This window comes from Kitasatospora sp. NPDC008115 (assembly GCF_042957205.1).
Taxonomy (GTDB): Bacteria; Actinomycetota; Actinomycetes; order Streptomycetales; family Streptomycetaceae; genus Kitasatospora.
Map to the genome: position 1 here is coordinate 168,436 of NZ_JBIBHU010000005.1, position 55,255 is coordinate 223,690.

The following is a 55,255-nucleotide window of genomic DNA, read 5'->3' on the forward strand; positions in this document are numbered from 1 at the left end:
TAGGTCACGCGACCTAAATATTCCGTCAAGGTGTCCGCCCGGTCACCAGGGCGTGGGCGTCCGCGACCAGGTCCTCGATCCGCTCCCAGTCGAGCGGCGCCAGGTCGAGCCGCACGCCGATCCAGCCCCGGTGGCCGACGTAGGGCGGGCGGAAGAACCGTTCCGGCTCCTCGGCGACGAGGAACTCCTGCGCGCCGGCCGCCGCCGGGCACCAGAACGCGAGCCGGTCGTCGTGGTGGTGATCGGCGAGCATCACGAACACCCGCGCCCGGCGGCCGGCTCCGGCGAACCAGGTCGGCTCGCCGTGGCTGACCCGCTCGTCCACCTCGGGCAGCGCCAGGCAGACGGCCCGCAGCCGCTCCACGGCCGCCGCGCCGTCGGTGTCGCCGGTGTCGCCGGTGTCGTTGGTGTCGTCGGGCACGTCGCCGGCACGCACGGTTCAGCCCGCCGAGGGTCGCGGCGCGCCCGGGTAGGTGCCGAAGTACCAGCGGTTGCCCTCGGGGTCGGCAGCGGCGAAGTCGCGCGAGCCGTAGTCCGTGTCGAACGGCGGGCCGGTGATCCGGGCCCCGGCGGCGACGGCGCGCGCGTGCAGGGCGTCCGGGTCCGCCGTGACCACGTACGCGGTGAAGGTCCCGGGGCCTCCCGGCCAGGGCTCCTCGCCCTCGGGCGTCGGTCGGTCGGAGCCCAGCATCACGCCGCCGCCCTCCGGCCACGCAAGCTCCGCGTGGGCGACGAACCCGCCCTCGCCGTAGGCGACGACCTCCTCGAAGCCGAACGCCTCCGTCAGGAAGCGGATCAGTGCCCGGGCGTCGCGGGCGCGCAGACTCGGCCAGACCTGCGGCGCGGGCGGCCTGCCGGTGCCGGTATTGGTGTCGGTGTCCATGGCGGGTACCTCCTCCGGATCGTGGCGGCCGTCCCCGGGCCGGAGCCGGGCCGGACCGCCGTCATGCCTCCCACTCTGGCGCGGGCCCGGTGGCACCGCCTTGGACGTTTCGGAACCCGACCGCGTCCGGCCCCTCCTCGGCCAGCCAGGTGCTCGGCGCGCACCCGGCCAGCGCGCGGAACTCGCGGGCCAGATGGGCCTGGTCCGCGTAGCCGCAGCGCGCCGCCAGCTCCGCGAGCCGGGGCGCCGGGCCGGGCGCGGCCAGCAGCCGGCGGGCCCGGTCGAACCTGATCACCCGGGCGGCGGCCTTCGGGCTGAGGCCGGTCTCCCGGCGGAACCGGTCCAGCAGGTGCCGTCCGCTCCACCCGGTCTCCCGGGCGAGCGCGGCCACCGGCAGGGCGCCGGCGCTGCGCCGCAGCGCGTACCAGGCCTGGACCACCTCGGGCGGCACCTGGCCGGAGGGGCGCGCCAGGCGCAGCAGCGCGCCGTCCAGCGCCGCGAACCGCTCCGGCCAGCCGGGTGCCTCCTGGACCGCCTCCTGGAGGCGGGCGGCCACCGCGCCGAGCACGGCCTCGGCCGGGACGTCCAGCCCGGACAGTTCGCCGGCCGGCAGCCCGAACAGGGCCCGCGCCGCCAGCGGGTGGACGGCGAGCTGGATGCCGGACTGCCGGCCGTCGTGGCTGATCAGCGCGGGCGCCGTGTGCAGGCCGCCGAGCAGCGTGGCGTACCGGCCGGGCGGCTGCGCCGGGTCCGGGTGGCCGGCCATGGTGAGCGGTTCGTCCAGGGTCAGGATGAAGGTCAGGTACGGGGACGGCAGGCCCCGGTGCAGGGCGGGCGGCAGACCGCGCTGGCGGTAGCCCGCGTACCAGGCCACGTACGGGCGCAGTGCCGTGGACGGCCGTACCCGGATCATCTCGTCGACCGGACCGCCCACGGCCGGCGCCGTGCCGGGCGCCCCGGCGAACTCCTCCGTCACGCCCCCAGTATCGGCCCGCCGGGAGGCCGGGGCGGCGGCCCGCGCCCCGGGCGGGCGGTGACCGCGCGTAGCCCCGGGGCGATGCGCTCGCGGACCGTCGGCGGCGTGCATAGCGTGGGAGGACCGGACCATCCGGTGCTCGGGGGGAGGAGCCTGAGGAGGAGTCCCCGTGACCACTGCTCGAGACATCATGCACCCCGGCGCCCAGTGCATCGGCGCCGAACAGAACCTCGCCGAGGCCGCCCGGATGATGCGCGACATGGGCGTCGGCGCCCTGCCGATCTGCGGCGAGGACCAGAAGCTGAAGGGCATCATCACCGACCGCGACATCATCGTGCGGTGCATCGCGGAGGGACGGGACCCGGCCGCCACCAAGGCCTCGGAACTGGGCGGTCACCTGCACTGCGTCCGTGCCGGGGACGGCATCGACACCGTGCTCCAGAAGATGGAGCAGCACCAGATCCGCCGCATCCCGGTGATCGACGGCGACCGGCTGGTCGGCATGATCAGCGAGGCGGACCTGGCGATGGGCCACCGCGAGGGCAACCGTCTGACGGACCAGCAGATCGTCGACTTCATGGACAGCGTCTACATGAAGCGGTGACGGCCGGGCCCGTCCCCCTCTCCTCGCGGCGCGGGCGCGCCCCGCCCCGCGAGGAGACCGGGTCTGCCGGAAGACACAGGTTCACGCGCTTCCGGCCGGGGTCGGCTATGACCTTCGACCAGTCTTTCGGCCGGGGAGGGGAGGGGGCCGGGATTGCGGGTACAGTCCCCGGCGATGGTCGGGAGCGGCCCGGTCGGCACTGGGGAGGATGGATGGAACGGCGCGCCGTGCGGTGGATCCCGCCCGTGCTCTACACCGTGGTCCTGGCCGGTGGATTCCACCACGCGGCGGTCGCCGCAGGGGAGTTCGGCGGTGCCCGGCTCACCGTGTTCGCCGGGGGCCTGCTGGCCCTGCTCGCCCTGGAGGCCCCCGGTCCCGGCCGGCCGCCGGCCGCGCGGCTGCCCGCGGAGCTGCTGCTGGCGGCGCGGGTGCCGCTGGTCACGGCGGTCGTGGTGGCGGACGGCTCAGGGGTGTCGTGGGCGCTGTTCGTCCTGGTGCCGTTCACCGTGTACCCGGCCTTCGGGCGCCGGGCCGCGCTGGTCTGCGCCGCCGGGTGCGTCGGGCTGCTGTCGGCCGCTCTGACCGTCCTGGCGCCGGGCTGGTGGGTGCGGCCGTCCGCCGTGTCGGACGTGCTGGTGTTCGGCCTCGGCCTGGCCCTGACGCTGTCGCTGTCCGGGGCGGCGGTGCGCGAACAGGAGGCGCGGGCGCGGCTGGCCCGTTACGCGCGGCGGATCGCCGAGTTGTCGGCCGCCGAGGAGAGCGGCCGGGCGGCGCGGGAGGCCCATGACAGTCTCGGCCACCATCTGGCCTCCGTCGGCGCGCAGTTGGAGAAGGCGGAGGCGTGCCGCGCGCTGGACCCGGAGGCCTCGGCGCGGGCCGTCGCGGACGCCCGCCGGTCGGCCGACCGGGCACTCGCGGAGGTCCGCGAGTACCACATACGCGTGGGCCGGGCGCGGTGCCGGGTGGCCCTCGGCACCGCGCCCGGCCCGATCAGCGGCTGAGCACTCCGCGGTCGAGTACGCCGGGGTTGAGCACTCAGCAGGTGAGCACCGGTGCGGCCCAGTCGGCGTGGTCGCTGTTGGTGCCGTCGCCGCCGTCCGTCACCACGAGCCGCAGCTCATTGGCCCCGGCCAGCGCCGCGGTGAGGTGCGCGACCCCGGAGGCGGCGGTCATCCGCCCGCTGTCGGCGACCTTGGTGTCGTCGGCGTAGATCTGGAAGGAGACCGAACCCCGGCCCTGCGCCTCGGCGTCCACGCCGACGTCGGTGCTCAGCGCGGAGCAGGAGCCGCCGAGGTAGTAGACGATCTCGCTGAACGCGTTGACGCCCAGGCCCTTCTGGTACCTGGCGCCCCCGATGGTGATCGTGGAGCCGTCCCGGGCCTGGTTGCCGCCGTTGCTCATGTCCCGCTCGACCGGGCCCCAGCTGTTGCCCGCGGCGGACCAGGCGAGGTCGGAGAGCTGGTACGTCCCGGTGGCCGGGCCGTCGCCGCAGGCGACACGGACGTTCGCCCAGTCGGCGTGGTCCCAACTGGTGCCGTCGCCACCGTCGGTGACCACCAGTCGCAGCTCCTGCGCCCCGGTGAGGTCGGCGGTGAGCCGCTTGGCCGTGTCCTGGCCGGTGACCGGACCGCTGTCGGCGGCCTTCACACCGTCCCGGTAGACCTGGAACACCACCGACCCGTTGCCGTACGCGTCGTCGTCGATCCCCACGTCGGCGACCAGATTGCGGCAGGCGCCGCCCAGGTGGAAGCCGATCTCACTGGGGGCGTGCACCCCCAGGCCGTAGGCGTACGGGACGCCGCGCACGGTGATGGTCCGCCCGTCGCCGGCCGCGTGGTCGCCGTTGCTCCGGTCGCGCTCCACCGGGCCCCAGTGGTTGGCAACGGAGGTGAACGGCAGATCGCTCAGCCTGGTCACCCCGGTGGGCGGGGCGACCGGCGAGCCGGGGGTGACCCGGAACATCGCCGTGCCGTGCCCGGGAACGACCGCGCCGATCGCCCCGGTGCTGGTCGAACTCTGCTTGGACCACAGGTCCTTGACCGTGTAGGAGGCGGCGCCACCGATGCCCACGGCCTGCGCGGTGGTGCTGATGGTCGCGTCGTAGGAGCCCTCGTTGGTGAGGGTCACCGAACGGCTGCCGTCCGCCAGCGGCTTGCTCATCACCACGAGCCCGTTCTCCCGCGAGACCACGGAGCCCTGCCGGCCGAGCGGGTCCTGGTCCACCGCGACGACGTCCTTGTTGGTGAGGATCTCCAGGGTCTCCGGCTCGGCGGTGCGCAGGTCGGTGCCGATCATCAGCGGGGCGGCCATCTGCGCCCAGAGGCTGAAGTGGGTCCGGTACTCGGTACCGGTCATGCCCCCGTTGCCGACCTCCAGCATGTCCGGGTCGTTGAAGGCGCCGGGCTTGGCGTAGTTGGCCAGGCCCTGGTTGGCCTGCGCGATGGAGATCATGCTCTGCCAGTTGTCGCTGATGTCACCGGTGGTGCGCCAGGAGTTGCCGACCGGCTGCGCCCAGTTCCACGGACCGGTGCTGCCCCACTCGCAGATGCTGTAGAGGATCGGCCGGCCCGTTCGCTTCAGCGCCTCGCCCATGGTCCGGTAGCGGGTCTGCGCATCGAGGCCCTTGTTGTGGCAGTTGTCGTACTTGAGGTAGTCGACGCCCCAGGAGGCCCACAGGTCCGCGTCCTGCTGTTCGTGGCCGAGCCCGCCGGGGAAGCCCTTGACGTCGCAGGTGTGGTCGCCGGCGCTGGAGTAGATGCCGAACTTCAGCCCCTTGCCGTGCACGTAGTCGGCGAGCGCCTTGATGCCGTGCGGGAAGCGGACCGGGTCGGGCACCAGGTTGCCGGCCGCGTCGCGCTCGGGCAGCGCCCAGCAGTCGTCGAGGTTGACGTACTGGTAGCCGGCGGCCTTGAGGCCCTTGTCGACGAAGATGTCGGCGATGCCCTTGATCATCGCCTCGTTGAACTGGTCCCCGCAGTAGGTGGAGTTCCAGTTGTTGAACCCCATCTGCGGGGTCAGGTTGAGCCCGTTGTCGAGGGCCGCGGCCGGCGGCGCGGCGGCGAGCTGGAGACCGACGGTGAGGGCTCCGCCGCCGGCCATCAGGGTGAGCGCGGTCAGCGCGGCGGCGAAGCGACGGCGTGGCGGGGCGCCGCTGACGCGGCCGGCCACGCGGGTGGGGATGCGCAAGAGTCCTCCAGGTGAGGGAACCGAAAGGGTGGGTGCGCCAGGGGAGTTGGCTCCGGGTGGGAAGGCGGGGGCCGGGCCGGTCAGTTGAGCAGCGTCCAGGCCTGGCCGGGGGCGGCCGGGTTCGGCGGGCCGAGCACCACCGGGGAGGTCGGCGCGGCCTGCGGGGCGTCCAGGGCCAGCCCGGTGGCGACGTTGGTGATGCTGAGCGCCCCGGTGGCGGTGTTCTGCAGGACCCGCCACTTCTGGTGCGGGCTGTCGGGGTCCCAGCGGTTGAGCACCCAGGCCGCCGAGCCGGTCCCGTTGCCGCCGGTCAGCGTGCCGTGCACCTGGGTGGGCGTGTCGCAGTTGTCGGTGATGCGCACGGTGCCGTCGGGGTTCGGTGTGAACTTCCACTGCTCCGAGGTGTGCCAGTCCCACCAGGTGTTGATGCCGGTGGTCGAGCCGTCCGGCGCGGCGCACATGCCCCGCACCTCCAGGGCCTGGCCGCCGGTGCCGCCCGCGCTGATGCCGTGGTAGCGGCCGTCGCCGACGACCGCGGCCGGGACGTGGGTGGGCAGCGGCTTGAGGCGGTAGAAGGCGACCCCGTGCGCCGGCACCCAGGAGCCGACGGCGTTGGTGAAGGTGCCGGTGGCGCCGCTCCAGAGGTCCTTGACCGTGTAGCCGGGCCCGGTCAGCCCGAGGTCGGCGAGCGTGCGGGTGATGTACTGCCAGCCGGACGGGTCCTGGTTGACCAGCAGCACGGCGGTGTCGCCGTCGGCGAGTCGGCGCTTGAGCACGAGCGGTGCGGTGGCGCCGGCGGGCGGGGCGCCGACCAGGGTGGCCGGCTTGCCGAGAGGGTCCTGGTTCACGGCGATGACGTCGGCGTTCTTGTACATCGCCAGCGCGGTGTCGCTGACACCGGTGCTCCAGGTGACGCCCCGGTCGGTGTGCCGGGAGTCGGCGGCGGTACGCAGGTCGGCACCGAGGATGAAGGGGGAGGCCATCATCGCGACGATCGACAGTTCGCTGCGAGCCTCGTCGTCGGTCATCGGCTTGTGGCAAAGGCAGTTGTCGGTGGTGCCGTAGACGCCGTAGGGGGAGAGCCAGCCCGCGAACAGCATGTCCATGTCGTTCCAGCTGCCCGGCCGGACGTTGCCCGGGTACTCCAGCGCGGTCCGCAGTTGGCCGTTGTAGAGCACGCCGTCCAGGTCGGGCCCGCGGTCGCCGCCGATCCGGCACAGGTTGGCGACCTGGCCGCACCACTTCCCGGTCGGCGCGTAGCCGGGCGCCTCGAACGCGGGGGTCCCGGCCGCGACGACGACCGGATCGGTGCGGGCCGGGTCGTCGGCCGCCAGCAGGTACGGGATGCCGGTGTGCACGGGCTGGGCGGAGACGCTCAGCGTGACCCGGGGCCGGTTGCCCGCGGCGGAGGCGGCGTCCAGCTCCCGGCGGAAGTCCTGGACGCGGGCGTAGAGGGAGCGGGTGAGCTCCCGGCCGATGCCCTGGGTGTAGTAGTTGTGGCCGTCCGGCCCGGTGATCTGCGGTCCGTAGGGGCAGTCGTCGTACTTGACGAAGTCGACGCCCCAGGCCACGAAGTCGGCGGCGTCGACGCCCTCGTGGCCCAGGCTGCCGGGGCGGCCCTGGCAGGTGGTGTAGGTGGCGGTGGCGTAGAGGCCGAACCTCATGCCCTTGCTGTGCGCGTACCAGGAGAGGTACTCGACGCCGTTGAGCGTGCGGCCGCCGACGCTGCGGGAGGGGAAGCGCGCCGGGTCGGGGACCAGGTGGCCGCTGGTGACGTCGAAGCCGGTGCCGTCGGTGCCGCTGACCGGGTTGCGGGCGGCGTCGTAGAGCTGCATCGCGCCTTCGGCGGTCTTGGCGAAGTCGGCGCTCTGGCCGTCGCGGTGGCCCAGCGACCACCCGTCGTCGACGGTGACGGTGTCGTAGCCGGCCGCGACCAGGCCGCGGGAGACCATGAAGTCGATGGTCTGGACGACCTGTTCCTGGGTGACGGCGGTGCCGAGGGTGTTCCAGGAGTTCCAGCCCATGGGCGGGGTGAGGGCCTGCCCGTTCCCGACGGTCGCGGCCGTGGGTGCGGCCGCGGCGGCCGTGGCCGGGGTGGGCGTGGCCGCCGCGGGGCCGAGGGCGAGCGTGCCGAGCCCGGAGGCGGCGAGGGTCAGCGCCAGCAGGGTGCGGGAGGCGAAGCGGCGTGCGGTGCGGGGTGCGGAACGTGCTGCGGTTCTGCGCATGGGCGCTCCAGGGGGCGCGGGGTGGGGGCGCATGAGGTTCGCTGCTGAAGGGGAGCCGCAGTGATGCTTTCTGTCTCTTTTTCAAACAGAAAGCAACGCAGCATAGCCATGGCCCGGCTCGACACTCAAGGGTGCCTTTCCATTGCACGGGGCTTGACGGGCCGTCAGTGAGCCGTGTGATATTTCACATCGCGTTGAAATCTGTTTGGTTCTGCTTGATGAGGAGCAGCACTCTCCATGACCAGAAGCACCAGCCGCCGCGCCGCGGCAGGCTCCCTCGTGCTCGCCCTCGGCCTGACCGCCGCCTGCTCCGACGGGCAGGGGACGACCACCGGCAAGGCCTCGGCGGCCCCCGTCAACGGGAAGATCTCGATCACCTATCTGCAGAAGCAGGGGGACCAGGAGTACTTCATCGGCGAGGCCGCCGGGGCCAAGGCCAAGGCCGCCGAACTCGGCGTCGACCTCAAGGTGGTCAACCTCGGCAGCGACGCCAACAGGACGGTCAGCGAGGTCCAGGCGGCCGTCGCCCGGAAGACGAACGGCGTGATCATCGTCGTCCCCGACCCGGCCGTCGGGCCGCAGGTCGTACGGACCGTCCGGGACGCCGGGATCACCCTGCTCACCTCCGACGACCAGGTGTGCGCCACCGGCCCCGACCCGGCCGCCTGCGCCAAGGCCGACCTGGTTCCCCGGATCGGCTTCAGCGGCGCCCAGATGGGCGCCGAGGTCGGCCGGCGCGCCGCCGAGGAGTACACCAGGGCCGGCTGGTCGGCGGCCGACACCCGGGTCCTCTCGGCCTGGAAGCAGGACGTCACCGTCTGCGGGGACCGGGTCAAGGCCGCCAAGGAGGCCTTCGACGCGGCCGTCCCCGGCGTCCGTACCATCGACGTCGCCACCGACAACACCCCCACCGGCGCGCAGGACAAGGTCGCCGCGACCGTCACCGCCAACGCGGGCGTCAAGCACTGGGTGGTGTGGGGCTGCAACGACGAGAACGTGCACGGCGGCGTCACCGCGCTGCGCAACGCCGGCCTCGGCGCGGACGACGTGATCGGCATCGGCCTCGGCGCCTACCTCGCCTGCAAGGAGTGGGGCTCGGGCAAGCCGACCGGGATGAAGGCCGCACTGTTCATCAACGGCAAGGAGGTCGGCGCGCTCGCCGTGCAGACCCTGTACGACAAGCTCAAGAACGGAAAGGACCTCCCGGCCGAACTGTTCGCACGCGCCACCATGGTCGACGCCGCCACCTGGCAGGGCGCGGGAGTCACCTGTGGCTGACCGGGCCACCCCGGAGCACGCCGCCCCGCCGCCGCTGCCCGGCGGCACCGGCGTCCTGGCCGTCACCAAGACCTTCGGCGCCGTCCGGGCCCTGAGCGGCGTCACCCTCGACTTCCCCCGGGGCGCGGTCACCGCCCTGATGGGCGAGAACGGCGCCGGCAAGTCCACCCTGCTCAAGATCCTCACCGGCGACCACCGGCCCACCGAGGGCCGCGTGCTGCTCGACGGCCGCCCCGTCGACCTGCGCTCCCCGGCCCAGGCCCGCGCCCTCGGCATCCGGATCGTCCCGCAGGAGCCCGAGATCGTCCCGCACGTCTCGGTCGCCGAGAACGTCTACGCCGGCGCCTTGCCCACCGGCCGCGGCCGCCGGCTGGACCGCGCCGGGCTGCGCCGCCGGATCACCGCCGACCTGGAACGGCTCGGCTTCACCGGCGTCCTCGACCCCGACCTCCCCGGCTCCCGGCTCACCGCCGCCCAGCGCCAACTCGTCGAGATCATGCGCGCGCTGACCGGCGAGGCCAAGCTGATCGCCTTCGACGAACCCACCTCCTCGCTCTCCGAGCACGAGGCCGACACCCTCTTCGCGCTCATCGGCCGGCTGCGCGCCCAGGGTGTCGCGGTCGTCTACGTCTCCCACCGGATGCGGGAGATCCTCCGGCTCGCCGACCGGGTCGCCGTCCTGCGCGACGGCGCGCTGGCCGGCGTCCAGGACGCGCGCGACACCACCGAGGAGGACCTCGTACGGCAGATGGTCGGCCGCGACCTCTCCGCCCTGGCCGTCCGCGGCAACGTCGCCACCGACCGCGTCGTGCTGCGGGCCCGCGGCCTCACCACCGACCACGTGCGCGACGTCGACCTCACGGTGCGGGCCGGTGAGGTCGTCGGCCTGGCCGGACTGATCGGCGCCGGTCGCTCCGAACTCGCCCTCGCGCTCGCCGGGGACCTGCCGGTCCGCTCCGGCACCGTCACCCTGGACGGACGGCCACTGCCCGTCGGCAGTCCCGGCCGGGTGATCCGCGCGGGTGTCGGCCTCGCCCCCGAGGAGCGCAAGGCCCAGGCCCTCTTCCTGCACCGGTCGATCCGCGACAACACCTCCATCGCCGTCCTGGACCGACTGCGCCGCGGACGCTTCGTCAGGCGCGCCGCAGAACGCGCACTGGCCCGTGCGCACACGGACCGGCTGCGGGTGCGCGCCCCGTCGATCGAGCACGAGGTCCGCAAGCTCTCCGGCGGCAACCAGCAGAAGATCGTGCTCGCCCGCTGGCTGGCCCGCCGGCCCAAGCTGCTGATCCTCGACGAACCGACCCGAGGCATCGACGTCGGCGCCAAGGCCGAGATCCACCGCATCATCGCCGACCTGGCCGAGGAGGGCGTCGCCCTGCTGGTGGTCTCCTCCGAACTGCCCGAACTCCTGGGCCTGGCCGACCGGATCGTGGTCCTGCAGAACGGGCGGGTCACCGGCGAACTCGACCGCGCGGACGCCACCGAGGAGGCCGTCCTCCAGCTCGCCATGGCCGACGACATCACCGCGGCCGGTGCCACCGCCCGCCCCACCTCCCCGGGAGCACCCTCATGACCGGCGCCACCACCCCGCCCGTCACCACCCCGCCCGCCGTCGGCCGGCCCGGCCGGGCCGGCCCACCGGGGAAGGGCGGCCGTCCGCTCGCCCTGCTCGCCGGCATCGGCGGCCAGAACCTCAGCCTGCTCGGCGCCCTCGCCCTGGTCCTCACCGTCTTCGGCCTGCTCGACGACAACTACCTCGGCTGGACCAACCTCCAGGTGATCGCCGAGGCCGCGACCATCACCGGTCTGCTCGCCGTCGTCCAGACCGTGGTGATCATCTGCGGCGGCCTGGACATCTCGGTCGGCTCACAGGCCGGGCTGGCCTCGGTGGTCAGCGCCATGGCCTTCACCTCGGCGGGGTCGAACGCCCTCGCCGGAACGGCCGCCGCGGTGGGGGTCGGCGTGCTGGTCGGCATCGTCAACGGCCTCGTCATCGTCCACGGCCGGGTCAACGCGACCATCGCCACCCTGGCCGGCCTCGCCGCCTACAAGGGCGTCGCCCAACTCCTCTCCGACGGGCGGGCGCAGGGCTACGTCCTCGGCGACCCGGTGTTCGTCTTCCTCGGCCGCGGCCGGATCGCCGGACTGCCCGTCATGGTCTGGATCCTGATCCTGGTCGCGCTCGCCGTGCACGTGCTGCTCACCTGTACCGACCTCGGCCGCAACCTCTACGCGATCGGCGGCAACGACACCGCCGCCCGGCTGGCCGGCATCGCGATCAACAAGTACCTGGTCGCCGTCTACGCCCTGATCGGCGCGGTCGCCGCGCTCGCGGGCATCCTGCTCACCGCCCGCACCGGATCCGGCCAGCCGGTCTCGGGCAGCGAGGGCCTGGAACTCAAGGCGATCACCGCCGCCGCCCTCGGCGGCTGCGCCCTCAAGGGCGGCCGGGGCGGCGTGGTCGGCACCCTGCTGGCCGTCGCCCTGCTCGGCGCACTGGAGAACGGCCTCACCGTCCAAGGCGTCAACGCCTTCTGGCAGAACGTCGCCCAGGGCTCGCTGCTGGTGGCGGCGGTGGTCGTCCAGCAGTCCCGCTCCGGCGACCGCGCGGTCGGCCTGCCGGGCTAGTGACGTGAGCCGGAGATCCGCCGGCAGTAGGGCCCGCCGTCAAACCCCCGCCTGCCGCGCGACGCGCCCCCAGCCTGGCGGTCGGGAGGGGGCCCGGGGCATGGATGCCCTTGGCCTTTGGCGGGGTGGGGCCCGGTGCCGTGTTGATGTGGGTTGCCGGTGGCCTTCAGCGTGGCGGCCGGGAGGTGCCCTCACCGCGTGGGCTCCGGCCCCAGCCTTCGGCCGGGAGGGGCCCCACCTCCGTGCCGCCGATGCACGCACCCGGACGCCGGCGGCGGAGCGGACGTGTCAGGAGAGGGTCGCGGCGAGGAGGGCGACGTTGCCGCCGCCGTACTCGCGGGTCATGGTGAGCCGGACCTCCAGCGGCCGGGACGGGTCGGTGGGGCGGAAGGTGATGGTGTAGACGAGGTAGTAGTTCGCGTTGAGCCGGTTCGGTTCGATGTCGGCGTCGTCGGTGTAGACGGGGCCGCCGCCGTCGCGGAACGAGGCGGCGCAGTGCAGGGCGGCCTGGTGGTGGCCGGCGTAGAGGCGCAGGGTCCGGACGGACGTGCCGCCGGGCACGAGGATCAGGAAGCCCGCGCCCGGCCCGCCCTGGTAGACGACGGACCGGGCGTCGCGGGCGGAGGCGTACGGGGTTCCGCCGTGCCAGGCGAAGGAGACGGGTTGCTCGCCGTCGTGGATCCGGACGGCCGGGTCGGTGCCGAGCGTGGCGAAGTTCCCGATCAGGAGGGTGCCGGCGCGGCGGACGACGCAGTACGGGTTGTAGGTGCACCGGGCCGCGGGGTTCTGCGGGAAGCGTTCGGGGGCGGTCGCGTCGGAGGGCTGGTAGCCCCACTGCACCCAGTCCAGGGCGCCCTCGGCGGAGAGGTCCACCTCGGCGGAGCTCAGCGAGGCGCGCGAGCCGGTCAGGGTGCCGGCGACCGCGGTTCCGCCGCCGCCCAGGACCTCAGGGGCGAGCAGGTAGCCGGTGAGGGCGGCGGCGATGGTCAGCGCCACCGCGGGCGCGAACCTTCGCGCCCGCTTCCGTACGGGTGCGGCGACCGGCACGACCGGTGCGGCCTGCTCAACCGGAGTGACCGGAGCGACCCGCGCGGCGGCGTTGCGGGCGAAGACGAACTCCCCGGCGGCTCCGCTCAGGACGCCGGTCGGCACCGGCTTGCCCTCGCGCTCCAACCGGTCCCGCAGCAGCCGGAAGAGCAGACCGACCGTCAGCACCTCCGGCCCGCCCGGGACCCCCTCCTCGACGATCTCGGCCAGGCAGCGGGTGAACACGGTGTGCGGACGCCCGTCCGCGGAGCGCTCCTCGAACCGCGCGCTCCGGTAGGGCCCGGCGGCGCCGATCAGCGCGCCGCCGGGGGTGCGGGCCAGCCCGATGAGGTCGCCGCCGGCCGCCAGCCGCCCGTCGGGGGAGACGGCGAGCCCGGCGTGGCAGCAGTCCAGCAGGACGATCGTGGTGGTGGCGCGACTGGCCCGGAGGGCGTGCCGCACCGCCTTGTACGGCAGGCTGGTGGTGGCGCGCCGGTCCGCGTCCTCCCGCGTCCCGGGCAGGGCCAGGCAGAGCTCGTCCGCCTCGTCGGCCTGGCCGTGGCCGACGAAGTAGAACAGCGCGGTGTCACCGGCCCCGCTGAACAACTCGACCAGCAGATCCGGCAGGTTGACCTCGCCGGGGACGTCCGCCAGCACGGTGACCCGGTCCTCCGGCCAGCCGCACAGCTCGCCGGTGAGCAGCCGGCGCATCCGGTCGAGGCTGTGCTCGGCGGCCTCCACCGGTCTCAGGTGCCGGTACCGTGCGGTGCCGACGAGGACGGCGGTCGAGCGCGAGAAGTCGCGGACCGGGCGGTCACTCACCGAGCAGGCGCTCCAGGACGGGCAGCACCTCGTCGACGTTCTCCGCGTCCAGGACGATCGTGCGCCCCTCGTGGACGATCTCGATGTGGAAGTGCTTGCGGCGCGAGCGGATGAAGTCGGGCAGGATCCGCAGCGCGGCCACGATCCCCGAGGTGCCGCCGAGGACCGCCAGCACGTCCAGCGCGCCCTGCTCGCCCGGGCCGGGTGTGCCGGCCGTCCGCGCCACCTCGAAGCCGGCCCGGCCGTCGCTCAACCACCGCTCCAGCGAGGTGAGCTGGGACGGGTCCGAGGCCGAGAGCTCGATGCGCTCCGGCCTGCCGGGTGATTCGGATCGCTCGGATGTCATGGCACCCCCACGCCAACGCCCCACCGGCCGTCACCGGGCCGGACCGCCGCCAGTGTGGCAGAACGCCGGGCCGCCGGCAGTGGTATTCGCCGCGAAATCCCGTGCCGGGAAAGGGTCGTGCCCGTCCGGGGTCAGTCCGACGGGACCGGTGCCACGACCAGTTCGCCGACGGTCTCCGCCAGGGCGGCGCGGGCCTCGGCGTGCAGGCCCGAGTCGGTGACGAACACGTCGATCTCGTCGAGGGCGGCGAAGCCGCTGAGCGCGACCACGCCCCACTTGGTGTGGTCGGCCACCACGGCGACCCGGCGCGCGGAGGCGATCAGCGCCCGGTTGGTCTGCGCCTCGGCGAGGTTGGGCGTGGTCAGACCGGACTTCTCGCAGACCCCGTGCGCACCGAGGACCAGCAGGTCGACGTGGAGCGAGCGGACCGCCTGGTCGGCCAACGGGCCGACCAGCGCCGCCGAGGGGGTGGGCGAGCCGCCGGTCAGCAGCAGCGACGGCGCGCCCGCCGCCGGCTCGTCGCCCGCCGAGCGGATCAGTTCGGCGACCGGCAGCGAGTTGGTGACCACGGTGAGGCGCGGTACGTGCAGCAGTCGGGCGGCGACCGCGTACGCCGTGGTGCCCGCCGCGACGGCGATCACGCTGCCAGGCTCCACCAGGGTCGCCGCGGCCTCCGCCACGGCGGCCTTCGCGGCCGACTCCAGCGCCGACTTCGCCTCGAACCCGGGCTCGTCGATGGCCGTTCCCGAGGCGGCGACGGCTCCGCCGTGCACCTTCTTCACCACGCCCGAGCGGTCCAGGGCGTCGAGGTCGCGGCGCACGGTCATGTCGGAGACGCCCAGCTGTTCGACCAGCTCGGCGACGCGCACGGCCCCGCTGCGGCGCACCATCTCGGCGATCATCGCCTGGCGCTGATGGGCCAGCAGCCCGTTGTCGGCCAAGGCCCCACTCCCTCACACCCGCTGTCGCGCCCCGGGGACCGGGCGGTCCGCGGGTCCGTCAAGGATACTGGCCGACCGCGGCGGGCCGCCCGGCGCCGGACGTCGGGGAGCGCGGGCCGTCCGGATGCTGGAAACCGATCTTCGGCCGGCCCGTCCGAAGGCAGAATCCCCCTATGGGAAAGGCCTACGAGAAGATCGACGACCGCTTGCGCGCGTTCATCGAGGCACAGCCCGTCTTCTTCGTGGCGACCGCACCGCTCGCCGCCGACGGGCACGTCAACCTGTCACCCAAGGGCCGTTCCGGGACGCTCGCCGTGCTCGACGAACTCACCCTCGCCTACCTGGACTTCGGCGGATCGGGGGCGGAGACCGTGGCCCACGTGCGGGAGAACGGGCGAATAACCCTGATGTGGTGCGCCTTCGACGGTCCGCCGAAGATCCTCCGGGTGCACGGCCAGGGCGAGGCCGTCTTCCGCGACGACCCGCGCTTCGCCGGGCTGCTCGCGCGCTTCGACCCGGCGGCGGACGGGCCCTCGCTGCGCGCGATCGTGCTGGTGGTGGCCGAGCGGGTCGGCGACTCCTGCGGCTACGCCGTCCCGTTGATGGACTACCGGGAGGAGCGGGAACTGCACGCGCAGTACTTCGGGCGGCAGACGGACGAGGAGTTCAACGGCTACTGCGAGCGCAAGCCGCACGTGGCCGTCAGCCTCGACGGCCTGCCCGCGATCCCGCTGCCGCTCCCCGCCCGCCCGGGAGCCGTCGGCTGACGCACGCGGGCGGCGGAGGGGGCCCCGTACAACGCACGACGCCGCTGGACTCCGGCCGGCCCTTCGCGGGCCCGGCCGAGTACAGCGGCGTTGTCGTGGCGCTCCCCGGGGAGGGGAGGCGGCGGGGTCTTACTTGGTCAGACCGGCCTTGACGGAGCACACCGGCCAGGCGCCGGGGCCCTGCGCGGCGAGGACCTTCTCGCCGACGGCGATCTGCTGCGCCTTGGTGGCCTGGTGGGCCTGCGGGGCGTAGGCGGTGCCACCGAAGGCGGCCCAGGTGCTGGAGGTGAACTGCAGACCGCCGTAGAAGCCGTTGCCGGTGTTGATGGCCCAGTTACCGGTGGCCTCGCACGCGGCGACCTTGTCCCACACGGAGACCGGGGCGGCGGAGGCGCTGTTGGCCGCGACGAGGCCGGCCACCGGGAGGGCGGTGAGCGCCCCGGCCATCAGAGCCATCCGGACGCGGTTGCGACGCTTGGTGGCGGTGGTGGTGGTGGCAGCGGTGGTCTCGTTACGGAAGGTCATGGGTTTCCTTTCGGAGAGGGTTTGCGAGCGCGCGGAACCAGGCCCTCGGAAGGCCGTCGGTTTCGGGGACACGCACTCGCGTGGTTCGGCACCGTGCTGCTCCGGGGCGGTGAGGCCCTGGTGAGCGGCTTGCTCGGTGCAACGCATTCGAAGTTACGGGGGCTGTGGGGGCGTTTCAAGGAATCGCAGGTTTAGCCACGTCAGAGCGGGGTTACCGCTAGTAAGGATCAAGAAAATGGGTGGATTTGAAGGTAAATGTTCCGATTTTCAAGATCAAACCTTTGATGAAAGTGGCCTGGACCACGTTCCGGGCGCTGTGAGGCCGCGCACACGGTCGACGGCGAGTGACGGACCCTCGTCGCGCCGTGCAGAAATCGGGCCCTCCCGCGGTCCCGCGCCGACCGTCCTGGTGGCCCGCACCACAGCCCTCACCCGTCGTGCCCCCCGTCGTCACCCGCCGTGTCCGCAATAGCCTCGGGCCATGAGCAACGAGAGCGATGCGGAGCGGGACGAGCCGGTCTTCGACGCGGGGGAGCCGGACGCGGCCGTCGCCCCGGCCGGGTTCGAGCTGGGCACCGACGGCCCCAAGATGATCCTGGCGGGCCTGGACGGCTCGGACTCCTCCTGGCGGGCCACCGCCTACGCGGCCGGCCTGGCCAGGAGGCAGAACGCCACCCTGGCGATCGCCTACATCCAGCCCGTCCTGGGTGCGGCCACCGCGCTGGCCGGCGCGGCCGTCGAGGAGACCACCCGGGAGATCGCCGAGGAGCTGCTCACCGCGATCCGGGAGGCCGAGCACCGGCTGCGCGACGTCTGGCGGGTGGACTGGCGCTTCCTGACCGTGCGCGGAGACCCGTACTCGGGGCTGGCGCGGCTGGCGGACGAGTTGCGGGCCGACGGCGTGGTGGTCGGCGCCTCCGAGCAGGCCGGGCACCGGGTGATCGGCTCGGTCGCGGTGCGGCTGGTCAAGGCGGGCCGCTGGCCGGTCACCGTGGTCCCGTAGCAGCGGTCCGGTAGCAGCGGTCCCGTATCGGCTCCGGGGAGCGGAGAAGGAGAGAGGGCTGCGCCCCGGGTGGTTCCGGGGGCGCAGCCCTCTGTGGTGCGGAAGGGGGGGCGGGCGGCGGTCAGAGGATGGAGAGGCCGTTGCCGCAGACGTTGATCGGGATGCTGATCGGGATCTGGATCTGGTTGCCGGACAGCACGCCCGGGGAGTTGGTCACCACGCCGTAGGCGTAGGCCCCGCCCTCGTTGATACAGGTGGTGCCACCGCCGCCGAGGGAGGAGGTGGGGGACTGCAGGTGGGCGGGGGCGTGGTGCACGGGCTCGTCGCAGTCGCCCGCGAAGGCGGGACCGGCGGACAGGACCGCCAGCGCGGTGCTGAGACCGGCGGCGAGCAGGTACTTCCTGGTGTTGGTCATGCCGAAGGAATAGCCAGCCGACACGCTGAAGAAGACATAATCCGACCATCCGATCACCCGATCGCAGTCGGAAACGCACACCGATGCAGGAGTGCCGCCACCCGCCCGGGTCACCCGTCTGGCGCGCCCGCTCCGCCGTCCCCTGCTCCGCCTTGTCCCGGCCCGGACCCGGGCCGGAACGGGACCCCGGCCCCGTGCGCCCGGGACCGCTCCTCCCCGACGCTCTATGCACGGCGACGGCCCGGACCGAACGGGCCCCGGCCGCCCCGCCGCCACCACGGCACGAACGGGAGACCCGCATGTACGCACACTGGGGCACCTTCACCAAGAACGACACCCTCGCCGACTGCCTCGGCCTGGCCCAGACCGCGCTGCTGCGCCAGGGCTTCCAGGTCTGGGACCTCGCCGGCGACGGCGACTACCAGGTGATCGGCGGCACCGCGGACGTCATCGCCACCGTCGTCTGCGTCCCGCAGTCCGGAAACGTCTGGCTGACCGTCAGCGCCTACTCCACCGACTCGGCGCTCGCCGAGCGCACCCGCAACGACGTGCGTGCGTACATCGTCAACTCGGTCCGGATCGACTGACCGGGCGGCCGGCCGGGCGACGGGCGGGGGACCGGCCGTGCCCGGCGGACCGCGGACCCCGGGGCGGCGAACCCGGCCCCGGGGCCCGCACCGGCCCGGCGATAGGGTGCGTGACCATGACGGACACCTCGGTCGATCCGCCCCGGACACCGCGTCGCCACCCCTCCGGAGCGGGCGAGCCGGCGCGCCCCGCCGCACGGCCGGCCCACCGCCCCGGCCGCCGGACGGACGACGCGAACGCCACCACCGCCACCACCACCGCCGCCACCGCCGCCACCCGCTCCGACGCGGGCCCGTCCGGCACCGACCTGCACCTCGACCTGCCCGCCACCGGCAGCCGCCGATCCGCCCTGATGGCCGCCCTGCGCGAGGCGATCCGCAGCGGCCGGCTCGCCCCCGGCACCCGGCTGCCGCCCTACCGCACGCTCGCCGCCGACCTCGGCATCGCCCGCAACACCGCCGCCGACGCCTACGCCGAACTGGTCGCCGAGGGCTGGCTCACCGCCCGTCAGGGCTCGGGCACCGCCGTCGCCGAACGCGCCGAACCCGTCGCCGCCAACCGCGCCCGCCGCGCCTCCCGGCCCCCGCGCCCCGCCCACGACCTGCGGCAGGGCCGGCCCGACGCCGCCGCCTTCCCGCGCGGCGCCTGGCTCGCCGCCGGGCGCCGCGCGCTGACCGCCGCGCCCAACGAGGCCTTCGGGCCCGGCGACCCGCAGGGCCGGCGCGAACTGCGCGAGGTCCTCGCCGACTACCTCGCCCGGGCCCGCGGGGTGCGGACCGACCCGGACCGGATCGTGGTCTGCTCCGGTTTCGCCCACGCGCTGCGACTGCTCTTCGACGGCCCGCGCGCGGTGCTCCCCGCCCGGAGCACCGGCCCGCTCGCCGTCGAGGGCTACGGGCTCGCCTTCCACCGCGGCCTGCTGGACGCCGCCGGGGTCACCACCGTCCCGCTCCCGCTCGACGAGCACGGCGCCCGGGTCGGCACCCTGGTCCACCACCCCGAGGCCCGTACGGCGCTGCTCACCCCCGCCCACCAGTTCCCGACCGGGGGACCGCTGCACGCGGGCCGCCGGGCGGCCGTGGTCGACTGGGCGCGCGGGCGTGGCGGCCTCGTCCTGGAGGACGACTACGACGGCGAGTTCCGCTACGACCGGCAGCCGGTCGGCGCGCTGCAGGGCCTGGACCCGGAGCGGGTGGTCTACCTGGGGACGGCGAGCAAGAGCCTGAGCCCCGCCCTGCGGCTGGGCTGGATGGTGCTGCCCGACCACCTGGTGGACCGGGTGCTCGCCGCCAAGGGGGAGCGCGAGGGCTGGGCGAGCGCGCTGGACCAGCTGACCCTGGCGGAGTTCATCGACTCGGGCGGCTACGACCGGCACGTGCGGCGGATGCGCCGGCGCTACCGCGACCGCCGCGACCGGCTGGTCGAAGCGCTGGCCGAGCGGGCCCCGCACATCGAGGTCACCGGGATCGCCGCCGGACTGCACGCGGTGCTCCGGCTCGCGCCCGGCACCGAGCGCTCGGTGCTCAAGGCGGCCGTCTACCGGGGGCTGGCCCTGGACGCTCTGGCCGACTTCCGGCACCCGCTGCTCGCACCGGAGGCGATGCCCGCGGTGGACGGTCTGGTGGTCGGCTACGCGACCCCGCCCGACCACGCCTACCCGGCGGCGCTGGAGGCGCTCTGCGCGATCCTGCCGCCACCGCTCTGACGGGCGCGCCGGGAGGCGCCGGTCGACCGACGGGAGCGGCCGTCCGGAGCGGCCGTCCGGGGCGGCCGGCGCCACGCGCGGGCGGGCGCGGAGGGTAGGGCTCCGGCGGCCCGGCCGCGCGGGGAACCGGAGGGTAATGGCCCCCGCGTCCGCTCCCCGGTCATATGCCGGTACGGACCGTTGCGGAGCACGCCGCCGGTGCCCGGGCGGCCGCCTAGGCTCTTTGGTCATGCGCACTTCATTCCTGAGCCGTCTCGGCCTCCCCGCTGTCCTCGCCTTCCTCGTCGCCCTTCTGCTGTCGGCGACCCCCGCCCAGGCCGGCACCCCGCTGCTGTCCGTCTCCGTCGACAAGACGACCGCCACCCCGGGCTCCGCCGTCACCCTGACGCTGACCCTGACGAACTCGCACGACACCGCCGCCCAGTTCGTCTACGAGTCCATCCAGCCGACCTACAACACCACCCTGAACACCGGCCTGAAGTACGCCTTCTCCTCCTGTGGCGGCAACGTCACCAGCTGTGACACCGGCGCCACCAACGGCCTGGTCCACCACTCCGTCCCGGTCGCGGCCGGCGCCACCACCACGGTCACCCTGACCTACACCATCGGCACCGACTCGGTCTGCGGCAACGGCGCGCGGATCGACTTCTACACCTACCTCTACTACGAGTACGCGAACGGCACCGCCAACGACTCCGGCATCTTCCAGGTCCCCGGCAACGAGGTCGTCTGCGCCTGACCGTCGGCGCCTGATCGTCCGCAGCCCGCTCCCTTCCGTGACTCCCCGTCAGGTGCCGGTCGCCCCCGTAGCGGCACCTGACGGGGCCTTCGGCGTCCCGGGCGCGACCGGCGTTGTCGGACCCCCGTGGCAGGCTTGGCGCATGGCCGAACCCGTGACCACCGACAGCCCCGTGACCGCGCCCGGAGAGGGCGCGCCGCCGATACCCGGAGAGGTCGCGGAGCTGATCCGCGCCCGGGCCGGCGAGCGGCTGGCACCGCTGGTCCACGGGCTGTTCCGCTCCTCCCTCGTCCTCGACCCGGTGCAGGACGCGGACGGTACGGACGGCGGGGTCGCCGCCGGGCGGCTCGGCGGGCTGCCCGCCCTGCCGGAGGGCACCGCCTGGCCGGAGTACGCCGACCGCCCGATGCAGCTGCTCGCCGAGCTCGACTGCGCGGCGCTGGCCGCGGCCTTCGGGGCCGCCGGACCGGACACCGGCGGCTGGCCGCTGCCCGCCGAGGGACTGCTGCTCTTCTTCCACGACGAGTGGCTCGCCGACTTCACCGGCCGCGGTTGCCGCGTCCTGCACGTGCCCGCCGGGGCACCGCCGCGGCCCGCACCGGCCGCCGAGCGGGGCGCGCCCGCCGTCCCGGCCGTGCCGGTCGGGGCCGCCCGGGCGCTGTCCGCGCCGTCCTACCAGGACCGTGAACTGGAGCGGCTGTTCCCCGACGACTTCCTGGTCGCCCTCGACCTCGCCCAGGACCTCGCCGAACAGCTGCCCCGCCCGGCGGTCCGGGTGCTCGGCTGGTGCGACACCGACACCGGCCGCCCCGAGGGCCACCGCCCGCTGCTCCAGATCGACAGCGGCGTCCTGGACGCCGACTGGGGCGAGTGCGTCAACGTCTCCTTCTGGATCACCCACGACGACCTCGCGGCCGGCCGCTTCGACCGGGTCCGGCAGGGCTTCGAGATCGCCTGACGGGCGGGGGCCGCCCCTCGGGTCCTACGCTGGGAGGAGGCCCGGGCGCGCCGCCGGCCCGGGCGCGGCCGGAGCGTGCGGCGGAGCGGTGGGACGGACGTGGCCCCAACGACAGACCCGGACCCCGGGCACCCGGAGCGACCCGGGCGGCCCGGGAACTCCGAGCGGGCCGGGGGCGCCGGGGGCGCCCCCGTCGCCGAGCTGATGCGCTCGATGCGCGCCCACCCCGCCCGGATGCCCGAGCTGCTGGCCGTCTTCGCCGTGCGCCACCGCGGGCCGCGCGCCGCCCGCCGGATCGCGGCGCTGCGGGCGTCCCACCCGGACGCCTCCGAACCGGAGCTGGCCCGGCGGGCCGTCGACCACGCCCGGCGGGTCAGCCAGAGCGAGGGCGCCTTCGTCGCCGGCCCCTTCCTCTGGATGGCCCCGTTCGCCTTCTGCACCGCGCTGCTGGCCCAGGGGCAGCTGATGCTGGAACTCGCCGCCCTCGCGGGCAAGGACCCCACGGCCCGGGCCCGGGCCCCCGAGCTGCTCGTGCTCCAGGGGGCCCACCCGGACCTCGCCTCCGCCGAGCGGGCCCTCGCGGCCGGCCCGCCGCCCAGGCCCGGCCGGACCGGCCGGTTCCGGGGGTTCGGCGCGTTGCTGTGGCGGATGGCCCGCCTGCTCGGGCTGACCAGTGAGGACGTCGTCCCGCCGCCGTCCCGCTGGCGTACGGCGGTGGACTGGGGACTGCTCGTCCTGGTGCTCCTGGTGGGTACCGTCGCCCCGCTGATCTGGCTCCCCTACATGGCGTTCTCCTACAACCGGGCCACCGACCGGCTGGCCGACCGCGCGGTCGCCTTCCACTTCGGCGGGGCGCCCGCCGACCGGCCCGGCACCTCCCGGGACCGGGCCGCGCCCGGGATGGTGGCCGCCGCCGGCCGGGTCCTGCTGGCGCTGCTCCTCCCGCTCGCGGCGGTGGGGGTGCTGCTGGTCGCCGACATCCGGCTCGCCGACAGCCGATGGCCGGTCATGGCGCTGGTGCTGATCGCGCTGTCCGTCATCGTGAGCGGCCTGTGGTGGATCGCCGCCAGGCGCGCCCCGAACCGGCCGCGAGGGCCGTCGCCGAGCCCCGAGGTGGTCTCAACCACCCAACCGCCCGGTCCCCCTGACGAGGGCTCACGGCGCGAAGGTTAGGCTGCCCGCAGGGCCGCGGGGAGCGGCCGGGAGAAGGGTGACACGGGTGCGAACCGTACAAGACCAGGGTGTGAACGACGACCCCGCGGGCGGCCGTCGGCCGAAGCTCCGCGCGGTCCCCGGCCACCGGCTGGCGGGGCTGCCGCAGCTCGCGGAAGCGGACGAGCGGCTGCGGCACGAGATCGCGGTGGTCGCGTCCGTCCTGCCGTTCAAGGTGAACAACCACGTGCTGGACGAGCTGATCGACTGGGGCCGCGTCCCCGACGACCCGATGTACCGGCTGACCTTCCCGCACCGGGACATGCTCCCGCCGGAGATCTTCGAACGGATCTCCGCACTGCTCACCGGGGGCGCCTCCCGGGAGCGGCTGGCGGAGGCGGTCACCGCCGCCCGGCGGGCGCTCAACCCGCACCCGGGCGGGCAGCTGGAGGAGAACATCCCGCAGCTGAACGGCCGCCCGGTGCCGGGGCTCCAGCACAAGTACCGGGAGACGGTGCTGCTCTTCCCGGCACAGGGACAGAGCTGCCACGCCTACTGCGGCTACTGCTTCCGCTGGGCGCAGTTCGTCGGCGAGCCGGACCTGCGGCAGAGCCTGCCGGGCCCGGCGACCGCGCTGGAGTACCTCAGCGCCCACCGCGAGGTCTCGGACGTGCTGATCACCGGCGGCGACCCGCTGATCATGTCCACCGCCCGGCTGGCCGGCTACGTCGAGCCGCTGCTCGGCCCCGGCACCGAGCACCTGCGCACGATCCGGCTGGGCACCAAGGCGCTGGCCTGGTGGCCGCACCGGTTCACCACCGACCCGGACGCCGACGACCTGCTGCGGCTGTTCGAACGCGCGGTCGCCGCCGGCCGGCAGGTGGCGGTGATGGCGCACGTCAGCCATCCCCGCGAGCTGGCCGGGGAGGCGGTGCGGGCGGCCGTCGCGCGGATCCGCTCGACGGGCGCGGTGATCCGGGCGCAGGCGCCGCTGATCCGGCACGTCAACGACGATCCCGCGGTGTGGGCGGGGCTCTGGCGGGACATGGTGGGCCTGGGCATCGTGCCGTACTACCTGTTCGTCGAACGCGACACCGGGGCCAGTTCCTACTTCGAGGTGCCGCTGGCGCGGGCGGTGGGGATCTACCGGGACGCCGTTCGGCAGGTGTCGGGGCTGGAGCGGACGGCGCGCGGGCCGGTGATGTCGGCCGGCCCGGGGAAGGTCTGCGTGGACGGGGTGGCCGAGATCGGTGGCGAGCGGGTCTTCGTCTGCCGGTTCCTCCAGGCCCGCGAGGCGGACCGGGTGGGCCTGCCGTTCTTCGCCCGCTACGACGAACGGGCCACCTGGTTCGATCAGTTGAGGCCGGCCTCGTTCGAGCGCAGGCCGTGGTTCGCCGAGGAGCCCGCGCTGGTCTGATCCGGGCCCGTGGCGGACCTGCCATCGCACTATGTTCGAATGTCGCACAAGCGTTCGACGAGCCTGCGCCCCACCGGCTGGGGTGCGGGCCTTCGCGCTCCTCTGTTCGGGTGGGGTGAATCGTTCCTACGTCTGGGTGATTCGCATGCGCAGAAACGTGCAGCCCCGGTCGGGCACGGTCCTCGGATTCAAACCTTCCGATCGGAGAGATTCACCCTATCGGGGGGCGCTTGGTTGCGCTGCGGGGTTGCACGGGCCTTGGTGATCTAGGGTTCCGATGGATCGCCCGAGCGGGGCGCACCGCATCGCGAAGGCCGCCAACACTCCAACCGATACGCGTATCTGATGATCCGTCGAAACAGATTCCCCGGCTGTCGCCGGTCGTCCGGCGGGTCGGCGTGACCCGATCACACTAAGGAGAGCCCTGCCGATGTCCGTGGAGACGACCACCCCGGAGACACCGCAGGTGGCCCAGCAGTCCAGCCTGACGACGGCCGCTGCCCGCAACCTTGCGACGACCACCAAGTCCGCACCGCAGATGCAGGAGATCACCTCCCGCTGGCTGCTCAAGGTGCTTCCCTGGGTGCAGGCCGCCGGTGGCGCCTACCGGGTCAACCGCCGGCTGACCTACACCGTCGGCGACGGCCGGGTGGAGTTCATCAAGACCGGCTCGGAGGTCCGGGTCATCCCGCTGGAGCTCGGCGAACTCGCCCTGCTGCGCGGCTTCGAGGACGAGGCGGTGCTGACCGCGCTGGCCGACCGCTGCGAGCAGCGCGACTTCGGCCCTGGCGAGGTGCTGGCCGAGCGCGGCGAGCCCGCGGACCGCATCTTCCTGATCGCGCACGGCAAGATCAACCAGATCGGCACCGGCAAGTACGGTGACGAGACGGTGGTCAGCGTCCTCGGTGACGGTGACCGCTTCGGGGAGCACGCGGTACTGGACCCGGCCGCCGTCTGGGAGTTCACCGCCAAGACGGTGACCGCCGGCACCGTGCTGTCGCTGGCCCGCCGGGACTTCGAGCGGATCCGTGACGACTCGGCCGCCCTCCAGGAGCACATCGAGGCGTTCCGCGCCCTGCCGCTCCAGGCCCAGAACGAGCGCGGCGAGGCCGAGATCGCCATGTCCGCGGGCCACCACGGCGAGTACCAGCTCCCCGGCGCCTTCGTGGACTACGAGCTCAAGCCGCGCGAGTACGAGCTGAGCGTCGCCCAGACGATCCTCAAGGTGCACACCCGGGTCGCCGACCTCTACAACCAGCCGATGAACCAGATCGAGCACCAGCTCCGGCTGACCATCGAGGCGCTGCGCGAGCGCCAGGAGCACGAGCTGGTCAACAACCCGGAGTTCGGCCTGCTCAACAACGCCGACTTCGACCAGCGGATCCAGACCCACTCCGGCCCGCCCACCCCGGACGACCTGGACGAGCTGCTCAACCGCCGCCGCGACCCCGACTACCTGCTCGCCCACCCGCGGGCCATCGCCGCGATCGGCCGCGAGCTGAACGCGCGCGGGCTCTACCCGCACCACGTCGACCTCGGCGGGCAGCAGGTGCCGGCGTGGCGCGGCGTTCCGATCCTGCCGTGCAACAAGATCCCGATCAGCAAGGAGAACACCAGCTCGATCCTGGTCATCCGTACCGGCGAGGACAACCAGGGCGTCATCGGCCTGCACCAGACCGGAATCCCGGACGAGTACCAGCCGAGCCTGTCCGTCCGGTTCATGGGCATCGACGAGAAGGCGATCATCTCCTACCTTGTGAGTGCCTACTACTCCGCCGCGATCCTGGTTCCGGACGCGGTGGGTGTGCTGGAGAACGTCGAGATCGCGCACGGGCGCCGCTGAGGCGCAGCAGCTCGGGCGGGCCGTCCCCGGAGGGCCCGCCCCGGGCCGGGCGTAACCCGGTCCACCGCATGATCGTTTAACCGGATGCCGGAAGGCCCGCCCTCGCGGCGGGCTTTCCGGTGTCGGCCCTCCTCCCGGCGCGGCCGACCTCCTGCCGACACGAGAGGTGCACGGAGCCCATGCCGCAGCCCCAGCCGCCCCGGCGGATACCGATGGAAGGGCCGTCGTGACCGCGGACCGGAGCCCCGCGCCCGTCGCGGCCGGGCACGGTGCCGCCGACGGCCCCCGGGTGCGACGGATCCGGCTGGCCGGCGCGGCCGCCGGTGTGGCCGCGCTCTGCGCGGTGCTGAGCGGCTCGGCGGGGGCCCGTTCCACGGCGGCCCAGCACGGTGGCGGGCACCCGCACGGGCCGGTCGTCGAGACCTGTGTCACCGTCGGGGCGGCCGTCGCGGCCGGGGTCGGCCGGGACGGCGTGGACGTCGAGGTGGACGCGGACGTGGCGGTCGGTGTGGATGTCGACCTGTCCGGGATCCTGCACCACCCGCACCCGCACCCGCACCACCACCTGCACCCGCACCCGCCGAAGCCGACGCATCACCACCCGTGCCCGTCGCCCAAGCCGTCGCCGTCACCCTCGCCCAAGCCGTCGCCGACCATGACGCCGAGTCCCACGCCGACGCCGACACCCCGGCCCACGCCGACACCCACCCCGACGCCGACGCCGACACCCACCCTGACACCCAGCGCGACGCCGCCGCCGGTCGTCACGCCCACCCCCACCCCGGTGCCGACCCCGCCGCCGAGCCCGGCCCCCGTGCCGCCGGCGCCGCCGGCCCCGCCGACGCCCACGCCCACGCCGCGGCCCACCCCGCCGCCCGCGTCGCCACGGCCGCCGGCCCCTACCCCCACCCCGACGCCGACGCCGACGCCGACGCCAAGACCGGCGACCCCGCCGCCCGCGCCGGTGGTCCCGCCACCGCCACCGCCGCCCTCGGTGCCCGAACCGCCCGCGCCGACCCCGCCGCCACCCGCCCCGTCGCCGGAGCCCCCGGCGCCCAGCCCGGTGCGGCCGGCCCCGACGCTGCGGCCCGTTCCGCAGGCCCCGCCCGTACAGGCGCCGGAGCGGCACCACGGCGGCTCGACGACCCGGACCATGCTGGTCGTCACCGTGCCCGCCGTCCTCGCGGCGGCGGCCCTGCGCCCACGCGGCCGGTCCGGTCGCGGCGGTGGCAGGAGCTCCCGGGGCTCCGGTTCCAGCGGCTCCTGACGCCGCCTCCCCCTACCTCTCCACTTCCCGTTCGTCGGACCCCACCCGGCCCGACGAACGGTCCCGACCGTTTCCGATCGACCCTGTCGATCCCCGACCGAGAAAGGAGTTCCCATGTCCGAGTGGTTGGCGCTGGCCATCGCCATGCTGGCGGCCTGTGCCGTCGTGGTGGCGGTGGTGCTGCTGAGGCACCGCCGCGCCGGTGCGGACGAGGACACCGACGAGACGCCCGACGTCATCGAGTACATGACGATGATGATCGGCGTGGTCTACGCGATCGTGCTCGGCCTCGCCATCGCCGGCGTCTGGGAGGCGCGCGGCGTGGCGCAGGACGACGTCTTCCGCGAGGCGCAGTCGCTGCACGAGGTGAGTGAGCGGGCGCAGGTCTACCCGGTGGAGTTCCGGGAGAAGATCCGCGCCGACGTCGACGCCTACGTCTCCTACGTGGTGGACGTGGAGTGGACGTACATGCGCGAGAACGGCGAGATCTCCGCCCGGGGCACCGAGTTGCTGGCGAAGCTGCGCAGCGACGTCGCGACCCGCGCCCCGGCCTCCGACCTGGAGGCCCAGGCCTACCAGCCGATGATGGACCGCATCAGCATCGCCGACGACGCCCGCAACGCGCGCGGGCAAAACGCCGGCCCGACCATGCCGGGCGTGGTCTGGTTCGGCCTGATCGTGGGCGCGGTGGTGACGGTCGGAATGGTGTTCGCCCTGCAGATCCGGCGCTCCCGGCGGGAGTTGCTGCTGGCCGGCGCGTTCAGCGCGCTGATCGCCTTCCTGCTGTTCCTCATCTGGGACTTCGACGACCCGTTCGGCCGCAGCGTCTCGGTCACCACCCAGACGTTCACCGACCTGTTCCCGCATCTCGGTGGCGGAGGCGGCTGAGCGTCCTGCGGATCCTCCTGCGGGCCGACCCCCGTACCGACGGCCTTCGATAGTCTGATCGAGCCGTTGGGGGTCGGCCCCGGCGTGCGTGCGCCGAGAGGAACCGCCAGCGTTGTCCCACCAGCAGCCCGCCCAGGGCGAACAGTTCCCGACGACCCAACGCCCTGGACGCGCCTGGTGGTGGCTGCCGCCCGAGGAGCGGCGCAGGCGCAAGCGCCGGCAGCAGGAGTGGAAGGCGTACCTGCGCAAGCACGGGGAGCGCAAGAAGGACAACGACATCGAGGACTGCCTCCCGCCCGGCTGCACCGGCAGCGGCAGCAGCACCGGCGGCAGTGGCGGTGGTGGAGGCGGCTGCGGTGGTGGCGGTGGCGGGTGCGACGGTCCCTGCCTGATCGCCCTCTTCCCGGTGATGATGGCCGGTATCCGGTTCGCCCTCTCCGGCGGCCGGACGCGGCGCCCGGCGCACGGTGCGGACCCGGCCGCGCCCCCGCCGCGGGGCCTGGCCGCCGGTGTGCTGTACGGCGCGGTGCGCCACTACCGCACCGAGATCAGCCCGAAGCGTCCGGCCTGCTGCCGGTACACCCCGACCTGCTCGACCTACGCCGTCCAGGCGCTGCACCGGCACGGCGCGCTGCGCGGCGCCCGGCTCACCGTCGGCCGGCTGCTGCGCTGCCGCCCGGGCGTGGCCCGGCGCGGCGACGGCATCGACCCGGTGCCGGAGCGCTGAGCCGCCGCCCGCAGGCGGCCACGGGCCTCGAAGACGCCCCAGGCCCCGGAGGGCCGGCCGGTGCACCACCACCGGCCGGCCCCCCGGGGCCGTTGACGCGGGCGTCGGCGCGTCAGTTCAGGCTGCTGCTCATCGCGTTGAGCATGGTGCCGGAGGCGTCGTCGTTCTCCAGGGAGAAGGCGAACATCCCGGCCAGGCCCTTGCTCTTCACGTACGCGCCGCGGGCCTGGACGGCCTGCGGGGTGTCACCGGTCCAGAAGTTGGTGCCGTCGTACACCCAGGAGGACTCGGTCACCGGGTCCCAGTGGGTGTTGGCGGCGGTCGGGTTGAGCTCCTTCCAGGCGGCCAGGCCGGCCTCCGCGCTCAGCGGCTTGGCCGGGGTCGGGCCGGTCGCGCTCTGGTACAGGCCGAAGTTGTTGCCGGCCGGCACGCCGGTCCAGCCGCGCCAGTAGAACGGCACGCCCAGCACGATCTTGTTCGCCGGGAACCCGCCCGCGATGCCGTACTCCGGCAGGCCGGTGGTGTACGCGGTGACCGCGGTGTCGACGTTGTACTTGCGGTTGCCCGGGGTGATCGGGGTGGTCGGGTCGGCCGGGCTGTCGTGCAGCGGGTCCTGGTGGTTCGTCGGGCCCTTGGCGTCCCACGCGCCGTGCATGTCGTAGGTCATGACATCGGCGTAGTCCAGGTACGCGCCGATCTTGTCGGTCTCCAGCTGCGCGATCTTGTCCTGGCCGCTGGGCAGCGCCGCGGTCAGCAGGAACTTCTTGCCCTGGGCGTTGCCGAGGGCGTCCAGCTGGGTGCGGAACTCCTTGAGCAGCAGGGTGAAGTTCTGCTTGTCGGCGGGGGAGTAGTGGTTGCCGGTGTGGCCGCCGGCCGAGCCCGGGTACTCCCAGTCGATGTCGATGCCGTCGAACAGGCCGGCCGCCGCGGAGGTGCCGCCCGCCGGGTCACCGGCGACGTTGGTGGGCAGGTTCCCCTTGAGGAACATGTCGAGGCAGGAGGAGACGAACTTCTTGCGGGAGGCGTCGCTGGCGGCCGCGTCCGAGAAGTACTTGGAGTAGGTCCAGCCGCCGAGCGAGATGGTGAAGCGCAGGTTCGGGTACTTGGCCTTCAGCTGGCGCAGCTGGTTGAAGTTGCCCTTGAGCGGCTGCTCCCAGGTGTCGGCGGTGCCGTCCACGCTGGTCGCGCCGTTGTAGTCGGCCTGGTAGTCGGCGTAGGCGTCGCCGGCGCCGTCACCGGCGTTGGGGTTGTTCTCGTTGCCTGAGTCCGAGGCCTTGACCGCCTGGAAGCAGGTCAGGTTGGTCGGGTGGATGTTGGCGAACGCGTACTGGATGACGTCCAGCTTGCCGGCCGAGCCGCTGGTGTCGACGTTCTTCGCGTGGTACGCGTTCTCGTAGACGCCCCACTGGTCGAAGTAGGCCGCGCGGAACGGGCTGTTGACGGGCGCCGCGGCGGTGGTGGTGGTCACCGGGGCGGACTGGGCCGAGGCGTGGGTGCCGGAGTAGCCCTGGACGGTGAGGGTGTAGCCGCGGGTGGGCAGCAGCGAGCTGACCGCCACCGAGGTGCCCATCGAGGTGGCCACCAACTGGTCGCCCGCGTACACCTTGTAGGCGACCGGGTCGTCGCCGGCGGTCGCGGTGGACGGCTGCCACTTGAGGACCACGGCGTTGTGGGTGACCTTGGTGACGGTGAGGCCGGTCGGCGTGGTGACCTTGCCGTCCCCGGTGGGACCGGTGCCGGTCGACGTGGCGGTGGGCGTCACGGTCGGGCTGTTGGTGGCCGTGGGGCTGCTGGTCGTGGTCGGGCTGTTCGTCGCGGTGGGGCTGTTGGTGGTCGTCGGGCTGGTGGTGGGGGTGGGGCTGTTGGTCGCCGTCGGGCTGGCCGTGCCGGTCGGGCCCGCCGGGCCGGTCAGGCTGAGGTCGTCGGCCTGGTACGCGCCGGTGCCGTACCAGCCGTGCGTGAAGACGGTCACCGAGGTGGTGTTGGCGCCCGTGGTGAAGGTGCTGCTCAGCTGCGTCCAGCCGGTCGCGCTGGGCGACCAGGCCTGGGAGTTGACGCCGGTTCCGGTCGCGCCCAGGTACACATAGCTGCCGCGCACCCAGCCGGCCAGGGTGTACGTGGTGTTCGGCAGGACGGTGACCGTCTGCTGGCACTGCGCGGTGTCGGATGCCGAGGCGGCGCCATTGAGGGCGTAACTTCCGCCGTGCACCGGGGTGGTGACGACCGATCCGTTGGCGCAGCTCCAACCGGCCAGGGTGCCGGTCTCCAGGTCGGCGTTGGCGAGCAGGTTGACGGGGGCGGCCGAGGCGGTGTTGAGGGAGAGCGCGATGGCGGCGCTGCCGGTGCTGAGCGTGGCCGCCAGGGCGAGCGCGAGCGCCCGGCGGCGCGGGGCGACGGCCCGGCGCTCAGCGGGGCGCGCGGACATGACACGGTCGTGCATGCGGTGGTCCTCCGGAGGAGTGGGGGTTCCGGCGGTGCGATGGCCCGGGTGGGCCGAGGGAGCCGAACCGGGCACTGTGGGGGCGCGCGGTCGGGTGTACACGTGCGGCAGGGCAGGATGCGGCAGGGCGTGCGGGTGCATGGCGCGGAACGGCCCGGGGCCGCCGCGCTCACGACATCACAGATTGGACTGGACCAATATTCGCCGTCAAGGGTGTCCGGTGGACTGACCGTCCGCCGCCGCACGACCGGTGCGACGGGCCCCGGCCCGGTACGGTGGCCTCCCGAGAGGTCCCGCGTCGAACGGAGAACGGGTCATGGACAGCGCCGCCTGGGACGACCGCTACGCCGCGAGCGAGCTGGTCTGGGGCACCGAACCCAATCGCTGGGTGGTCCGCGAGCTCGCCGGGCTCACCCCCGGAACCGCCCTGGACCTCGCCGCCGGGGAGGGGCGCAACAGCATGTGGCTGGCCGGCCGGGGCTGGGAGGTCACCGGTCTGGACTTCTCCACGGTCGCCCTCGGCCGCGCCGAACGGCTCACCGCCGCGCTGCCCGACGAGGTCGCCGACCGCCTCACCTGGCGGCACGGGGACGCCCGCGCCTTCGAGGCCCCGCCCGAGGGCTACAACCTGGTCCTCGTCGCCTACCTCCAGCTCCCCGCCGGGGACCGCCGGGCCGCGCTGCGCCGCGCGGCGGAGGCGCTCGCCCCCGGCGGCACCCTGCTGGTGGTCGGCCACGACTGCGCCAACCTGACCGAGGGCGTCGGCGGCCCCCAGGACCCGGCGGTGCTCTTCACCCCCGACGACGTCCTCGCCGACCTGGCCGGCGCGGGCCTGCGCACCGTGCGCGCCGAGCGGGTCCGCCGCCCGGCGGGCGAGGCCGAGGCCGTCGACGCCCTGGTCCGTCTGGAACGGGCGGCGAACTGAGCCGGCGTCGGCGGGGGATCCGCATCCGGGGGGCGTCCGCGGGGTATGCAGGTGTCCCGGGACGAGGGCGTACGCGGGGCGCGAAAAGATCTACAGTGCTGTAGATTCGAGGCGCGCGCAGGCGAGCAACGAGGAGGGCGCGATGAGCGTTTCGCTGGCGAAGGGTCAGAAGCTGAGCCTGGAGAAGCCGGGCGGTGGCCGGCTGGGTGTGGTCCGGATGGGCCTCGGCTGGCGTGCCGTGCAGAAGAAGGGCTTCCTGGCGAAGCTGTTCGCCGGCCAGGACATCGACCTGGACGCCTCGGCGGTGCTGTTCGCCGGGGGCAAGCCGGTCGACGTGGTCTTCTTCCAGCACCTCACCAGCAACGACGGCTCGGTGCGGCACAGCGGTGACAACCTGACCGGCGGCGCCGGCGACGCGAGCGACGACGAGACCATCACCGTCGACCTCACCGCCGTTCCGGCCGAGGTGGACCAGATCCTCTTCACCGTCAACTCGTTCACCGGCCAGACCTTCCAGGAGGTCGAGAACGCCTTCTGCCGCCTGGTCGACACCCAGACCGGCACCGAGCTGGCCCGCTACACGCTCACCGGCGGCGGCGCGTACACCGCGCAGGTCATGGCCAAGGTGCAGCGCGCCGCGGGCGGCTGGCAGATGACCGCGATCGGGCAGCCGGCCAGCGGGCGCACCTTCCAGGACCTCATGCCGGAGCTGGTCAAGCACCTCTGACGGGCCGACCGGACGGCCGACCGGAACCCCGGTCGGCCGGTCCGGGAACCCCGTCCTGCCCGGTCGGGTGGAGTTCCGCGATTAGCCTGCGGTGCTCCGCGCACGTCCGCTAACACTGGCCGCATGGACGATGACGCTGTGCAGCTACCCGCGCACCTCACCATCCGGGTCACCCACACCGACGATCCGGTGGCCGCGGTGGCCGGCCTGGAGGCCTGGGCATCGCGCGAGAAGTACCCGGACCTGGTGATGATGCCGCCCGTCTTCGGCAGCCTGGAGCGTACCGGCACGGGCGCCTGGAGGATCCTCCGGTTCCATGCCAGCACCCCGCAGGGGGCCCGTGACGGCCTGGGCCACGCCTTCCGGACCTGGGCCCTGGCCGGACCCGGCACGACGACCGCCGCCCCCTGGGACCTCACCGACGAGGAGCGCGCCGCCTACACCGAGGCCTACGAGCGGCTGGAGTGGGAGGCGCTGGACGAGATCTCGGTGGCCGGCCGGGACTACCGCGTCTTCCGCGCCGAGCAGGTGCTGCGCTCGGGCCCGGACGGCATCGAGCCGCCCCGGCCCACCGACCCCGACCCGGCCGCCGTCGGCCAGGGGCACCGGCTGCCCTCCCGGGTGACGGGCTTCGTGATCGACCCGGCGGCCGGCGTCACGCTGGTCGACGGGATCCTGCGGCTGGACATGATGGCGCTGGTGCCGACCGGCCGGTTCATCCCGGAGGACGTCCGGGCCGAGGCGCGGCTCGCCTCGCACCTCTACCCCAATGTGATGGTCCTGCCGGCCCACTGCGCCGTCGCGGAGTACCGGGACGGCCGCTGGGGGCCGATGACCGGCGCCTGCGAGACGCCGCAGGGCGCCCGGGACAGCCTGGCCGCCTATCTGCGGGAGTTCGCGCCCCGGCTGGACCCGGCCCTCGGCGAGGAGGAGTTGGCCCGGTACGCGCAGGCCGCCGACCGGCTGGACGCCGAGCGGGCCGACGAGGTGCGGGCGGGCGACCGCCGCTTCCGGCTGGTCCGGGTCGAGCCGGTGGTCCGCCTCGGGCCGGACGGGCCGGAGTTGCCGCGCACCTCGGACTGGGACCCGGACGTGCCGCTGCGGGTGCAGGAGCAGCGCGACCGCGCGGCCGGCATCTTATGCGACGAGGACGAGGAGGCCGGGGAACCGGAGGGCGGCTGACGGGCCGTCGCCGCGCGCGCGTCGGCCCGCCTCCCGGACGATCGGGGGGCGGGCCGATGTCGTGCTGTGTGCCCTGCCGGGACGCTTCCCGGGGCCGGTCAGCGCGCCGAGGGGGCGGCGGCCGAGGTGGAGAGCGCGGCGCTCGGGGTGGCGGTGGCGGTGGTGTCCGCCGACGGGGCGGCGGACGGCGTGGTGGGCGTCGTGGTGGTCGGCGTGGTCGGCGCGGTCGGTGTGGGGCAGCCGGGGCCGGTCGGGGTCGCCGTCGCGCTCGGGGTGGCCGACGGGCTCGCGCTCGCGGACGGGCTCGCGCTCGGGGTGCCGGTCGGGCTGTCCGTCGGCGTGGCGCAGCCGGTGGGCGTCTCCGTGGGCGTCGCCGTCGGGGTGGCGCTCGGGGTGCCGGTCGGCGTCGTCGACGGGGTCCCGGTGGGGGTCCCGGTCGGGGTGCCGGACGGCGTGGTGGTCGGCGTCGGCGTCGTCGTGGGCGTGTCGGTCGGGGTGGCGGTCGCGCTGGGGCTCGTGCCGCCGGACGGGGTGGTGCTCGGCCCGCCCGACGGCGAGGCGGTCGCGGAGGGCGAAGGCGCGCCGGACGGCGTCGCGCTCGGCGAGGGCGCGCCGGTCGGGGTGCCGGTCGCCGTGCCGGTGGGCGTCGTGGTGGACGGGGTCCCGGACGGCGTGGTGGCCGGCTGCGAGCCGGTGGTCGGGCTCGGCGGCAGGGGCGCGAGCGGGCTCGGCGCCGTGACGGGGAGCAGCGGGGCGAGCGGGCTCGCCGTGCCCGGGCGGTCCGGGGTGGTGACCGGGGTGCCGTTGGTGAAGTGCGCCATCCAGTTGCGGACGGTGCGCAGGTACTCCGAGGAGTGGTTGTAGCCGAGCACCGCCCGGTCCAGCTGGGCCTGGTCGGAGAGGTCGCGCCCGCCCGCGCACAGGTAGCGGCCGGCCGCCTCGGCGGCGTCGAAGATGTTGTTCGGGTCGGCCTTGCCGTCCCCGTTGGCGTCCACACCGTAGGAGGCCCAGGTGGAGGGGATGAACTGCATCGGCCCGACGGCGCGGTCCCAGCCGGCGTCGCCGTCGTAGCGGCCGCCGTCGGTGTCGGCGATCGCCGCGAAGCCGGCGCCGTTGAGCACCGGGCCGAGGATCGGGCGGTACGTGGTGCCGGCGGCGTCGACCGCGCCCCGGCCGGCCTGGCCGGACTCGACCTCGCCGATGGCGGCGAGCAGCTGCCACGGGAGGTGGCAGCCGGGCGAGCGCACCGCGAGCGCCGCCTCGGCCTTGCGGTAGGCGGCGAAGACCGTTTCCGGCAGGGCGGGCCCGGAGCGCAGCGGGTCGGCGAACGGCGAGCCGACCGGGGCGAGCGGCGGCTGGAGCAGCGGCAGGGTGCCGCCGCCGTCGACCGGCGCGGTGCCGAGCGTGCCGGGGAGCGCGGGGACGCCGGGGATGCCGGTGGTACCGGGGCCGAACGGGGAGGCCGCGCCGCCCGGGACCGTCGCGGCCCCGCCGGACGGGTTCTCCACCGTGCCCGCCGCGGCGACCGGCGAGAAGCCGAGGCCGGTCTGCGAACCGGTCAGCGCCGCGAGGGCGGTGAACACCGCCAGCATCCCGGTCACCCGCTTGCCGAGCCGCAGCCGGCGGTCGGCCGTGCGGCCCTTCCGCCGTCCCCCGGCCCCGGCGGGCTTCCCGCCGTCCTGCGTCGCCGCACCGCTTCCGCTCACCATGCCGTGCCCCTCCCGTCACCGTCCGGTCCCCGGGGGAACGGACGGGCTGTCACCATCGTGCCTGCCGGTGCATGACAGTTTCTCGTTTATCGGAATGATTAGTATCACGACGATCCGACAGGCCCTTGGTGGCGAAGGGCGGTACCGGGCGCCACCGTTCGGTGAACGGACGGTGGGCGGGCTCGACGGGACACCGTCATTCGGCCTGCCCGGTGGTGGCGGCCCGGGGCGGCGACGGGTCACAGGTCGAGCAGCGTCCCGTCCTCGGCGACGTCCGCGCCCGCCGCCGCCAGTGCCGGTGCCAGGGCGGCGGCCTCCGGCGAACCCCGGTGGGCGAGCGGGTTGGTGTTGTTGAGGTGGGTGTAGAGGTAGCGCGGGCCGGGCCGGCGGGCCAGGTGGGGGAGCGAGTCGGCGATCGCCAGGTGGCCCATGCCGCGCGAGGTGCGGGCGCCGCCGGTGCGTTCGGCGAGTTCGTCGTCGGTGGCGAAGGTGCCGTCCAGGATCACCACGTCGGCGCCGGCCACCGCCCGGTCGAGGGCGGGCGTCCAGGCGGCGAGGCCGGGCGCGTAGACCGCGCGGGCCCGGCCGTCCGCCTCGGTGAAGCGGTAGCCGACCACCCAGTCCGTGCGCTCGCCGGACGGATCGCCCGCCGGGAGGCCGGCCGGGTCGGCGGCGTACCGGGGGCGCTTGCCGCCGAGCGCCAGCGCCTCGGCGACCAGTCCGCCGGCCAGCTCGACCGGTTCTCCCGCGGTGACGGTCTGCCAGCGCGCCTTGGTGTAGGGGGCCAGCAGCGGTCCGACCGGGAAGGCCTCGTGCAGCGCCGTGCGGACCGGCGCGGTGGCGTGCACCGACAGCTCCGCGGCCTCCCGCAGGGTCACCAGGCCAAGGGTGTGGTCGAGTTCGCCGCTGGTCAGCAGGACACCGCGCAGCGGGGTGGCCCGGGTGCCGGTCGGCGGCGCCAGTTCGGGTGCGGTGAGCAGCTGGGAGCGCAGGTCGGGGGAGGCGTTGACCAGGTACCAGGCGGCGCCGTCGGCGCTGACCGCCAGGCAGTCCTGGCTGCGGACGGCGCCGGTGCGGCGGGCGGTGGCGCAGCCCTCGCAGCCGCAGTTCCACTGGGGCAGTCCGCCGCCGGCGGCGGTGCCGAGGATCCGGATCTTCAGCGGGTGCTCCTCACGCCGGGTCGGGAACGGGCGGGACGGGCGCCGTGGGGCGGCGCGGTACCGGCTCATGCGTCGGCGTCGGTGCCGGTTCGGCGCGCACCAGGTGGTGGTGCGGGGAGAATCGGCACGCCGGGTCGGTGACGCCCGGGTCGCCGGTGAACTGGAAGGCCTGGCAGCGGCAGCCGCCGTGGTCCTGCTCGCGCAGCTCGCAGCTGCGGCACGGCTCGGGCATCCAGTCGGTGCCGCGGTAGCGGTTGAAGGCGGGCGAGTCGTGCCAGCTCGCCGCCAGCCCGTCGGTGACCGCGTTCGGCACCGCCAGGCCCGGCAGTTGGGCGGCGGCCAGGCAGGGCAGCACGGCGCCGTCCGGTGCGACGACCAGCTGCTCCCTGCCCCAGCCGTTCATGCACGGCTTCGCGGTGCCGCCGTGGTGGTCGGCGATCACATGGGTGATCTCGATCCGGTCGCCGTGCCGGGCCCGGGCCTCGGCGACGTCCCGCTCGGCCCGGCGGACCTGCTCGTCACCGGGCGCCAGGTGGGCCCGGTTGAGCCAGGCCCAGCCGTAGAACTGGGTGTGCGCCAGCTCGACCCGGTCGGCGCCCAGTTCGACGGCGAGGTCGGCGATGGCGCCGAGCCGGGCGACGTTGCCCCGGTGCAGCACCGCGTTGACGGTGAGCGGCAGGCCGGCGCCGGTGAGCAGGGCGGCTGCGGCGAGCTTGCGCTCGTGCCCGGAGGGGCCGGTCAGCCGGGTCAGCCCGGCGATGGCGTCGGCCCGTCGCGGATCGGCGTCCTGGACGGAGAGCTGGACGTGGTCCAGGCCCGCCGCGGCGAGTTCGGCGGCGCGCGGGCCGTCGAGCGGCAGTCCGCTGGTGATCAGGTTGCTGTAGAGGCCGAGCCCGCGGGCGTGCGCGACGATGGCGGCCAGGTCGCGGCGCAGCAGCGGCTCGCCGCCGGTGAGGTGGACCTGGAGCACGCCGAGGCCGCGCGCCTGGTCGAGCACGCGCAGCCACTGCTCGGTGTCCAACTCGTCCCGCTGCCGTGTGAGTTCGACCGGGTTGGCGCAGTAGAGGCACTGCAGCGGGCAGCGGTGGGTGAGTTCGGCGACCAGGCCGAGCGGGGCGGGCGCGTGCTTTCCGGTGGCGGCGCCGGGCAGTCCGGCCGCCGGGTACGGTTCGGCCGGTGCGCCGGTGCCGTCGAGGGTGAGCAGCCGGCGTCCGGCGAGGTCGGCCAGCAGCGCCAGCACCTGGCCGGCGTCCACCCCCTCGTACTCCTCGGCGAGCCGGGCGGTGATCCGGGCGGCGTCGCGCCGGCCGTCGCAGTGCCGCAGCACGGCGGCGGCGGTCGCGTTAAGCAGCAGCACGCCCTCCGGGTAGAGCAGGGCGGCCTGTTGCCGGACCGGGTCGTGGACCAGCCGCACCCCGCGCCGCAGCCCGGGGGCCACGGTTTCGGGTGCGGCGTTCACCGGGCGGTCCCGGCGGGCACGGCGGTCCCCACCGGTTGGGCGCCGCCTGCCGTGGCCGCGGTCTCCGGTCCGTAGTCGACGGCGTCGAGCATCGCGCGCAGCACCTCGCACTTGAACGCGAGCGCGTCCACGGCGGCCCGCTGCTGTTCGGCCGTCGCGCAGTGGTCCAGCACCAGGTCGAGGGTCTGTGCGCTGTCCCGGCGGGCGTCGGGGATCCGGTGCTCGAAGTAGGCGTAGCCGGACGGGTCGATCCAGTCGTAGTGCTTCTGCCAGGCGATGACGCGCTCCGCCATGTGGTCGGGCGAGAACATCTCGGTGAGCGCGGCCGCCACGCCCTCGGTCCACGGCCGGGTCTGGCAGAAGTGCAGGTAGGCGTCGACGGCGAAGCGCACGCCGCGCGCCACGTGCCGCTCGTCCAGCACCTCGGCCCGGGTCAGGCCGACGGCCTCGGCGAGCACCAGCCAGTCGGCCAGCCCGCCCTCGCCGTCGCGCGGGCCGTCCTGGTGGCCGAGCCGCCGGCTCCACTCCCGACGGACCTGCGGCAGCGGGCAGTTGGCGACGATCGCGGCGTTCTTCCGGGTCAGGACCAGCTGGTAGTACCAGCGGTTGGCGACCCAGCGCCGCAACTCCGGCGGCGTGCAGCCGCCGGAGTGCAGGCGCAGATGGAACGGGTGGGTGTCCCAGTACCGTCCCCGCAGGCCGTACAGCCTGGCCGCGAACTCCTCGCGGGTCGACGCGGTGGTGGGGGAGTCGGTCACCGAGTGGTCCGCGCGGCGTACGCGGTGACCTCGGCGCCGGTGCGGTGGCACTCCACCGCCGGGGCGGACCAGACGGGCTTGGCCGGGGCCGCCGCGGCGGTCGGCGCGGCGCCGGCGGTGATGGCGGTGGACTGGTGAGCGGGCGTGGACTTCATGGGAGTTGCCCTCCTCGGTGACGTGGGGATCGGGGGCCGGGCGGCCCCAGGAAGGACGCTACGAGCCGCCGGGCCCGCCCGCCGGTCCAACCCGCGCGATCGCCTGACAATCGCGCTCGAACGGGTGACGCGCGGGGCCTGCGGTCCGAGGACCGGTGCGAGTGTGCCGCCGGGGCGGCGCCGTGTCGAGCGGGTCCGCGCAGGGTCGGTCAGGTGGCGTCCTCATCGGTCGTTCGGCGCAGCCGGTGGGGCCGTTCCGGGGGGCGCCGGGCCCGTTCGGATGCGCTGAGCTGGCAGCGGGGGTGGGGGTGCCAGAGGTTCGTCCCAACGGGACAACCGTCCCCGACCGAAAGGCAATTGCCGTGAAGTATCGATACCCCGCGCTCGCCGCGGCCTCCGCGCTGGCCCTGGGCGTCACCCTGGGCACCAGCGTCCCGGCGACGGCGGGCGGTCCGACCGGGCCCTCCAGGTCCGCGTCCGGCCCCGAGTTCGACCGGAGCGTTGTCACGACCGGCCTGAACGACCCCTACGAGCTGCTGTGGGGCCCCGATGGGCACCTGTGGTCCACCGAGAAGAGCGGCCTGAAGGTCACCCGGATCGACCCGGAGACCGGTGAGAAGACCACCGCACTGGACCTGACGGCCGTGGCACACCACACCGAGGGCGGCCAGGACGGCGTGCTGGGCCTGGCCTTCCAGCAGGCGGACACCGGCTGGGGCGACGGCGACCACCGGGGCGGCGGCGGACACGGCGACGGCGAGACCTACGTGTACGTGTCGTACACCTACATGACCGACACCCCCGCCGAGGTCACCGGCGAGACCAGACGGCTGAAGATCGTCCGCTACACGCTCGACTGCGACGACCACACCCTCCACAGCCCCGAGGAGGTCCTGACCGGCCTGCCCTCCAGTACCGACCACCAGTCGGCCCGGCTGCGGACCGGCGAGGACGGCAAGCTGTACTACACCGTCGGCGACCAGGGTGCCAACCAGCTCGCGAACTTCTGCAACCCGAACTGGGCCCAGCGCCTCCCCACCCAGGACGAGGTGGACCGGCAGGCCTGGTACGGCCCGTACCAGGGCAAGATCCTGCGGATCAACCCCGACGGGTCCGTCCCCGACGACAACCCGGCCATCGAGGGCGTGCGCAGCCACGTCATCTCGTACGGGCACCGCAACAGCCAGGGCCTGGACTTCGCCCCGAACGGCACGCTCTACCAGGCCGACCAGGGCCCGAAGACCGACGACGAGGTCAACATCATCAGCCCCGGCAACAACTACGGCTGGCCGTACGTGGCCGGCCGGCGCGACGACAAGGCGTACACCTACGCGAACTGGTCGGCGTCGGCGCCCACGCCCTGTAGGGACCTCACCTACGACGACATCGACGTCCCGCCGTCGGTGCCGCAGCAGAAGGAGACCGACTGGAACGGGGCGTTCGTCCCGCCGATCAGCACCCTCGGCACCACGGTCGACAACGGCTTCGACTTCCGTGACCCGAAGTGCGCCGAAGGCGGGCTGTACTTCATCTGCTACCCGACGGTGGCGCCCTCCAGCCTCACCTACTACGCCAAGGACGGCGTACGCGGCTGGAAGGACTCCCTGCTCATCACCACGCTCAAGGACGGCAGCGTCTACCGGCTCAAGGTGGGGGCCGACGGCGATGCGGTGGGGGAGGCCGAGCGCCTCTGGACGTCCCAAAACCGCTACCGCGCCACCGCGCTGTCCCCCGACGGCAGGACGGTCTACGTGGCGACGGACAGCGCCGGCCTGGTCCGTGACGTCAACACGGGCGCCCCGACCGCCGAGTTGGAGAACCCCGGCGCGATCCTGGCGTTCAGCCTCCGGCGCTAGCGCGCCGGCCGGCCCACCGTCCACGCACGCCCGCCCCCTTCAGGACGGGCGTGCGCGTCGGCGCGCGGGGCGAGGGGCCGCCGACGGGCTCAGGCGGAGCGGCCGAAGGCCAGCAGACGGCCGTCCTTGGTGCCGACGAACACCCGCCCGCCGTCCGTCGCGGGCACCGAGAACCTGGTCACCGTGCCGAGCGGGAAGCTGCGCCGCAGCTTGAGCGTGCCGTTGACTGGAACCGCGTCATAGACCCGCAGCTCGCCGTTCTGGCCGCCCGGGCCGGTGCCCGAGTAGATCGTCCACACCAGGGCCGAGCCGCTCGCCGTGCCGTCGGAGGTGACGACCGGGGAGCCGGAGGCGTAGCCGAAGCCCTCGGAACTCGTCGCGGCGCTGGTCAACTGCGGGTTCCCGGCGCCGTTCACCGAGTACTTGAGGGCGCGCAGCGCGCCGTAGTTCTCGACCAGGTAGACGTACCCGCCGTCGCCGCCCCAGACGCCCGGGTGGCCCCAGACGCCCTTGAACGGGCCGGTGGTGCCGACCACGCCGTCGGTGCCGTCGGGACCCTGGCCCATGCCGCCGAGGCGGTCCCGGTCGAGCAGGAAGATCCGGCCGTCCTTGCCGACCTGCACCATCAGGCGCGGGTGGGCGGCGGTGCCGAAGCCGGAGGGCAGCGCGGCCGGGCCGCCGGAGCCGAGGTCCACGTCGCCGTGGTCCATCTCCCGGTTGTCGGTGGGGCTGAAGAAGTCCCGCGGGGCGAGGCTGCCGTCGCTGTTGACGCCCAGCCGGACGACGGACTCGGCGAAGTGGCCGCCGGGCCGGTCACCCGGGCCCTTCAGCGGGGAGGAGCCGTCGCCGGCGCCGTTGCCGGTCGCGATGAAGATCCGCCCGGGGCCGTCTGAGACCAGGCCGCCGCCGCTCATCCAGACGCCCGCGTTCTGCGAGGCGGAACCGGACTCGGTCGACCAGAGGGTGAGTTTGCGGGTACTGGTGTTGACGCCGGCGACCGTGCCGACGTACGTGCCGACCCCGCAGTCCGAGGCGAACCCGAAGTAGACCGCGCCGTCGAGCAGCAGCAGTCCGGCCCGCTGGGCGGAGGTGTTCGGGTCGAACGGCACGCCGGGGCTGTTCACCGGCACGCCCTGGACGGTGACCGGCCAGCCGCTGCGCTCGGCGCCCGAGACGGCGTCCAGGGCGTGCACGGAGAAGTGCGCGCCCCCCTCGCTGGACTTGGCGACCAGGTAGACCGTCCTGCTCGCCCTGTCGTAGACGGGCGTCGAGACGATTCCGGCGCCGGGGGAGAGGCAGGCTGTGGAGGAGGTCACCGGGCTGCCGAGCGCGCGCTGCCACAGGATCCGCCCGTCGGCCGCGTCGACGCCGTAGACGTGGTTGGTCGCGGTGGCGACCACGACGGTCGAACCGGCCACCAGCGGCTGGGCGTACACCGCGCCGTCCACGGCGGTGGACCAGCGGCGGCCGAAGCCGGCCGAGGACACCGTGGCCGGGGCGAGACCGGGCTCGGCGGCGTCCCAGGCGGTGCGCATGCCGTTGACGGAGACGGTCGGATTGTCGGCCCGGGCGGGGGCCGCGCCGCCGAGCGTACCGGCGGCGACGGCCGGGGCGAGCAGGGCGAACCCGGAGAGCAGGGCCGCCGCGGACCGCGGGGTCCGGGCCCGGCGGGCGGAGGGGGGAGCGGGGGTCGGTGGCGGGGGTGCCGGCGCCGGGGCCGGTCCGGTGGGGCGCGCGGGTGGGTGAGATCGGCTCATGCGATCCGCCTTGGCTGTCGGGGGAGTACGGGGGAACGGCGCCGTGGCGTCATTGTGCGAACGACCGTCCCGCACCCGCACCCGCCCGGCACCATCGTGCCCGTCCCGTTCACGCGCCGGGGGTAACCGGCTGCGCCGGGCGGCGGCGCGGCCGGCCCGGGAGTCTGGGGCGTGTCTTGCGGATCTTTGCCGGGTCCGCAAGAAACGCCCTAGACCCCCTTGGAGAGGACCAGTGCCAGGGTGCTCGCGGCGAGCGCCTCCGCCTCGGCGTCGTCGCCCGGGCCGCGGTCCTTGACCACCTCGACCTCGTAGACGTGGCCGTCGTCGGCGACGAAGTACACCGCGGGGAAGCTGCCGTCCTTGCGCCGGATCAGTTGGGCCTCCCGGCCGATGCCGGGCATCGGGGCGGCCGTGAGATCGGGGCTGGCCTTGAGAGCCGCGTACCGGCTGGGCTCGATCTCCTCGATGGAGGCGTAGGACTGCCGGGATCCCCAGGTGCAGCCCCAGACCGGCTTGCCGTCCTTCGGATCGTGGTGGGTACCCCTGAACGGGCCGCCGGTGCCGACGGCGGCGACGACCTGGGGGGAGGTCAGCAGGGTGCAGGCGTCGGCGGGGCGCTTGCCCGCGACGGTGGGGGTGCTGCCGGTGGTGGCGGTCGGCGCCGGGGTGGTGATGGTCGGCGCCGGGGCGGTGGCGGTCGGAGTCGGCGCGGGTGCGGGCGTGGTGGCGGGCGTGGTGGTGGCCGGCGCGGTGGCGGCGGGTGCGGCCGGTGTGGTGGCGGCCGTCGTCGAGCCGCCGCCCGAGGAGGAGCAGGCCGCCAGCGCGAGGGCCGCGAGGGCCAGTGCGGGCAGCCGGCCGTACCGGCGGGCGGATGCGAGCGGTGACCTGCGGTCCATGGGAACCCCCTCCGATGGCGCCCGCCGGTGCGGCGGACGGCGACGTGGCAGGATCCTACGGGTTGCGGCGAGCCGTTATTTCCCGTTTGCGCTACGGGAGTTGGACAGCTCCGTCACGCCCGGGGGCGGGCGCGGAACGGGCGCGCCCGGGCGCCCGGGACGGCGGTCCGGGGCACGGGGGTGGTACGCGAACGTGCGGCCGGGCCCCGGCGGCGCCCCGGGCCGGCCGAGCTGACCTGCCCGGATGCGAAGGACCCTCAATACCAGTGTGGTTGGGTCGGTGTCGAGCACGGGACGGCGTCTTCCCCGGACGGGTGACGTTCTGGTGAAAGTGGTCATGCCAGGAACGGCGGCCCGGCATTCTGGGCCCGTGATCATGCGGATCCCGGGACGGGGCGGGGCGCGCGACCAAGGGGATGCCAGAGGGACGGAGGCCCTGAGAATGAGCACCAACCTGCCGGAGACCGTGGCGGAGGCCCCGGCCGTCCTACCCGCGCCGCCCCGGGTGGTCGACGACCTCGCCCGCGACCTGACCCGGGCCGCCGCCGCCGTCCGGTCCGCCTCCCAGGACGGCCGGGGCGGCGGCGACCTCTCGGTGGCCGCGTACACCGCGGTGGTCTGCACGGGGCGGTCGGCGGCCCGTGCGCTGGAGGAGGCCGCGGCGTGGTGCCGGCAGGCGCCCGAGGCCGAGGTGCACTCGCTGGCCTGGGCGAGAGTGCCCGGCCATCGCGACGACGTCTTCGAATACCGGGTCACCCTCGCCGTCAGTTTCCCCGACCACGAGACCGGCGAACACGTCGGCGACACCCACCACGCCCGGCGCTGACCCCCAGAGCCGGATTGGCCGGCCGGCGGGGTCCGTCCGCGTGCCGCCGTGGCTAGACTCGCCGCCATGGACACTCGGGGGACGAACGATCCGGACGCCGGAGAACGCGAACTGCCCGCCGGCGCGGCCGTGGTGGTCACGGTGCTGGCCGGACTCTGCGGTGGCGTGCTGCTGCTGGCCCTGCTGCACGGCCTGGGCTGGACGGTCCCCGGCCTCGGCTGGCTGGTCGCCAAGGGCGCCGTGAAGCTCGGGGTCGGCGGCGCGGTCGGCCTGACGGCCGCCGTCGCCTGGCTCCGGGTCCGCCGCGCCGGCCGGGGACCGGACGCGTCCTAGCCTCCCTCTCAGGACTGCGTGGCCGCGCACTCCACGTGGCCCCAGCCGGAGCCCACCTTGGTGATCTTGGTGCCCTTGGCGTACGGGCGGGAGCACGGGCAGGTGCCGGGGAAGCGGGCGGAGAGCGTCGGCGCCTTGCCGGAGCCGGTGGAACCGCCGGAGCCGCCCGAGGTGCGGGGCTTGGCGGTGGCCGTGGCGGGGGCGCGCCGGGTCCGGGCCGGGGAGCCGGTGACCGGGTCCGGCACGGGCAGGTCGGGGGCGGTCCCGCCGGCCGCCTCCTGGGTGCGGGCGGCGTCGCTGGCGGCCTTGTCGGCGATGGCGTTCAGCGGATCGCCGTCCACCTGGTGGGCGGGCACGTAGACGAACTCGACCTCCCGTCCCTCCAGGAGCCCGTCGATCCGCTGGATCAGCTCCTGGTTGGCCACCGGCTTGCCGGCGGCGGTCTTCCAGCCGTTGCGCTTCCAGCCCTTCAGCCACTTCGTCACCGCGTCGCGGGTGTAGGTGCTGTCCAGCCTGACCTCCAGCGGTACGGCGGAATCCGTGGCGGTCAGCAGCTGCTCCAGGGCCGTGAGCTCGCCCACGTTGTTGGTGCTGTGCCCGAGCGGGCCGGCCTGCCAGCGCTGCGGCGCGCCCGTGCTGTCGGCCACCACGTACGCCCAGGCCGCCGGGCCCGGGTTCCCCTTGGCCGCCCCGTCGCAGGCGGCGATGATTCGGTCGTTCATCCTGCGATCATGCCAAATCGCGGCGGCCCCGCGGACCACCCGCCGGGCCCGGGACCCCGGCCCCCATGAGGCCGGGGCTCAGGGCACCAGGACGAGCCGTCCGCGCAGACCGCCCCGCGCCAGCCGGTGGTGCGCGGCCCCGGCCTGCTCCAGCGGCAGGGTGTCCGCCACCCGGAGCACCAGTTCCCCGCGCGCGGCCAGCTCGGCGAGTCCGGCGAGCGCGTCGCCGTCCGCCGCCACCCAGACGTGGGCGACCCGGATCCCGCGCAGCCCGAGCGGCGCCGCGCCCGCCGACACCGCGACGAAGGACCCCCGGTTGCGCACCGCGCCGAGCGCCGCCACCCCGAGCAGCGCCGCGTCCAGCGCGCCGTCCACCCCGCCGGGCACCAGCGCGCGCACCTCGGCGGCGAGATCGGCGGCGCCGCGCGGCACGCACCACTGGGCGCCCAGCGCCCGCAGCTCCGCGGCGTCCCGCTCGCCGGCCACCGCGACCACCCGCAGCCCGCGCCGCGCCGCGAGCTGAACGGCGAAGCCGCCGACCGCGCCCGCCGCCCCGGTGACCAGCAGGGTCGCGCCGGCCGGCAGGTCCAGCAGCTCCAGGGCCTGGAGGGCGGTGAGCCCGTTGAGCGGCAGGGTCGCCGCAGCGACGGCCGGCACGCCCCGCGGCGCGGGGGCGAGCGCCGCGGCGTCCAGCACCAGGGCGTCGGCGTAGGCGCCGAGCGGGACGTCCAGCCGGTCGCGCAGCCCGATCACCGTGTCCCCGACCGCGAACCCGGACACCCCGGCGCCGAGCCGCTCCACCGTGCCGGCCACGTCCCAGCCGAGCCCGGTGGTCTCCCCGGGCGCCATCAGCCCCGCCCGCGCCAGCACCCCGGCGCGCGTCACCGCGTCCACCGGGTTGACCCCGGCCGCCGCCACCCGCACCCGCACCTGACCCGGGCCGGGCTCGGGGACGGGTACCTCCACCAGCTCCAGGACCTCCGGACCGCCGAACCGGCGGACGACCACGGCGCGCATCGCGCTCTCCTTCCAACGGGGAGGCCCCGCGGACCGGCGGGGCTTGCCAACGCCACCCAACCTAGGGAGAGTTGCTCTCCGGCGGGAAGTACGCACCCGCGAGTGCGTACCGCACCGAGAGGAGAGCCGATGGCCACCACGACCGCCGCCCAGCGCCGTTCGGCCGCCCGGGCCGACTACGACGCCTACCTCGCCGAATGCCCCGCCCGGCAACTGCTGGAGCGGATCGGCGACAAGTGGGTCAGCCTGATCGTCAACGCCCTGGCCGACGGCCCGCAGCGCTACAGCGACCTGCGCCGCCGCCTCGCCGGGGTCAGCGAGAAGATGCTCACCCAGACCCTGCGCGCCCTGGAGCGCGACGGCCTGGTGATCCGGACGGTCACCGCGGCCGTCCCCGCCCGGGTGGACTACGCGCTCACCCCGCTCGGCGCCGGGCTGCTCCCGCTGCTGCGGGCGATCAAGGACTGGGCGGAGGAGAACATGCCCGAGGTGCTGGCCCACCGCGAGGCCCATGACGGGCGGGCCGGCTGACCGCAGGGCGCGGGAGAGCCGGGGACCGCCGTCCAGGAACGCCGAAGGCCCGTGCGGCCGCCCCCGTTGACGCGGGGCGGCCGCACGGGCCGGGATCAGGGACGGGCCGGCAGCGTCACAGGGCGCTGCACTGACCGCCCTTCGGGCCGTTCACGGTGTTGCCGTGGCCGCCGTTGCCGGGGGCCGGGGTGTTGCCCGCGCAGTCCAGCGGACCGCGCACCGTGCTGCCGGCGACGGCGGTGCCGCCGGTGTTGAGCGCCAGGTGGGCCGGACCCTCGACGGTCGACCAGAGCAGGGCGACCTGCCCGGTGGAACCGCTCACCGAGACCGGGCCGGACACCTTGGTGTCGGTCAGCACGAAGGCCGCCGCGCCGCGGGCCGAGACCGGGCCGTTGAAGGTCGAGCCGTTGGCGACCAGCGCCGCGCCCGGCTGGACCAGCACCGGGCCGGTGACCGTCGCGCCGTCCAGGCAGGTGACGCCGGAGGTGACCGCGAGCTTCTTCTGGGCGCCGCGCAGCGTGGTGGTGCACGCCGGGACGGAGCCGACGGTGAGCCTGCGCTCCGCCGTCACGCCGCCGACGGTGACGGTCAGCGTCGCACCGCCCGGGCGCAGGCCGGTGAGCGTGCCGGTGGCCGGGTCGTACGCGGCGACGGCGCCGCGCGGGGCCTTGGCGGCCGGGCCGATGTGCACGCCCTGGCCGCCCCACTGGGCGGTGACCGGCCAGGCGACCGGCACCGTCCGCTCGCCGTCCTGGGTGAAGGTCGCGCTGACCGGCACGGAGTCCAGCAGGCCGAGCGACTCGGGGGCGGTCAGCTGCACCGCGTCGGCGCGGGCCCGCACCTCGGCGCGCAGCCAGGCCGAGGCGTCGGCCGGCACCGCGTACGGGTCGGTGACCTTGCCGGCGGCCGGGTTGACGCCGAGCATCGTCCAGCCGGTGAAGCCGCCGCGGTCCGGCTCGGCGGCCGGGCCCTTGCCGGAGTTGCCGTTGATCAGGTACGGGACGCCGTCGACGCTGCTCGCGTGGAAGGCGCCGACGTGGCCGCTGACCATCGCGGCGGACTTGCCGCCCGCCCGGAAGCCGGACAGCCACTGCTCGATCAGCGCGGCCTCCTTGCGGTCACTGAGCTGGCTGCCCTGGTCGGGCAGCGGGTCGCGGGTCGGGTGGTGGTCGAACAGCAGCAGACCGGTGACCGACGGGTCCTCGGCGGCCTCGTCCAGCGTGGTGCGCAGCTTGGCGATCTGGTCGAAGCCGCTCGCCCGGAAGGAGCCGAGCGCGCTGTTCAGGGTGATGAAGCGGGTGCCCTTGACGTCGAACACCTTGCTGGTCTCGCCGAACGCGGCCTTGAAGTTGTCGATGGTGCCGGGGCCCATCACCTCGTGGTTGCCGGGCACGTAGTGCCAGGGGATGGTCCGGCCGGTGAGCTGGTCGAACTCGTCCAGCACCTTGCGGGCGAGGGCGAAGTCGGCCGGGCTCGCCTCGTCGACCAGGTCGCCGGTGATGACCAGCAGGTCGGGCTTGGCGGCGGCGATGTCGCGCAGCGTGCGGCGGGCGGCCTGCACGATGTCGCTCTCCGGGGCGCGGGCGATGAACTGGGCGTCCGACATCACCGCGACCCGCAGCGGGCTCCCGTCCACGGTGCCGTTGGTGAGCACCACCGGGTCGGTGACCCGCGGGCGCACCGGCAGTTCGACGTCCGGCGCCACCTTGACCCGCAGGTCGGCCAGGGTGAGCGCGCCGCTGTAGGAGCGGGCGGCGCCGGTCTCCATCAGCCGGAACCGCTGGAAGGTCAGCGGGTACTGCACACCGGCCGGGATCGGGAACTCGACCTTGCGCCAGCCGGTCCAGGTGACCATCGGGGCGTCCAGGTTGGCGGTGACGCCGGCGGCGGTCCGGTACTGGATGCGCGGCCAGGCGCCGTTGCCGTCGCCCTCGATCCACATCGTGATCGAGCGCGGCTGGCCGGGCAGCACGATGCCCTCGGGGGCGATGGCGTACTGGCCGCGGGTGCCGGTCGACTGAGTGAAGTCGTAGCTCAGCCGCAGGCCCTTGCCGCCGTCGTGGCCGGCGGCCGGGGCGACGCCGCCGCCGGGCGCGCGGTCGTTGCCGGACTTCCAGGCGGCCGCGTCGGAGAAGTCGGCGAACGGCTTCTCGGTCATGCCGACGGTGACGGCGACGGAGGTCTCCAGGCCGCCCACGGTCAGCTTGAGGGTGGCGGAGGTGCCGTCGGCGAGCGCCTTGAGGGCGATCGAGCCGTCCTCGGCGGCGGAGGTCTCGACGACGCCCGCGCCGCCGGTGACGGTGATGTCCGAGGCCTCGACCGGGGCGGCGTGGCCCTGGGCGTCGTAGCCGGTCACGGCGATCCTCGCGGTGGCGCCGGCGGCCTCCAGGCCGATCGGGTCGGTGCCGGCGGTGATCCGCACCGGCGCGCCGAGCACGGTCAGCGGCAGGGTGCCGCTCTCGGCGCCGTCGGCGGCGGCGGTGACGGCGGCCGGGCCGGAGGTGCGGCCGGTGACGACGGCCTCGGTGCCCTTGCCGGACACCTCGACGGTGCCGCTGCCCGCCGCGCCGTCCTTGGGCGCGCCCTTGGCCGTGTCCTTGGCGCCGTCCTTGGCGGCCGACCAGCGGACCGGCGGGGTGCTGCCGGTCACCGGGCCGAAGGCCTCGTCGTGCGGCAGCGCGCGGACGGTGCGGTGCAGGCCGGGGAAGACCCGGCTCGCGGTGTCCACGGCCTCCGCCGGACGGACCCGGAAGCCCTTGACCTGGCCGGAGCCCGGCGCGGAGAACAGGCCGAGCCCGTTGGCGACGGCGCGCTCCCCGCCGTTGTCGGACGGGCTGCTGACGGTGCCGGCCTGCGCGGTGCCGGGCAGTCGGGCGGCCATCGCGGTCGAGCCGCCGCCGTCCATGTTGAGCGCGTTGCGCGCGCCCATGTCCCGCATCAGCACCGCCAGGTCGGGCAGGCTGATGCCGGGGCTGTCGGCCTGCCGGCCGTCGATGCTGACCAGGTACATCCGCTTGTTGTCGGCGGAGAAGCCCACGGCGGTGCGGGCGTTGAGCTCGTTGCCGTCGTTCTCGCCGGGCCGCATGGCGACGCCGTCGCGGACCAGCACCTGGTAGCCGCCGACCGCGACCGCGACCTCGCCGAAGGAGGCGCGCGGCCGGTAGCCGGTGGAGACCTGGTCGCCCGGCTTGAGGTCGCGCAGCGCGCGGGCGCCGGCCTCCCGGCCGACCAGCACGGTGGCGCCCTCGGGCACGGCGCCGCCCAACTGGTCGCGGACGGCGGTGACCCGGCCGTCGCGCAGCTCGACCTCGACGACCTCCGAGGAGCCGCCGGCGACCTTGGCGCGCGAGGCGTTGCCCCAGGCGGGGGTGAACAGACCGACGCCGTCGGCAGGCACGCCGTAGGTGTTGACGCCGTTGAGCTTCACCTCGCGGCCGCCGGGCAGGGCGGCGTGGCCCTCCAGGAAGACCTCGGCCATCCGGGCCAGGCCGTCGGTGCCGACGGTCACGGCCTGGTTCCAGCCCTCGACGGGGGCGTGGATCAGGCCGTCCTCGCGGGAGACGCCGACGCCGAGCGGTGCCTCGGAGGCGTTCATGTCGAAGTAGTCGCCGTTGATGGCGGCGACCGCGCCGGCACCCCGGGCCATCTCGGTGACGGTCTGGCGGGTCGTCACCTGGCCGGAGGACAGGTAGTCGACGCTCAGGCCCTTGGTGGCGAGGTCGGCGACCAGGACCTTGCCCCGGATCCAGCCGGTGTTGCCGAGCCGGTCGAAGGCGGTCATGGTCAGCCCCGGGGCGATCGGGGTGACGTCGCGCCGGGTGACGACCGACTCGCCGGGGCGGTCGAGCACCAGGCCGGGGTCGGCGGCCGTGCCGTTGGAGGCCGGGCCGTTGGCGCCGGTTGCGGCGGCCGGTCCGCCGGGCGCGGCCCAGGCGGTGGCGGGGGCGAGGACGGGCAGGCCGGCGGCGACGAGCGCGCAGAGCGCGAGCGTCGCGGCGGGGCGCCGGCGACGGCGCGGGGCGGGAACGGGGGCGGTCGTCGTGGGGGTGACGGGCGGTGACATCGGTGGCTCAGCTCCTCGTACTGCTACGGGACGTGCGTACCGCCGGTGCGAGCGCAGGACGCGGTCGGCGGCATGGGGAGCGCCGCGGTGCGGCGCGGCCCGGGAGTGTGATCACCAGGCCGACGGCAGCCAATCGTCCACGAAAGACCGTCACACCACGTGATGGTGAACCGGTCCGTTCGGCCGTGCGAACAAAAGCCCCATCCGTCGCGGGACATGACATCTACCGCGGGAACATGACACAACGGGCCCTCGGGACAAGCGCGGTGGGAATCGCGGTTTCCCGTCCTGCTGCCGATTGCGGAGCATGCCGGGGGCGCACAGTGGAGCGCGCACCACCTCGTCGTCGTCAACGCGCTCCACCGGAGGGGTAAACCATGAGCATCCGCACCGCGGCCGCGGCCCTGGCCGCCACCGCCGCCCTCGCCGTCCCGGTCCTCGCCGCCGTCCCGGCCTCGGCCGCGCCCGCCCGGGTGGCGGCCTGTTCGACGTACAGCAACTACGTCAGCTACGGCGCGTCCTGCGACGGCACCCGCAGCTACTACGCGTGGGCCGTCTGCGCCAACAACAAGGTGGTCTACGGGCCGACCCGGTCGGGCGGGGTCTGGTCCTACGCGTACTGCAGCAACGTGGGTTCGACCTTCCGCAGCGGCGGTTACACGCTGATCTGACCGCGGGAGGCGCCGGCGCCCCCCAGAGTGAGGCCGATCCGGTCGGCGAGCGTCGCCCACGGGCGGCAGTCGACCACCGGGAGGGCGTGCCGGCGGGCCTCGGCGGCGAGCCAGTGCGAGTACCGGGCACTGACCTCGGCACGGTCCGCCTGCACGCCGCTCTCCGGCTCGCGGGCCGCGTAGTTGGCGGCGATCCGGTCCGCGTCGCCCTCGTGCAGGAAGACCGCCCGGACGTCCCGCCCCGCCGCCCGCCCCAGCGCGACCGCGCGGGCGCAGGCGGCGGGGGTGAGGTAGTCGCCCTCGACGACGGCGGGGACCGGGACGGTCAGCCGGTTGCGCACCACGCCGAGCAGGGCCGGCTCCAGCGCCTCGGCGGTGGCGATCTGGAATTCCAGCACGCGTTCGGGCGTCAGTGCGCCGTCCGGGGCGGTGTCGTCGCCGAAGAGGTGGAGGCCGGGGTGCTGTTCGGGGACGGTCAGCTCCTGGACGGCGGCGACCACGTCGTCGAACTCGACGACGAAGGCGGCGGTGCCGCCGGTGTCGGTGTCGGTCGCGAGCCCGGCGGCGGCGAGGCTCTTGCCCACGCCGGAGGCGCCGCCGAGCAGAAGGATGTCCCAGGTCCGATTCGTCATCCCGCGACGCTATCGTGCGGGATCCGGTCGGATCATCCGGATTTCTCCTTTGGGTCTGTGGGGTGGTCGAGGCGCCGCTGCCAGGTCGTCAGCAGGTCCTCCAGTGCTGCCGTCTCCTCGGCGGTGAGCAGGTCCAGCAGGCGGTGCTCATTGCGCATGTGGGCGGTGAACGCCTCGTCGATCAGCCGTCGGCCCGCCTCGGTGAGGGCGACCACCCGGCCGCGCCCGTCGGCCTCGCTGCGCCGGCGGGTGACCAGGCCCGCCCGCTCCAGCCGGTCGATCCGCTTGGTCATGGCGCCGGTGGTGACCATGGTGTGCGCGGCCAGCTCCCCGGGCGCCCGCTCGAACGGCGCGCCCGCCCGGCGCAGCGCCGCCAGCACGTCGAACTCGCCCTCGCCCAGCCCGTAGCGCCCGTAGACCAGGCAGAGCTCCTCGGTGAGCCGGCCGGCCAGCCGGTGCAGCCGGCCGATCACCGCCTGCGGGGAGACGTCGAGGTCGGGCCGTTCGCGGTGCCACTCGGCCTGGATGAGGGCGACGTGGTCCGGGTCGTGCTGCTCCATGGTCGCATCGTAGCCCAGTAGCTTCCTGGGAAGTTATATTGTCTTCCATGGAAGCAAGTTTTCGGTGGGTCTTGCTGACCGCCGTGGCGCCGGTGGCCTGGGGTGCCAACTACTACGTCACCCGCGAGTTCCTCTCGGCCGACCGTCCGCTCTGGGGCGCCGCCCTGCGGGCCCTGCCCGCCGGTCTGCTGCTGCTGGCGCTGCGCCCGCGCCGCCCGCGCGGCCCCTGGTGGTGGCGCTCGGCGCTGCTCGGGCTGCTCAACACCGCGGGGTTCTTCGTCCTGCTCTACATCGCCTCGCAGTCGCTGGCCACCAGCGTCGCCTCCACCGTGATGGCGGCCTCGCCGCTCGCGATGCTGCTGCTCGCGTGGGTCCTGACCGCCACCCGCCCCGCCCGGGCCCACCTGCTCGGCGCGCTGACCGGCCTGGCCGGGGTGGGCCTGATGGTGCTGACCCGCGCCGAGCCGGTCAGCCTCCCCGGCCTGGCCGCCTCGGCGGCGGCGATGGTCGTCTCCTCGCTGGGCTACGTGCTCGCCGCCCGCTGGCGCGACGGCGCGGACGCGCTCACCGCCACCGCCTGGCAACTGCTGGCCGGCGGCCTGGTCCTGCTCCCCCTGGCGGCGGCCTTCGAGGGCGCCCCCGCCGCCCCCACCGGGCGGGAACTGCTCGCCTTCGGCTACGTCGCGGTGGTGGCGACCGCCCTGGCCTTCACCGCCTGGTTCACCGGTCTGCGCCACCTCCCGCCCGGAACGGTCGGCCTGGTGGGCCTGCTCAACCCCCTGACCGGAGTCCTCCTCGGCACCCTCCTGGCGGGCGAGAGCCTCGGCCCCCTCCAACTCGCCGGCCTCCTCCTGGTCCTGACCGGCGTCGCCCTCGGCCGCCCGTCGCGGGGCGCCGCCCCCGCCGGTTCGCCCGACCCGGCGGCTGCGGGGCCCCGGATCCCGCGGCCCTCGCATGTGCCGCCGGATGCGGGCGCATCTCCGTCGGGACGGTCCGGTGGCCGCGCGGGGGTGTGGCGGGGCCGATCCGGTGCGCGTTGAGGCAGTCCGCGATGTACGGCAGTTCCTTTTTGTCACAAGGAGGTTGATCGGACGTCAGGAATTCCCGAGGGTTCTCGGCGAGGCCGACACCCGGGCCGCGGCGCTTGCTCCGCGGGGGTGCGGCAGTCCTGCTCCGCCGTCCGGCGGAGCGGTGCGGATCGTCATCCTGGGGTTGGGCATGAAGAGGATCAGGAAGGCCTGCGCCGCGGCGGTGGCCGTTGTGGCGCTGGCGGCCGGCGGCGCGGTGAGCACGGCCGGTGCGGCCCACGCCGTCACCTACCCGGACAAGCTCGTGTGCAGTTCCTCGACCGAGGAGGTCAGGGGCCTGCCCGTGTTCGGGGGGCCGATCAGGTGCGGGGGCGTGTTCGGCCAGCCGCAGTACGTGATGTTCGACGACGGGACCTTCCAAGCGTTCGCGGTCGGGACGGACTACGCCCTGTGGACGCGCTGGATGAACCCGAACGGCACGGTCAGCTCGTGGGTGACGCTCGGCGGCGTCCTCAGCGGGGGCATCTTCAAGAAGTCGGACGGGCGCGGCAACCTGCTCATCGCCGGGCGCGGCTCGGACGGCGCCTACTGGGCGAGGATCCGTGATGTGCACGGCTCCTGGCTCCCGTGGAACCCCTTCACCTTCGGCCCCCCGTGGTACTAGCGAGGTGCTCCCCGAGCCCGGCCGGGTCCGCCGGCCGGGCTTCCGGTCCGAGGGAGGGCCCCGGGCGCCACGGCCGGCCACCGCTCCCGCCGGCGCTGCTGACGGGGGGTGGGAAAACCGGGTGACCCGGGGCGGGCCGGTTCCTACACTCGGCACGCAGGGACGCGCCGTCCGGGGTTCCGGGGGGCGTGCGTGCCGTGATGAGTCGAGGGAGGTCGGTCGTGCGTCACCGCAGCGCTGCCGTCGTTCCCTCGTCCCGGTTCGAGGTGATC

At 74.6% G+C, this 55,255-nt stretch carries 50 protein-coding genes; 26 read left to right on the forward strand and 24 right to left on the reverse strand.

Going from position 1 to position 55,255, the window contains the following annotated elements; translation table 11 throughout:
• Positions 1–25 precede the first annotated feature (25 nt).
• The 3 genes from ACFZBX_RS08735 to ACFZBX_RS08745 form a co-directional block, all read right to left on the reverse strand.
• Complete coding sequence (locus ACFZBX_RS08735; RefSeq protein WP_391532291.1) at positions 26–421, reverse strand: MmcQ/YjbR family DNA-binding protein; 396 nt, start codon at positions 419–421, stop codon at positions 26–28.
• An 18-nt stretch (positions 422–439) separates the two neighbouring features.
• Positions 440–883: a VOC family protein gene (locus ACFZBX_RS08740; RefSeq protein WP_391532293.1), complete on the reverse strand. Its 444-nt coding sequence runs from the start codon at positions 881–883 to the stop codon at positions 440–442.
• Between the two features lie 61 nt (positions 884–944).
• A complete protein-coding gene (locus ACFZBX_RS08745) occupies positions 945–1,859 on the reverse strand; it encodes a helix-turn-helix domain-containing protein (RefSeq protein WP_391532294.1) in 915 nt (304 codons plus the stop codon).
• Between the two features lie 169 nt (positions 1,860–2,028).
• On the opposite strand from ACFZBX_RS08745, the gene ACFZBX_RS08750 reads away from it, so the two are divergent.
• Entirely contained in the window at positions 2,029–2,463 is a 435-nt protein-coding gene (locus tag ACFZBX_RS08750) for a CBS domain-containing protein (RefSeq protein WP_391532296.1), read from the forward strand.
• Between the two features lie 212 nt (positions 2,464–2,675).
• The gene (locus ACFZBX_RS08755) at positions 2,676–3,464 is read left to right on the forward strand and encodes a histidine kinase (RefSeq protein ID WP_391532298.1); all 789 of its coding nucleotides are present in this window, start codon (positions 2,676–2,678) and stop codon (positions 3,462–3,464) included.
• 34 nt (positions 3,465–3,498) lie between these two features.
• Here the strand turns inward: ACFZBX_RS08755 and ACFZBX_RS08760 are convergent, their stop codons facing one another.
• A complete protein-coding gene (locus ACFZBX_RS08760) occupies positions 3,499–5,562 on the reverse strand; it encodes an NPCBM/NEW2 domain-containing protein (RefSeq protein ID WP_391532609.1) in 2,064 nt (687 codons plus the stop codon).
• 167 nt (positions 5,563–5,729) lie between these two features.
• Positions 5,730–7,874 carry a hypothetical protein gene (locus ACFZBX_RS08765; RefSeq protein WP_391532300.1) on the reverse strand — a complete coding sequence of 715 codons (2,145 nt, stop codon included), beginning with the start codon at positions 7,872–7,874 and terminating at the stop codon, positions 5,730–5,732.
• A gap of 237 nt (positions 7,875–8,111) precedes the next feature.
• Here ACFZBX_RS08765 and ACFZBX_RS08770 point away from each other — a divergent pair, with 237 nt between their 5' ends.
• From ACFZBX_RS08770 to ACFZBX_RS08780, 3 genes are read left to right on the forward strand one after another with little or no spacing between them, the layout of a single operon-like run.
• Positions 8,112–9,152, forward strand: a complete 1,041-nt coding sequence (locus tag ACFZBX_RS08770) for a substrate-binding domain-containing protein (protein ID WP_391532302.1) — start codon at positions 8,112–8,114, stop codon at positions 9,150–9,152.
• A complete protein-coding gene (locus ACFZBX_RS08775) occupies positions 9,145–10,728 on the forward strand; it encodes a sugar ABC transporter ATP-binding protein (RefSeq protein WP_391532304.1) in 1,584 nt (527 codons plus the stop codon). The genes ACFZBX_RS08770 and ACFZBX_RS08775 overlap by 8 nt, the downstream gene beginning before the upstream one ends.
• Entirely contained in the window at positions 10,725–11,783 is a 1,059-nt protein-coding gene (locus tag ACFZBX_RS08780) for an ABC transporter permease (protein WP_391532306.1), read from the forward strand. Before ACFZBX_RS08775 ends, ACFZBX_RS08780 begins: the two co-directional genes overlap by 4 nt.
• Before the next feature lie 288 nt (positions 11,784–12,071).
• On the opposite strand, the gene ACFZBX_RS08785 is transcribed toward ACFZBX_RS08780, so the two are convergent.
• From ACFZBX_RS08785 to ACFZBX_RS08795, 3 genes are all read right to left on the reverse strand, one after another.
• Positions 12,072–13,631 (reverse strand): caspase domain-containing protein, encoded by a 1,560-nt coding sequence (locus ACFZBX_RS08785; RefSeq protein ID WP_391532308.1) that lies wholly within the window; start codon positions 13,629–13,631, stop codon positions 12,072–12,074.
• Positions 13,624–13,977, reverse strand: a complete 354-nt coding sequence (locus tag ACFZBX_RS08790) for a hypothetical protein (RefSeq protein ID WP_391532310.1) — start codon at positions 13,975–13,977, stop codon at positions 13,624–13,626. Before ACFZBX_RS08790 ends, ACFZBX_RS08785 begins: the two co-directional genes overlap by 8 nt.
• A 131-nt stretch (positions 13,978–14,108) precedes the next feature.
• The gene (locus ACFZBX_RS08795) at positions 14,109–14,918 is read right to left on the reverse strand and encodes a DeoR/GlpR family DNA-binding transcription regulator (protein ID WP_391532312.1); all 810 of its coding nucleotides are present in this window, start codon (positions 14,916–14,918) and stop codon (positions 14,109–14,111) included.
• 173 nt (positions 14,919–15,091) lie between these two features.
• Between ACFZBX_RS08795 and ACFZBX_RS08800 the strand changes: the two genes are divergently transcribed.
• Positions 15,092–15,685, forward strand: a complete 594-nt coding sequence (locus ACFZBX_RS08800; protein ID WP_391532314.1) for a pyridoxamine 5'-phosphate oxidase family protein — start codon at positions 15,092–15,094, stop codon at positions 15,683–15,685.
• 129 nt (positions 15,686–15,814) lie between these two features.
• On the opposite strand, the gene ACFZBX_RS08805 is transcribed toward ACFZBX_RS08800, so the two are convergent.
• A complete protein-coding gene (locus tag ACFZBX_RS08805) occupies positions 15,815–16,210 on the reverse strand; it encodes a transglycosylase family protein (RefSeq protein WP_380762429.1) in 396 nt (131 codons plus the stop codon).
• Positions 16,211–16,799: 589 nt separating this feature from the next.
• Here ACFZBX_RS08805 and ACFZBX_RS08810 point away from each other — a divergent pair.
• Complete coding sequence (locus ACFZBX_RS08810; RefSeq protein ID WP_380762433.1) at positions 16,800–17,213, forward strand: universal stress protein; 414 nt, start codon at positions 16,800–16,802, stop codon at positions 17,211–17,213.
• Between the two features lie 121 nt (positions 17,214–17,334).
• Here the strand turns inward: ACFZBX_RS08810 and ACFZBX_RS08815 are convergent, their stop codons facing one another.
• Entirely contained in the window at positions 17,335–17,628 is a 294-nt protein-coding gene (locus ACFZBX_RS08815; protein ID WP_391532316.1) for a chaplin family protein, read from the reverse strand.
• Positions 17,629–17,927: 299 nt separating this feature from the next.
• On the opposite strand from ACFZBX_RS08815, the gene ACFZBX_RS08820 reads away from it, so the two are divergent.
• The 7 genes from ACFZBX_RS08820 to ACFZBX_RS08850 all read left to right on the forward strand — a co-directional run bounded on the left by ACFZBX_RS08820 (position 17,928) and on the right by ACFZBX_RS08850 (position 26,030).
• Positions 17,928–18,215 (forward strand): hypothetical protein, encoded by a 288-nt coding sequence (locus tag ACFZBX_RS08820; protein ID WP_391532318.1) that lies wholly within the window; start codon positions 17,928–17,930, stop codon positions 18,213–18,215.
• A gap of 116 nt (positions 18,216–18,331) precedes the next feature.
• Positions 18,332–19,921 carry a PLP-dependent aminotransferase family protein gene (locus ACFZBX_RS08825; protein WP_391532320.1) on the forward strand — a complete coding sequence of 530 codons (1,590 nt, stop codon included), beginning with the start codon at positions 18,332–18,334 and terminating at the stop codon, positions 19,919–19,921.
• A gap of 229 nt (positions 19,922–20,150) precedes the next feature.
• On the forward strand, positions 20,151–20,660 hold the full coding sequence (locus ACFZBX_RS08830; protein WP_391532322.1) for a hypothetical protein: 510 nt from the start codon (positions 20,151–20,153) through the stop codon (positions 20,658–20,660).
• A 142-nt stretch (positions 20,661–20,802) separates the two neighbouring features.
• On the forward strand, positions 20,803–21,618 hold the full coding sequence (locus ACFZBX_RS08835; RefSeq protein WP_391532324.1) for a DUF1963 domain-containing protein: 816 nt from the start codon (positions 20,803–20,805) through the stop codon (positions 21,616–21,618).
• A 99-nt stretch (positions 21,619–21,717) separates the two neighbouring features.
• Positions 21,718–22,791 (forward strand): hypothetical protein, encoded by a 1,074-nt coding sequence (locus ACFZBX_RS08840; protein ID WP_391532326.1) that lies wholly within the window; start codon positions 21,718–21,720, stop codon positions 22,789–22,791.
• Between the two features lie 70 nt (positions 22,792–22,861).
• Positions 22,862–24,187: a KamA family radical SAM protein gene (locus tag ACFZBX_RS08845; RefSeq protein WP_391532328.1), complete on the forward strand. Its 1,326-nt coding sequence runs from the start codon at positions 22,862–22,864 to the stop codon at positions 24,185–24,187.
• Positions 24,188–24,617: 430 nt separating this feature from the next.
• The gene (locus tag ACFZBX_RS08850) at positions 24,618–26,030 is read left to right on the forward strand and encodes a family 2B encapsulin nanocompartment shell protein (RefSeq protein WP_391532330.1); all 1,413 of its coding nucleotides are present in this window, start codon (positions 24,618–24,620) and stop codon (positions 26,028–26,030) included.
• Between the two features lie 594 nt (positions 26,031–26,624).
• On the opposite strand, the gene ACFZBX_RS08855 is transcribed toward ACFZBX_RS08850, so the two are convergent.
• Positions 26,625–27,197, reverse strand: a complete 573-nt coding sequence (locus tag ACFZBX_RS08855; protein ID WP_391532332.1) for a hypothetical protein — start codon at positions 27,195–27,197, stop codon at positions 26,625–26,627.
• 214 nt (positions 27,198–27,411) lie between these two features.
• Between ACFZBX_RS08855 and ACFZBX_RS08860 the strand changes: the two genes are divergently transcribed.
• Together ACFZBX_RS08860 and yidD are read left to right on the forward strand one after the other, a co-directional pair.
• Positions 27,412–28,185, forward strand: a complete 774-nt coding sequence (locus ACFZBX_RS08860; RefSeq protein ID WP_391532334.1) for a hypothetical protein — start codon at positions 27,412–27,414, stop codon at positions 28,183–28,185.
• Positions 28,186–28,297: 112 nt separating this feature from the next.
• Positions 28,298–28,912 carry a membrane protein insertion efficiency factor YidD gene (gene yidD, locus ACFZBX_RS08865; RefSeq protein ID WP_391532336.1) on the forward strand — a complete coding sequence of 205 codons (615 nt, stop codon included), beginning with the start codon at positions 28,298–28,300 and terminating at the stop codon, positions 28,910–28,912.
• A 112-nt stretch (positions 28,913–29,024) separates the two neighbouring features.
• Here yidD and ACFZBX_RS08870 read toward each other — a convergent pair whose 3' ends face one another.
• Positions 29,025–31,352: a glycosyl hydrolase family 18 protein gene (locus ACFZBX_RS08870; protein ID WP_391532338.1), complete on the reverse strand. Its 2,328-nt coding sequence runs from the start codon at positions 31,350–31,352 to the stop codon at positions 29,025–29,027.
• Positions 31,353–31,668: 316 nt separating this feature from the next.
• Between ACFZBX_RS08870 and ACFZBX_RS08875 the strand changes: the two genes are divergently transcribed.
• The 3 genes from ACFZBX_RS08875 (at position 31,669) to ACFZBX_RS08885 (ending at position 34,186) form a co-directional block, all read left to right on the forward strand.
• A complete protein-coding gene (locus ACFZBX_RS08875) occupies positions 31,669–32,277 on the forward strand; it encodes a class I SAM-dependent methyltransferase (protein WP_391532340.1) in 609 nt (202 codons plus the stop codon).
• A 142-nt stretch (positions 32,278–32,419) separates the two neighbouring features.
• Positions 32,420–33,004 carry a TerD family protein gene (locus tag ACFZBX_RS08880; protein ID WP_391532342.1) on the forward strand — a complete coding sequence of 195 codons (585 nt, stop codon included), beginning with the start codon at positions 32,420–32,422 and terminating at the stop codon, positions 33,002–33,004.
• Between the two features lie 123 nt (positions 33,005–33,127).
• The gene (locus ACFZBX_RS08885) at positions 33,128–34,186 is read left to right on the forward strand and encodes a DUF5954 family protein (protein ID WP_391532344.1); all 1,059 of its coding nucleotides are present in this window, start codon (positions 33,128–33,130) and stop codon (positions 34,184–34,186) included.
• A 98-nt stretch (positions 34,187–34,284) separates the two neighbouring features.
• Here the strand turns inward: ACFZBX_RS08885 and ACFZBX_RS08890 are convergent, their stop codons facing one another.
• The 5 genes from ACFZBX_RS08890 to pqqA form a co-directional block, all read right to left on the reverse strand.
• On the reverse strand, positions 34,285–35,895 hold the full coding sequence (locus ACFZBX_RS08890; protein ID WP_391532346.1) for a lytic transglycosylase domain-containing protein: 1,611 nt from the start codon (positions 35,893–35,895) through the stop codon (positions 34,285–34,287).
• A 239-nt stretch (positions 35,896–36,134) separates the two neighbouring features.
• Complete coding sequence (pqqB, locus tag ACFZBX_RS08895) at positions 36,135–37,124, reverse strand: pyrroloquinoline quinone biosynthesis protein PqqB (RefSeq protein ID WP_391532348.1); 990 nt, start codon at positions 37,122–37,124, stop codon at positions 36,135–36,137.
• Positions 37,066–38,514, reverse strand: coding sequence for a pyrroloquinoline quinone biosynthesis protein PqqE (gene pqqE, locus ACFZBX_RS08900; RefSeq protein ID WP_391532350.1), 1,449 nt, complete (start codon positions 38,512–38,514; stop codon positions 37,066–37,068). Before pqqE ends, pqqB begins: the two co-directional genes overlap by 59 nt.
• A complete protein-coding gene (gene pqqC, locus ACFZBX_RS08905) occupies positions 38,511–39,272 on the reverse strand; it encodes a pyrroloquinoline-quinone synthase PqqC (protein ID WP_391532352.1) in 762 nt (253 codons plus the stop codon). Before pqqC ends, pqqE begins: the two co-directional genes overlap by 4 nt.
• Complete coding sequence (pqqA, locus tag ACFZBX_RS08910; RefSeq protein ID WP_391532354.1) at positions 39,269–39,427, reverse strand: pyrroloquinoline quinone precursor peptide PqqA; 159 nt, start codon at positions 39,425–39,427, stop codon at positions 39,269–39,271. The genes pqqC and pqqA overlap by 4 nt, the downstream gene beginning before the upstream one ends.
• Before the next feature lie 362 nt (positions 39,428–39,789).
• Between pqqA and ACFZBX_RS08915 the strand changes: the two genes are divergently transcribed.
• Positions 39,790–41,283, forward strand: coding sequence for a glucose/sorbosone family PQQ-dependent dehydrogenase (locus ACFZBX_RS08915; protein ID WP_391532356.1), 1,494 nt, complete (start codon positions 39,790–39,792; stop codon positions 41,281–41,283).
• Between the two features lie 89 nt (positions 41,284–41,372).
• On the opposite strand, the gene ACFZBX_RS08920 is transcribed toward ACFZBX_RS08915, so the two are convergent.
• Complete coding sequence (locus tag ACFZBX_RS08920) at positions 41,373–43,040, reverse strand: PQQ-binding-like beta-propeller repeat protein (RefSeq protein ID WP_391532358.1); 1,668 nt, start codon at positions 43,038–43,040, stop codon at positions 41,373–41,375.
• Positions 43,041–43,249: 209 nt separating this feature from the next.
• Entirely contained in the window at positions 43,250–43,936 is a 687-nt protein-coding gene (locus ACFZBX_RS08925; RefSeq protein WP_391532360.1) for a hypothetical protein, read from the reverse strand.
• A 442-nt stretch (positions 43,937–44,378) separates the two neighbouring features.
• On the opposite strand from ACFZBX_RS08925, the gene ACFZBX_RS08930 reads away from it, so the two are divergent.
• Together ACFZBX_RS08930 and ACFZBX_RS08935 are read left to right on the forward strand one after the other, a co-directional pair.
• On the forward strand, positions 44,379–44,762 hold the full coding sequence (locus ACFZBX_RS08930; protein ID WP_391532361.1) for a hypothetical protein: 384 nt from the start codon (positions 44,379–44,381) through the stop codon (positions 44,760–44,762).
• A gap of 66 nt (positions 44,763–44,828) precedes the next feature.
• Entirely contained in the window at positions 44,829–45,095 is a 267-nt protein-coding gene (locus tag ACFZBX_RS08935; protein WP_391532363.1) for a hypothetical protein, read from the forward strand.
• Between the two features lie 8 nt (positions 45,096–45,103).
• Here the strand turns inward: ACFZBX_RS08935 and ACFZBX_RS08940 are convergent, their stop codons facing one another.
• Both ACFZBX_RS08940 and ACFZBX_RS08945 read right to left on the reverse strand, forming a co-directional pair.
• Positions 45,104–45,817, reverse strand: coding sequence for a ribonuclease H (locus ACFZBX_RS08940; protein ID WP_391532365.1), 714 nt, complete (start codon positions 45,815–45,817; stop codon positions 45,104–45,106).
• Positions 45,818–45,895: 78 nt separating this feature from the next.
• Complete coding sequence (locus ACFZBX_RS08945) at positions 45,896–46,834, reverse strand: NADP-dependent oxidoreductase (protein WP_391532367.1); 939 nt, start codon at positions 46,832–46,834, stop codon at positions 45,896–45,898.
• 129 nt (positions 46,835–46,963) lie between these two features.
• Here ACFZBX_RS08945 and ACFZBX_RS08950 point away from each other — a divergent pair, with 129 nt between their 5' ends.
• A complete protein-coding gene (locus tag ACFZBX_RS08950; protein ID WP_391532370.1) occupies positions 46,964–47,365 on the forward strand; it encodes a winged helix-turn-helix transcriptional regulator in 402 nt (133 codons plus the stop codon).
• A gap of 115 nt (positions 47,366–47,480) precedes the next feature.
• On the opposite strand, the gene ACFZBX_RS08955 is transcribed toward ACFZBX_RS08950, so the two are convergent.
• Positions 47,481–51,428: a phosphodiester glycosidase family protein gene (locus ACFZBX_RS08955; RefSeq protein WP_391532372.1), complete on the reverse strand. Its 3,948-nt coding sequence runs from the start codon at positions 51,426–51,428 to the stop codon at positions 47,481–47,483.
• Between the two features lie 377 nt (positions 51,429–51,805).
• Here ACFZBX_RS08955 and ACFZBX_RS08960 point away from each other — a divergent pair, with 377 nt between their 5' ends.
• Positions 51,806–52,099: a hypothetical protein gene (locus tag ACFZBX_RS08960; RefSeq protein WP_380751487.1), complete on the forward strand. Its 294-nt coding sequence runs from the start codon at positions 51,806–51,808 to the stop codon at positions 52,097–52,099.
• Here ACFZBX_RS08960 and ACFZBX_RS08965 read toward each other — a convergent pair.
• Positions 52,084–52,731 carry an AAA family ATPase gene (locus tag ACFZBX_RS08965; RefSeq protein WP_391532374.1) on the reverse strand — a complete coding sequence of 216 codons (648 nt, stop codon included), beginning with the start codon at positions 52,729–52,731 and terminating at the stop codon, positions 52,084–52,086. The two genes, ACFZBX_RS08960 and ACFZBX_RS08965, sit on opposite strands and share 16 nt — an antisense overlap.
• 32 nt (positions 52,732–52,763) lie before the next feature.
• Positions 52,764–53,291, reverse strand: a complete 528-nt coding sequence (locus ACFZBX_RS08970) for a MarR family winged helix-turn-helix transcriptional regulator (protein WP_391532376.1) — start codon at positions 53,289–53,291, stop codon at positions 52,764–52,766.
• A gap of 47 nt (positions 53,292–53,338) precedes the next feature.
• Between ACFZBX_RS08970 and ACFZBX_RS08975 the strand changes: the two genes are divergently transcribed.
• A complete protein-coding gene (locus ACFZBX_RS08975; RefSeq protein ID WP_391532378.1) occupies positions 53,339–54,331 on the forward strand; it encodes a DMT family transporter in 993 nt (330 codons plus the stop codon).
• Between the two features lie 178 nt (positions 54,332–54,509).
• On the forward strand, positions 54,510–54,983 hold the full coding sequence (locus ACFZBX_RS08980; protein WP_391532380.1) for a hypothetical protein: 474 nt from the start codon (positions 54,510–54,512) through the stop codon (positions 54,981–54,983).
• The last annotated feature ends 272 nt before the right edge of the window (positions 54,984–55,255 follow it).

What these genes read in the sequence shown, in the direction of transcription:
- ACFZBX_RS08960 (WP_380751487.1), top strand. Translation starts at nt 51,806, where the DNA reads ATGAGCATCCGCACCGCGGCCGCGGCCCTGGCCGCCACCGCCGCCCTC.
- ACFZBX_RS08755 (WP_391532298.1), top strand. Translation starts at nt 2,676, where the DNA reads ATGGAACGGCGCGCCGTGCGGTGGATCCCGCCCGTGCTCTACACCGTG.
- ACFZBX_RS08930 (WP_391532361.1), top strand. Translation starts at nt 44,379, where the DNA reads ATGAGCACCAACCTGCCGGAGACCGTGGCGGAGGCCCCGGCCGTCCTA.
- ACFZBX_RS08830 (WP_391532322.1), top strand. Translation starts at nt 20,151, where the DNA reads ATGCGCACTTCATTCCTGAGCCGTCTCGGCCTCCCCGCTGTCCTCGCC.
- ACFZBX_RS08940 (WP_391532365.1), bottom strand. Translation starts at nt 45,817, where the DNA reads ATGAACGACCGAATCATCGCCGCCTGCGACGGGGCGGCCAAGGGGAAC.
- ACFZBX_RS08975 (WP_391532378.1), top strand. Translation starts at nt 53,339, where the DNA reads ATGGAAGCAAGTTTTCGGTGGGTCTTGCTGACCGCCGTGGCGCCGGTG.
- ACFZBX_RS08885 (WP_391532344.1), top strand. Translation starts at nt 33,128, where the DNA reads ATGGACGATGACGCTGTGCAGCTACCCGCGCACCTCACCATCCGGGTC.
- ACFZBX_RS08875 (WP_391532340.1), top strand. Translation starts at nt 31,669, where the DNA reads ATGGACAGCGCCGCCTGGGACGACCGCTACGCCGCGAGCGAGCTGGTC.
- ACFZBX_RS08890 (WP_391532346.1), bottom strand. Translation starts at nt 35,895, where the DNA reads ATGGTGAGCGGAAGCGGTGCGGCGACGCAGGACGGCGGGAAGCCCGCC.
- ACFZBX_RS08965 (WP_391532374.1), bottom strand. Translation starts at nt 52,731, where the DNA reads ATGACGAATCGGACCTGGGACATCCTTCTGCTCGGCGGCGCCTCCGGC.
- ACFZBX_RS08760 (WP_391532609.1), bottom strand. Translation starts at nt 5,562, where the DNA reads ATGGCCGGCGGCGGAGCCCTCACCGTCGGTCTCCAGCTCGCCGCCGCG.
- ACFZBX_RS08880 (WP_391532342.1), top strand. Translation starts at nt 32,420, where the DNA reads ATGAGCGTTTCGCTGGCGAAGGGTCAGAAGCTGAGCCTGGAGAAGCCG.
- ACFZBX_RS08825 (WP_391532320.1), top strand. Translation starts at nt 18,332, where the DNA reads ATGACGGACACCTCGGTCGATCCGCCCCGGACACCGCGTCGCCACCCC.
- ACFZBX_RS08800 (WP_391532314.1), top strand. Translation starts at nt 15,092, where the DNA reads ATGGGAAAGGCCTACGAGAAGATCGACGACCGCTTGCGCGCGTTCATC.
- ACFZBX_RS08835 (WP_391532324.1), top strand. Translation starts at nt 20,803, where the DNA reads ATGGCCGAACCCGTGACCACCGACAGCCCCGTGACCGCGCCCGGAGAG.
- ACFZBX_RS08870 (WP_391532338.1), bottom strand. Translation starts at nt 31,352, where the DNA reads ATGCACGACCGTGTCATGTCCGCGCGCCCCGCTGAGCGCCGGGCCGTC.
- pqqA (WP_391532354.1), bottom strand. Translation starts at nt 39,427, where the DNA reads ATGAAGTCCACGCCCGCTCACCAGTCCACCGCCATCACCGCCGGCGCC.
- ACFZBX_RS08820 (WP_391532318.1), top strand. Translation starts at nt 17,928, where the DNA reads ATGTACGCACACTGGGGCACCTTCACCAAGAACGACACCCTCGCCGAC.
- ACFZBX_RS08770 (WP_391532302.1), top strand. Translation starts at nt 8,112, where the DNA reads ATGACCAGAAGCACCAGCCGCCGCGCCGCGGCAGGCTCCCTCGTGCTC.
- ACFZBX_RS08955 (WP_391532372.1), bottom strand. Translation starts at nt 51,428, where the DNA reads ATGTCACCGCCCGTCACCCCCACGACGACCGCCCCCGTTCCCGCCCCG.
- ACFZBX_RS08860 (WP_391532334.1), top strand. Translation starts at nt 27,412, where the DNA reads ATGTCCGAGTGGTTGGCGCTGGCCATCGCCATGCTGGCGGCCTGTGCC.
- ACFZBX_RS08815 (WP_391532316.1), bottom strand. Translation starts at nt 17,628, where the DNA reads ATGACCAACACCAGGAAGTACCTGCTCGCCGCCGGTCTCAGCACCGCG.
- ACFZBX_RS08980 (WP_391532380.1), top strand. Translation starts at nt 54,510, where the DNA reads ATGAAGAGGATCAGGAAGGCCTGCGCCGCGGCGGTGGCCGTTGTGGCG.
- ACFZBX_RS08950 (WP_391532370.1), top strand. Translation starts at nt 46,964, where the DNA reads ATGGCCACCACGACCGCCGCCCAGCGCCGTTCGGCCGCCCGGGCCGAC.
- ACFZBX_RS08945 (WP_391532367.1), bottom strand. Translation starts at nt 46,834, where the DNA reads ATGCGCGCCGTGGTCGTCCGCCGGTTCGGCGGTCCGGAGGTCCTGGAG.
- ACFZBX_RS08780 (WP_391532306.1), top strand. Translation starts at nt 10,725, where the DNA reads ATGACCGGCGCCACCACCCCGCCCGTCACCACCCCGCCCGCCGTCGGC.
- ACFZBX_RS08790 (WP_391532310.1), bottom strand. Translation starts at nt 13,977, where the DNA reads ATGACATCCGAGCGATCCGAATCACCCGGCAGGCCGGAGCGCATCGAG.
- ACFZBX_RS08850 (WP_391532330.1), top strand. Translation starts at nt 24,618, where the DNA reads ATGTCCGTGGAGACGACCACCCCGGAGACACCGCAGGTGGCCCAGCAG.
- ACFZBX_RS08805 (WP_380762429.1), bottom strand. Translation starts at nt 16,210, where the DNA reads ATGACCTTCCGTAACGAGACCACCGCTGCCACCACCACCACCGCCACC.
- ACFZBX_RS08765 (WP_391532300.1), bottom strand. Translation starts at nt 7,874, where the DNA reads ATGCGCAGAACCGCAGCACGTTCCGCACCCCGCACCGCACGCCGCTTC.
- ACFZBX_RS08920 (WP_391532358.1), bottom strand. Translation starts at nt 43,040, where the DNA reads ATGAGCCGATCTCACCCACCCGCGCGCCCCACCGGACCGGCCCCGGCG.
- ACFZBX_RS08925 (WP_391532360.1), bottom strand. Translation starts at nt 43,936, where the DNA reads ATGGACCGCAGGTCACCGCTCGCATCCGCCCGCCGGTACGGCCGGCTG.
- ACFZBX_RS08970 (WP_391532376.1), bottom strand. Translation starts at nt 53,291, where the DNA reads ATGGAGCAGCACGACCCGGACCACGTCGCCCTCATCCAGGCCGAGTGG.
- ACFZBX_RS08935 (WP_391532363.1), top strand. Translation starts at nt 44,829, where the DNA reads ATGGACACTCGGGGGACGAACGATCCGGACGCCGGAGAACGCGAACTG.
- ACFZBX_RS08810 (WP_380762433.1), top strand. Translation starts at nt 16,800, where the DNA reads ATGATCCTGGCGGGCCTGGACGGCTCGGACTCCTCCTGGCGGGCCACC.
- ACFZBX_RS08740 (WP_391532293.1), bottom strand. Translation starts at nt 883, where the DNA reads ATGGACACCGACACCAATACCGGCACCGGCAGGCCGCCCGCGCCGCAG.
- pqqB (WP_391532348.1), bottom strand. Translation starts at nt 37,124, where the DNA reads ATGAGCCGGTACCGCGCCGCCCCACGGCGCCCGTCCCGCCCGTTCCCG.